Annotated in this window: 53 protein-coding genes and 2 riboswitches (1 of these 55 cut by a window edge); of the genes, 29 read left to right on the top strand and 24 right to left on the bottom strand. The window is 42.4% G+C overall.

Annotated elements, in window-relative coordinates; translation table 11 throughout:
• Positions 1-74: 74 nt before the first annotated feature.
• The 3 genes from ACNQO6_RS08345 (at position 75) to hppD (ending at position 3,288) form a co-directional block, all read left to right on the top strand.
• Complete coding sequence (locus tag ACNQO6_RS08345; RefSeq protein ID WP_440208659.1) at positions 75-1,043, top strand: 5'/3'-nucleotidase SurE; 969 nt, start codon at positions 75-77, stop codon at positions 1,041-1,043.
• Positions 1,044-1,054: 11 nt separating this feature from the next.
• Positions 1,055-1,699: a hypothetical protein gene (locus ACNQO6_RS08340; RefSeq protein WP_440208658.1), complete on the top strand. Its 645-nt coding sequence runs from the start codon at positions 1,055-1,057 to the stop codon at positions 1,697-1,699.
• Between the two features lie 533 nt (positions 1,700-2,232).
• On the top strand, positions 2,233-3,288 hold the full coding sequence (gene hppD / locus ACNQO6_RS08335) for a 4-hydroxyphenylpyruvate dioxygenase (RefSeq protein WP_343580665.1): 1,056 nt from the start codon (positions 2,233-2,235) through the stop codon (positions 3,286-3,288).
• A gap of 65 nt (positions 3,289-3,353) precedes the next feature.
• Here the strand turns inward: hppD and ACNQO6_RS08330 are convergent, their stop codons facing one another.
• From ACNQO6_RS08330 to fahA, 4 genes are all read right to left on the bottom strand, one after another.
• Positions 3,354-4,133 carry an IclR family transcriptional regulator gene (locus ACNQO6_RS08330; RefSeq protein WP_150953777.1) on the bottom strand — a complete coding sequence of 260 codons (780 nt, stop codon included), beginning with the start codon at positions 4,131-4,133 and terminating at the stop codon, positions 3,354-3,356.
• Positions 4,134-4,402: 269 nt separating this feature from the next.
• On the bottom strand, positions 4,403-4,951 hold the full coding sequence (locus ACNQO6_RS08325; protein WP_005230124.1) for a VOC family protein: 549 nt from the start codon (positions 4,949-4,951) through the stop codon (positions 4,403-4,405).
• 19 nt (positions 4,952-4,970) lie between these two features.
• Positions 4,971-5,603: a maleylacetoacetate isomerase gene (gene maiA, locus ACNQO6_RS08320; protein ID WP_440208657.1), complete on the bottom strand. Its 633-nt coding sequence runs from the start codon at positions 5,601-5,603 to the stop codon at positions 4,971-4,973.
• Positions 5,590-6,894, bottom strand: coding sequence for a fumarylacetoacetase (fahA, locus tag ACNQO6_RS08315; protein ID WP_440208656.1), 1,305 nt, complete (start codon positions 6,892-6,894; stop codon positions 5,590-5,592). Before fahA ends, maiA begins: the two co-directional genes overlap by 14 nt.
• A gap of 353 nt (positions 6,895-7,247) precedes the next feature.
• Here fahA and ACNQO6_RS08310 point away from each other — a divergent pair, with 353 nt between their 5' ends.
• Complete coding sequence (locus ACNQO6_RS08310) at positions 7,248-8,636, top strand: amino acid permease (protein WP_440208655.1); 1,389 nt, start codon at positions 7,248-7,250, stop codon at positions 8,634-8,636.
• A 160-nt stretch (positions 8,637-8,796) separates the two neighbouring features.
• A complete protein-coding gene (locus ACNQO6_RS08305) occupies positions 8,797-9,969 on the top strand; it encodes an MFS transporter (RefSeq protein ID WP_440208654.1) in 1,173 nt (390 codons plus the stop codon).
• Between the two features lies 1 nt (position 9,970).
• Here the strand turns inward: ACNQO6_RS08305 and ACNQO6_RS08300 are convergent, their stop codons facing one another.
• Positions 9,971-11,461: an amidase gene (locus ACNQO6_RS08300; protein WP_440208653.1), complete on the bottom strand. Its 1,491-nt coding sequence runs from the start codon at positions 11,459-11,461 to the stop codon at positions 9,971-9,973.
• Between the two features lie 202 nt (positions 11,462-11,663).
• Between ACNQO6_RS08300 and ACNQO6_RS08295 the strand changes: the two genes are divergently transcribed.
• Positions 11,664-12,143 (top strand): hypothetical protein, encoded by a 480-nt coding sequence (locus ACNQO6_RS08295; protein WP_343580906.1) that lies wholly within the window; start codon positions 11,664-11,666, stop codon positions 12,141-12,143.
• Between the two features lie 50 nt (positions 12,144-12,193).
• Here the strand turns inward: ACNQO6_RS08295 and accC are convergent, their stop codons facing one another.
• From accC to ACNQO6_RS08270, 5 genes are all read right to left on the bottom strand, one after another.
• Entirely contained in the window at positions 12,194-13,558 is a 1,365-nt protein-coding gene (accC, locus tag ACNQO6_RS08290; protein WP_343580907.1) for an acetyl-CoA carboxylase biotin carboxylase subunit, read from the bottom strand.
• A 17-nt stretch (positions 13,559-13,575) separates the two neighbouring features.
• A complete protein-coding gene (gene accB / locus ACNQO6_RS08285) occupies positions 13,576-13,998 on the bottom strand; it encodes an acetyl-CoA carboxylase biotin carboxyl carrier protein (protein ID WP_004771941.1) in 423 nt (140 codons plus the stop codon).
• A 27-nt stretch (positions 13,999-14,025) separates the two neighbouring features.
• Positions 14,026-14,475: a type II 3-dehydroquinate dehydratase gene (gene aroQ, locus ACNQO6_RS08280; protein WP_440208652.1), complete on the bottom strand. Its 450-nt coding sequence runs from the start codon at positions 14,473-14,475 to the stop codon at positions 14,026-14,028.
• 725 nt (positions 14,476-15,200) lie between these two features.
• Positions 15,201-16,223 (bottom strand): ABC transporter substrate-binding protein, encoded by a 1,023-nt coding sequence (locus ACNQO6_RS08275; RefSeq protein WP_440208651.1) that lies wholly within the window; start codon positions 16,221-16,223, stop codon positions 15,201-15,203.
• On the bottom strand, positions 16,224-16,814 hold the full coding sequence (locus ACNQO6_RS08270; protein ID WP_343580919.1) for an ANTAR domain-containing response regulator: 591 nt from the start codon (positions 16,812-16,814) through the stop codon (positions 16,224-16,226).
• A gap of 532 nt (positions 16,815-17,346) precedes the next feature.
• Here ACNQO6_RS08270 and ACNQO6_RS08265 point away from each other — a divergent pair.
• From ACNQO6_RS08265 to mobA, 5 genes are all read left to right on the top strand, one after another.
• Positions 17,347-18,699: an MFS transporter gene (locus ACNQO6_RS08265; protein ID WP_440208650.1), complete on the top strand. Its 1,353-nt coding sequence runs from the start codon at positions 17,347-17,349 to the stop codon at positions 18,697-18,699.
• Between the two features lie 28 nt (positions 18,700-18,727).
• Positions 18,728-21,274, top strand: coding sequence for a nitrite reductase large subunit NirB (gene nirB, locus ACNQO6_RS08260; protein WP_440208649.1), 2,547 nt, complete (start codon positions 18,728-18,730; stop codon positions 21,272-21,274).
• Between the two features lie 11 nt (positions 21,275-21,285).
• The gene (gene nirD, locus ACNQO6_RS08255; RefSeq protein WP_440208648.1) at positions 21,286-22,905 is read left to right on the top strand and encodes a nitrite reductase small subunit NirD; all 1,620 of its coding nucleotides are present in this window, start codon (positions 21,286-21,288) and stop codon (positions 22,903-22,905) included.
• A gap of 317 nt (positions 22,906-23,222) precedes the next feature.
• The gene (locus ACNQO6_RS08250) at positions 23,223-26,003 is read left to right on the top strand and encodes a molybdopterin-dependent oxidoreductase (protein ID WP_440208647.1); all 2,781 of its coding nucleotides are present in this window, start codon (positions 23,223-23,225) and stop codon (positions 26,001-26,003) included.
• Positions 26,000-26,608 carry a molybdenum cofactor guanylyltransferase gene (gene mobA, locus ACNQO6_RS08245; RefSeq protein WP_440208646.1) on the top strand — a complete coding sequence of 203 codons (609 nt, stop codon included), beginning with the start codon at positions 26,000-26,002 and terminating at the stop codon, positions 26,606-26,608. Before ACNQO6_RS08250 ends, mobA begins: the two co-directional genes overlap by 4 nt.
• Before the next feature lie 15 nt (positions 26,609-26,623).
• Here mobA and ACNQO6_RS08240 read toward each other — a convergent pair whose 3' ends face one another.
• Complete coding sequence (locus ACNQO6_RS08240; protein ID WP_440208645.1) at positions 26,624-27,778, bottom strand: YbfB/YjiJ family MFS transporter; 1,155 nt, start codon at positions 27,776-27,778, stop codon at positions 26,624-26,626.
• Positions 27,779-28,035: 257 nt separating this feature from the next.
• On the opposite strand from ACNQO6_RS08240, the gene ACNQO6_RS08235 reads away from it, so the two are divergent.
• Positions 28,036-28,935 carry a LysR family transcriptional regulator gene (locus ACNQO6_RS08235; RefSeq protein ID WP_440208644.1) on the top strand — a complete coding sequence of 300 codons (900 nt, stop codon included), beginning with the start codon at positions 28,036-28,038 and terminating at the stop codon, positions 28,933-28,935.
• A 127-nt stretch (positions 28,936-29,062) separates the two neighbouring features.
• Here the strand turns inward: ACNQO6_RS08235 and ACNQO6_RS08230 are convergent, their stop codons facing one another.
• Positions 29,063-29,512 (bottom strand): hypothetical protein, encoded by a 450-nt coding sequence (locus tag ACNQO6_RS08230; protein ID WP_343580131.1) that lies wholly within the window; start codon positions 29,510-29,512, stop codon positions 29,063-29,065.
• A gap of 919 nt (positions 29,513-30,431) precedes the next feature.
• Here ACNQO6_RS08230 and ACNQO6_RS08225 point away from each other — a divergent pair.
• Together ACNQO6_RS08225 and ACNQO6_RS08220 are read left to right on the top strand one after the other, a co-directional pair.
• On the top strand, positions 30,432-30,881 hold the full coding sequence (locus ACNQO6_RS08225; RefSeq protein WP_440208643.1) for a hypothetical protein: 450 nt from the start codon (positions 30,432-30,434) through the stop codon (positions 30,879-30,881).
• 620 nt (positions 30,882-31,501) lie between these two features.
• On the top strand, positions 31,502-32,692 hold the full coding sequence (locus tag ACNQO6_RS08220; protein ID WP_440208642.1) for an MFS transporter: 1,191 nt from the start codon (positions 31,502-31,504) through the stop codon (positions 32,690-32,692).
• A gap of 61 nt (positions 32,693-32,753) precedes the next feature.
• On the opposite strand, the gene ACNQO6_RS08215 is transcribed toward ACNQO6_RS08220, so the two are convergent.
• On the bottom strand, positions 32,754-34,190 hold the full coding sequence (locus ACNQO6_RS08215) for a trehalose-6-phosphate synthase (protein WP_440208641.1): 1,437 nt from the start codon (positions 34,188-34,190) through the stop codon (positions 32,754-32,756).
• Complete coding sequence (gene otsB, locus ACNQO6_RS08210; RefSeq protein ID WP_440208640.1) at positions 34,178-35,029, bottom strand: trehalose-phosphatase; 852 nt, start codon at positions 35,027-35,029, stop codon at positions 34,178-34,180. Before otsB ends, ACNQO6_RS08215 begins: the two co-directional genes overlap by 13 nt.
• A gap of 253 nt (positions 35,030-35,282) precedes the next feature.
• On the opposite strand from otsB, the gene ACNQO6_RS08205 reads away from it, so the two are divergent.
• From ACNQO6_RS08205 to ACNQO6_RS08165, 9 genes are all read left to right on the top strand, one after another.
• Complete coding sequence (locus ACNQO6_RS08205) at positions 35,283-35,471, top strand: hypothetical protein (RefSeq protein ID WP_343580124.1); 189 nt, start codon at positions 35,283-35,285, stop codon at positions 35,469-35,471.
• Between the two features lie 429 nt (positions 35,472-35,900).
• Positions 35,901-36,776 (top strand): MaoC/PaaZ C-terminal domain-containing protein, encoded by an 876-nt coding sequence (locus tag ACNQO6_RS08200; RefSeq protein ID WP_440208639.1) that lies wholly within the window; start codon positions 35,901-35,903, stop codon positions 36,774-36,776.
• A 17-nt stretch (positions 36,777-36,793) separates the two neighbouring features.
• On the top strand, positions 36,794-39,070 hold the full coding sequence (locus ACNQO6_RS08195; RefSeq protein ID WP_440208638.1) for a molybdopterin-dependent oxidoreductase: 2,277 nt from the start codon (positions 36,794-36,796) through the stop codon (positions 39,068-39,070).
• Between the two features lie 289 nt (positions 39,071-39,359).
• Positions 39,360-40,391 carry a GTP 3',8-cyclase MoaA gene (gene moaA, locus ACNQO6_RS08190; RefSeq protein WP_440208637.1) on the top strand — a complete coding sequence of 344 codons (1,032 nt, stop codon included), beginning with the start codon at positions 39,360-39,362 and terminating at the stop codon, positions 40,389-40,391.
• 24 nt (positions 40,392-40,415) lie between these two features.
• Positions 40,416-40,667 (top strand): MoaD/ThiS family protein, encoded by a 252-nt coding sequence (locus ACNQO6_RS08185; RefSeq protein WP_440208636.1) that lies wholly within the window; start codon positions 40,416-40,418, stop codon positions 40,665-40,667.
• Between the two features lie 2 nt (positions 40,668-40,669).
• Positions 40,670-41,185 (top strand): molybdenum cofactor biosynthesis protein MoaE, encoded by a 516-nt coding sequence (locus ACNQO6_RS08180; RefSeq protein WP_005230185.1) that lies wholly within the window; start codon positions 40,670-40,672, stop codon positions 41,183-41,185.
• A 17-nt stretch (positions 41,186-41,202) separates the two neighbouring features.
• Positions 41,203-42,126: a bifunctional molybdenum cofactor biosynthesis protein MoaC/MoaB gene (moaCB, locus tag ACNQO6_RS08175; RefSeq protein WP_440208635.1), complete on the top strand. Its 924-nt coding sequence runs from the start codon at positions 41,203-41,205 to the stop codon at positions 42,124-42,126.
• A complete protein-coding gene (locus ACNQO6_RS08170; protein WP_440208634.1) occupies positions 42,126-43,355 on the top strand; it encodes a molybdopterin molybdotransferase MoeA in 1,230 nt (409 codons plus the stop codon). Before moaCB ends, ACNQO6_RS08170 begins: the two co-directional genes overlap by 1 nt.
• 180 nt (positions 43,356-43,535) lie before the next feature.
• Positions 43,536-44,018: a winged helix-turn-helix transcriptional regulator gene (locus ACNQO6_RS08165; protein ID WP_009515465.1), complete on the top strand. Its 483-nt coding sequence runs from the start codon at positions 43,536-43,538 to the stop codon at positions 44,016-44,018.
• Here the strand turns inward: ACNQO6_RS08165 and ACNQO6_RS08160 are convergent, their stop codons facing one another.
• Positions 44,019-45,410, bottom strand: coding sequence for a PLP-dependent aminotransferase family protein (locus ACNQO6_RS08160; RefSeq protein ID WP_440208633.1), 1,392 nt, complete (start codon positions 45,408-45,410; stop codon positions 44,019-44,021). It lies immediately after the preceding gene.
• A 122-nt stretch (positions 45,411-45,532) separates the two neighbouring features.
• Here ACNQO6_RS08160 and ACNQO6_RS08155 point away from each other — a divergent pair, with 122 nt between their 5' ends.
• Entirely contained in the window at positions 45,533-46,396 is an 864-nt protein-coding gene (locus tag ACNQO6_RS08155; protein WP_440208632.1) for a DMT family transporter, read from the top strand.
• Between the two features lie 4 nt (positions 46,397-46,400).
• Here ACNQO6_RS08155 and ACNQO6_RS08150 read toward each other — a convergent pair whose 3' ends face one another.
• The 4 genes from ACNQO6_RS08150 to tusD are packed head-to-tail and all read right to left on the bottom strand — an operon-like array spanning position 46,401 to position 47,810.
• A complete protein-coding gene (locus tag ACNQO6_RS08150; protein ID WP_005230193.1) occupies positions 46,401-46,712 on the bottom strand; it encodes a TusE/DsrC/DsvC family sulfur relay protein in 312 nt (103 codons plus the stop codon).
• 39 nt (positions 46,713-46,751) lie between these two features.
• Positions 46,752-47,036, bottom strand: coding sequence for a DsrH/TusB family sulfur metabolism protein (locus tag ACNQO6_RS08145; protein ID WP_440208631.1), 285 nt, complete (start codon positions 47,034-47,036; stop codon positions 46,752-46,754).
• An 11-nt stretch (positions 47,037-47,047) separates the two neighbouring features.
• Positions 47,048-47,398: a hypothetical protein gene (locus tag ACNQO6_RS08140; protein WP_440208630.1), complete on the bottom strand. Its 351-nt coding sequence runs from the start codon at positions 47,396-47,398 to the stop codon at positions 47,048-47,050.
• A 43-nt stretch (positions 47,399-47,441) separates the two neighbouring features.
• Positions 47,442-47,810 carry a sulfurtransferase complex subunit TusD gene (gene tusD, locus ACNQO6_RS08135; RefSeq protein ID WP_440208629.1) on the bottom strand — a complete coding sequence of 123 codons (369 nt, stop codon included), beginning with the start codon at positions 47,808-47,810 and terminating at the stop codon, positions 47,442-47,444.
• Between the two features lie 67 nt (positions 47,811-47,877).
• Between tusD and ACNQO6_RS08130 the strand changes: the two genes are divergently transcribed.
• The 4 genes from ACNQO6_RS08130 to ACNQO6_RS08115 all read left to right on the top strand — a co-directional run bounded on the left by ACNQO6_RS08130 (position 47,878) and on the right by ACNQO6_RS08115 (position 52,659).
• Positions 47,878-48,885 (top strand): SDR family NAD(P)-dependent oxidoreductase, encoded by a 1,008-nt coding sequence (locus tag ACNQO6_RS08130; protein WP_440208628.1) that lies wholly within the window; start codon positions 47,878-47,880, stop codon positions 48,883-48,885.
• 118 nt (positions 48,886-49,003) lie between these two features.
• On the top strand, positions 49,004-50,398 hold the full coding sequence (gene fumC, locus ACNQO6_RS08125; RefSeq protein ID WP_440208627.1) for a class II fumarate hydratase: 1,395 nt from the start codon (positions 49,004-49,006) through the stop codon (positions 50,396-50,398).
• 118 nt (positions 50,399-50,516) lie between these two features.
• Positions 50,517-51,008, top strand: a complete 492-nt coding sequence (locus ACNQO6_RS08120; protein ID WP_343580138.1) for a hypothetical protein — start codon at positions 50,517-50,519, stop codon at positions 51,006-51,008.
• A 137-nt stretch (positions 51,009-51,145) separates the two neighbouring features.
• A riboswitch (glycine riboswitch) is annotated at positions 51,146-51,235 on the top strand.
• A 1-nt stretch (position 51,236) separates the two neighbouring features.
• Positions 51,237-51,378, top strand: a riboswitch (glycine riboswitch).
• A gap of 36 nt (positions 51,379-51,414) precedes the next feature.
• On the top strand, positions 51,415-52,659 hold the full coding sequence (locus ACNQO6_RS08115) for a D-amino acid dehydrogenase (protein ID WP_440208626.1): 1,245 nt from the start codon (positions 51,415-51,417) through the stop codon (positions 52,657-52,659).
• Between the two features lie 49 nt (positions 52,660-52,708).
• Here ACNQO6_RS08115 and ACNQO6_RS08110 read toward each other — a convergent pair whose 3' ends face one another.
• Positions 52,709-53,356, bottom strand: a complete 648-nt coding sequence (locus ACNQO6_RS08110; RefSeq protein WP_343580101.1) for an A1S_1983 family putative colistin resistance protein — start codon at positions 53,354-53,356, stop codon at positions 52,709-52,711.
• A 97-nt stretch (positions 53,357-53,453) separates the two neighbouring features.
• On the opposite strand from ACNQO6_RS08110, the gene ispF reads away from it, so the two are divergent.
• On the top strand, positions 53,454-53,945 hold the full coding sequence (gene ispF / locus ACNQO6_RS08105) for a 2-C-methyl-D-erythritol 2,4-cyclodiphosphate synthase (protein ID WP_440208625.1): 492 nt from the start codon (positions 53,454-53,456) through the stop codon (positions 53,943-53,945).
• Here the strand turns inward: ispF and ACNQO6_RS08100 are convergent.
• From ACNQO6_RS08100 to glnG, 4 genes are all read right to left on the bottom strand, one after another.
• A complete protein-coding gene (locus ACNQO6_RS08100) occupies positions 53,933-54,457 on the bottom strand; it encodes a protein tyrosine phosphatase family protein (RefSeq protein WP_343581171.1) in 525 nt (174 codons plus the stop codon). The genes ispF and ACNQO6_RS08100 overlap by 13 nt on opposite strands.
• 144 nt (positions 54,458-54,601) lie before the next feature.
• Complete coding sequence (argF, locus tag ACNQO6_RS08095; protein WP_440208624.1) at positions 54,602-55,522, bottom strand: ornithine carbamoyltransferase; 921 nt, start codon at positions 55,520-55,522, stop codon at positions 54,602-54,604.
• Positions 55,523-55,634: 112 nt separating this feature from the next.
• Entirely contained in the window at positions 55,635-56,276 is a 642-nt protein-coding gene (locus ACNQO6_RS08090; RefSeq protein WP_440208623.1) for a TetR/AcrR family transcriptional regulator, read from the bottom strand.
• A 138-nt stretch (positions 56,277-56,414) separates the two neighbouring features.
• Positions 56,415-57,671, bottom strand: the 3' portion of a protein-coding gene (gene glnG, locus ACNQO6_RS08085; protein WP_440208622.1) for a nitrogen regulation protein NR(I). The gene runs 237 nt beyond the window's last position; 1,257 of the gene's 1,494 nt are visible here — the last part of the coding sequence; the start codon falls outside the window, past its right edge — the gene reads right to left on this strand; it ends in the stop codon at positions 56,415-56,417.

Genomic DNA, 57,671 nt, shown 5'->3' with positions numbered 1-57,671 from the left:
TTAAAGGAGGTGGGTCATAAAATTTTCATATACCGACACTATTGTTTCTAGCAAATATTTTAAATAGTGATCGAATGATGAAAAAGCATTTTTGGGGTGGATTAATTTTAGCGGTCTGTAGCACGCAGACCTTTGCTTTAAATATTTTAATCGTCAACGATGATGGTTTAACCAGTAATGTCAAAGCGCTGTATGACGAGTTAAAGGCCAATGGTCATAGTGTGCTGGTCTCTGTGCCATGTTCACCGCAAAGTGGGCGTGGCGGGGCGATCGTGATGTACAGCACCAGCGTAATTTCAGCAGACAATGATAAGCAGATTGCGGCTGAAAACGGCTGCCATAATGGAGCGGCAGTGATTGGCGCACCAGCCGCTGGCCCTTTTAGTAAAGCCGGTTATAACAATGGCGACTGGAACTATGTTCACGGCACACCGGTTATGGCCACTGCGTATGGTCTGGATGTGGTTGCCAATAAGCGCTGGGGCAAAGCCCCTGATCTGGTCCTGTCGGGTCCCAATGAAGGGCAGAATGTTGGTCGGGTGGTGGTTCATTCCGGCACGATTGGTAATGTACAATTTTCGGCAGCCCGTGGCATTCCATCGATTGCTTTAAGTGCAGACTCCAATACGGTGGATGACAAGACCTTAAACAATCCCAATTCCGTGATTGTGGCAAAACAGACGGTCCTATTACTGAAGGAGCTTCAAAATAAAGCGGGACAGGGTGCTTTGTTACCGAAAGGCATTAGTTTGAATGTCAACTTTCCAAAGAACTTAAACATCAGCACGCCGTTTGCCTTCTCGAAAATTGGTAGCTATGACCTGTACAACTTTAATTTTAAGGTCAGTAAAGATGATAAAGGTGCCAATCAATACGGTTTAGGTTTTGGCATGAATTCCAGTGCCCCGACAGCAGCTCAAGCAACAGACGAAAGTGCGGTGGTGCAAAGCAAGATTGCAGTGACTGCAATGCAAGTGGCCTATGACCATCGTCCAGCAGCGCAGGAATGGCTCAAGATCCGTCTTAAAAACCTGTTCAAGTAAGGGGAAGGCCAATGCAACGTTGTTTATGGATATTACTTTTGGGCTTAGCCTTGAGTGCTTGTCATGATGACAACCATGACTGGCAAGAACAACCCGTCGAGAAGCCTGAGCCAGTGCCTGCTTTAGCGGTGGGTACTTATTCGGTCAGTATCGAAACCGATAAGGAATTGCCGACGGTGGGTAAATACTATTCAGGTGCGGATGGCAGCAAGCTGGTGGTTTTGAATGATGAGCAAGATCGTGCTCAGATCGTAATGCATTATGATGTAGCAACTAACACATGGCATAGCAATCAAAGCGATAAGAATCTTAAGCTTGAGTTTGCCCATTATGAAAAAATTGCTGATCAAAAGCTAAGTGTGAATGAGCTGGTAGGACGCTATACCTTATCTTTGGTTGACGGCAGTTCGATTCCAGTTGAAGTGAAAGCGCAAGGGCAAATGGTTTCACGCGATCAAAACTGTCGCTTTACCGCAAAAATCAGTGAAAGCGTATTGGCAAATACCGTGAGTTATCAATTCACTGAAAATAAATGTTCAGCCTTAAAGAATAATGAAAAAGGCTATATCGTGGTCGATCAGGATCTGGAACCGGCTGCTTTCAGATTGTTATCAGATCGCATCGGTGCTCAGGATCTTTGGGCATTTCCATCCTAAAAATAGGGGCATACCGATAAATGTGTTATCGGTATGTCTTCATCTTCTATATTCCTTATTTCTAGACCTTCCTGATTTTTATTCAAAATAAGATTCTGCTTCTAAAACGCTGATTTTCTGTTCTTGAGACCAATGTCTGATTTAGTTCATGGCATTTTTCTTTTTAAATTCTGTCTCCTGCAAGAATTAGCCCGAATGGAGCTTAAAACAGCTGATGTTGGATAAGAAAAAACCCATAAAATTACACATAACATAATTTAATTATGTATTGCATAAATTAAATCTTTCTTGTAGCATGAATTTATGGTTGAGGGCCTATGCAGAAAAAGTTCATACTTATGATTGCATGGGCTTACTTATGGAAGGAAAGGTTTCAACACGGATGCTTTTGACATACTTATAAAAACACCGGTGACCTTTTCTAAACGTAATGCAGATTAGTACCAGTTTGTTGAGTCAGCTTAGATTAGCCAAAACAAAACGTGGGAATTTGCATTCACAACGGATGAATTTATCTAAATAAGGGAAACTAGATGGACATTTTAGATAACCCATTAGAACTATGTGGTTTTGCTTTTATTGAATTTGTTTCGACGGAAAATGGATTAGACCAGATCTTTGAAACAATCGGCTTTACCAAGGTGGCGAAGCATAAATCTAAAAAAGTTTATTTATGGCGTCAGGGTAATATCAATATCATTTTGAATTACCAGCCAGAATCCTATGCTTCATTCTTCTTTAAAGAACATGGTCCATCTGCATGTGCAATGGGCTTTAGAACTCGTGATGCAGCCAAGGCATTTAAAAATGCAGTCGAATTGGGCGCAGAACCAATGTATTCACAAGCGGGTCCAATGGAATTGAATATTCCTGCAATCAAGGGTATTGGTGGTATGCCAATCTTCCTGGTTGACCGTGATATTTATGAAAATGACTTTGTTTTCTTTGATGATGTCGAGCGCAATCCAAAAGGCGCAGGCTTAAATGAAATCGACCATTTAACCCATAACGTTTATAAAGGACGTATGGAATACTGGGCGAACTTCTATGAAAAAATCTTTAATTTTCAGGAAATCCGTTACTTCGATATTAAAGGTGAATATACCGGTTTAACCTCGAAAGCCTTGACTGCGCCTGATGGCATGATCCGTATTCCATTGAATGAAGATTCAGACAAGGGTAACGGTCAGATTGCCGAGTTCCTTGCGGACTTTAATGGTGAGGGCATCCAGCATATTGCCTTTATTACCGATGACCTGATTTCAACATGGGACAAGTTAAAAGGTTTAGGCATGGAGTTTATGACAGCACCGCCTGAAACCTATTATGAAATGTTGAAAGAGCGTTTACCTGATCATGGCGAGCCAACTGAAGAGCTGCAAAAACGCGGTATCTTGCTGGATGGCAACACCAAAGATGGTCAGAAAAAACTGTTATTACAGATTTTCTCGCAAAACATGCTGGGGCCAGTCTTCTTTGAATTTATTCAACGTAAAGATGATGATGGCTTTGGCGAAGGTAACTTCAAGGCGTTGTTTGAATCAATCGAGCGTGACCAGATTCGCCGTGGTGTATTAGAAGCCAAATAAGCTAAAACTGGAAGAAACGAAAAAGCCAGAAAGTGAACTTTCTGGCTTCTTTTGCTGCCTAAAAATTAACGGGTTTGAATATATTGATTGATGGCAGCCACTTCACGTTTAAACAGTTCCAGTTTTTCACTGCCTTCCTGTACCGAGAAGAACATTTCACTATCCAGCGCCACGATACAGAACTCCATCGAGTGATGGGCATTAAAAATTGGTAAACCCACCGCATTGATCCCGACCAGCAAATCGCCTTGTGCGATCGCCATACCGTGTTGCAGTGTCGTTTGTTTGAGAGTAAGAAACTCATCCCAATTGCCTGGTTTGATCGGGTAATGGTTCTGTGCAGCTTTATCCCATTCAGCCAGCATAAGCGGCTTAATGATCGCCTCTGGCATGTAAGATGCAAATACCCGTCCCGCAGCGGAGTTGATCAGAGGCATAACCGAACCCACTTTGGTGACAATTGAAATCGGGTGGTTTGACTCAATGGACTGCACCACGAGCGGGCCTCTAGGTGACCATTTACTGATCTGGATGCCGCACCCAATCTTGTTTTGTAATTCGTAAATCAGATGCTGTACCAGTTGTAATACATCGGTATGCTGAATACAGTTTAGACCCAGACGCCATGCCTGATCACCCAAGGCATACTGACCGTCCTCAAGCTGTTTGGCATAGTTCATGCGGATCAGGCTGACCAGATAACGGTGAACCTTGGCAGGGTGCATATCCAGTCGGCTAGACAGTTCTTTTAATATAATCGGTTTGTTATGTTCCAAAAGGGCATTGAGTACGGCTAAACCGACCTCAAGTGATTGAACCCCACCAGATAATTTTTCTTCAATCATTCATTAACCCTTAATCTGCATACGTTCGCGATCCGTATTTCGTTTTACTGCAGTACATAATGCCTGAGCATGAGCTAAAATAGAAATCACCTTTTTAAATGATTTAAATAGGTGAATTGTATAAGCATACAATTGTTTTTAATCAGCTTACACGATATTTATATGACAAGCATCGATCGGCCATGAACAGCCGATACCTGACTTAAATTCAGGCAATAAAAATCGGCATTGAAGCGATAGATCCCCAATGCCGAGCGCTTGAACCTGAACTAGGCGCCTAATTCATCTTCATGCAGGAAGTGCGTATGGTGTGGAGCACGTTTGGTTCGGCTCCATTCGTCCAGCATTTCCAGTTTCATTTCTTCGGTAATGCGTGCAATTTTCGCATCAGCATGCACATCATTGTAGGTCAGCTCCAGACGGTGACCATTGGGATCAAAGAAATAGATCGAGTGGAAAATACCATGGTTGGTGACACCGAGCACCTTGACCCCGTTTTCTTCCAGATGTGCTTTTGCTGTCATCAAGGCATCTAAGTCTTCAACTTCAAAGGCAATATGTTGCACCCATTGTGGTGTATTTTCATCACGTCCCATTTCAGGTTGGGTGGGGAGTTCAAAAAATGCCAGTACATTGCCTTGCCCGGCATCGAGAAAGAGATGCATATAAGGATCAAAGGCTTTGGTCGACGGGACATGGTCTTCTGCAAAGGCCAGAATGAAATCCATGTTAAGCATTTTTTTATACCATTCCACGGTTTCTTTGGCATCTTTACAGCGATAGGCCACATGATGAATTTTTTTAATTGCAAAGCTCATGATAAAACTCCTTTTATCGTTATTCCCAATCTGGTTGTTGTTCTGGTGCAGCATGTAAAAATGCTGGAAGGGTTAGACAATGTTGATAAATCGATTCAATTTTTGGAAAAGCGCTTAACTCTATTTTGAAGCGCTTGGCGTTATAGACCTGAGGAATCAGGCAACAGTCAGCAAAAGTGGCTTGTGTGCCAAAACAGAATTGTCCATTGGAATGCTGCAACTGTTTTTCCAGACTTTTAAAGCCTTCAATAATCCAGTGCTGATACCATTGATTTTTTTGCTCATCGCTGACCGCAAGATCATTTTTGAGATATTTCAACACTCTCAGATTATCCAGCGGATGAATGTCACAGGCGATGACCTGAGCAAAGGCTCGTACTTTGGCCCGTTCAATCACATCTTTAGGCAACAGTGGCTTTTCCGGGTACTGTTCTTCCAGATATTCCAAAATACTGAGTGACTGTGAAAGCGCCTGATCCTGATCAATCAGTGTAGGAACAAGTTGGCTTGGATTCAGCGCAACATAATTTGCCTGTTGCTGTTCATTTTTGACTAAATGAACAGGCTGAGTTTCATAGGCAATCTGTTTCAGGTTCAGCGCAATACGGACACGGTACGCGGCCGAGCTACGAAAATAGCTATACAGTTTCATAGCGCTCGTCCTTTTGTTCATTAAAGGCAAAGTGACGTGCGGGTAAAATGGTATTGGCAACTTCGCCAAAGCCCACGCGAATGCCATCTTTTTCACAATAACCTTTCATGACCACACGATCGCCATCTTCAAGGAAACCACGTGTTTCACCGTTGGATAGCTGAAGTGGCTTGGTGGTATTCCAGGTCAACTCAAGCAAGCTGCCGTAAGAGTTTTCAGTTGGCCCTGAAATGGTACCAGAGCCCATTAAATCGCCAACCTGCACGTTACAACCTGCAATGGTGTGGTGAGTCAGTTGTTGTGCCATCGACCAGTACATATATTTAAAGTTGGTCTGGCAAATCACTTCTGCTTGTTGTGCTTGAGGGGTTTGTACTTCAACACTCAGATGAATGTCATAGCTGTTGGCAACATTTTCCTGTAAGTAAGCAAGAGGTTGCGGTTGTTGTTCCGGGCCTTGCACTTTAAATGGCGCTAAGGCTTCCATGGTGACGATCCATGGTGAAATCGCGCTGGCAAAAGTCTTGGCATTGAACGGGCCCAGCGGAACATATTCCCATTGCTGGATATCACGTGCTGACCAGTCGTTTAAGAGCACCATTCCAAAGATATGATCCCATGCATTTTCAATCGCAATCGGTTCACCCAGTTCAGTCGCTTTACCCACCACAAACGCCGTTTCCAGCTCAAAGTCGAGTTTGCGTGTTGCTGAAAAAACAGGACGTTCTTCATTCGGTAACTTGATCTGACCAGAAGGGCGGACAATATCTTTGCCACTGACGATTACAGAGCTGGCACGACCGTTATAGCCTACAGGCAGTTCACTCCAGTTAGGGAGCAGTGCATTTTTCGGGTCTCTAAACATGGTGCCCACATTGGTGGCATGTTCTTTAGATGAGTAAAAATCGGTGTAACCTGGCACATGCACAGGTAAATGTAGCGTAACGGCATCTTGTTTGAATAAGGCTTTCTGGCGTAAATCTGCGTTATCGCGTAATGCGGGATTTTCAGCAGACAGTAAGCTTTGTAAGGTTTTACGAATGGCTTGCCAGTTTTGCTTACCGGTCTCGATAAATTTATTCAGTGTGGTTTGATTAAAACAGTTTGGCACACTGCTGTGGAGTAGGCCATTTGCTTCCAAAGCTGCAAGATCGAGTACCCAGTCACCGATCGCAACACCAACACGCTGATTTCCTTGTGCTGTTTCGCTAAAGATACCGTACGGCAAATTATGAATCGTGAAATCTGATTGCGGATCAATCTCAAAAAAACAGGTTAATTGTTGTGCCATGCTGTACCTTCCTTGTTTCTCATTCTATAAAAACGATTAAATTTTTTATCTTGCTCTGTTCAAACTTTTGAAAAAACGACAGATATTTTTCGTCTTATCCATTCAGCGGCTTGGGTTCAAGCAAGAAATATTGACTTTATGATTTCTATCATACTGAAAATAATTAATTACGCAATACATAATTTAATTACATTATTCATAATATTTGTTATTTATTGAATTTTCTGTTTATATGCGCGGTTATCTGAAAAGTAAATCAATTATTTTTTGATTTGAGGTAGGCATTGGTGATTAATTTATGATATACGTAATTTTAGACAAAAAAATTACGCGACAAGGACGAGAATAATCATATGTCAAATCAGGAGCAAGGAAACCTGAAACATGGTCTGAGCAATCGGCACATCCAGCTTATTGCGCTAGGTGGTGCGATTGGTACAGGTCTGTTTCTTGGAATTTCCCAATCAATCAAGCTGGCGGGTCCCTCAGTCATATTGGGTTATGCGATTGCAGGACTGATTGCATTTCTTATGATGCGTCAGCTAGGTGAAATGGTGGTGCAAGAGCCAGTTAGTGGTTCATTCAGTCATTTTGCCTATAAATACTGGGGCTCATTTGCAGGCTTCATGTCGGGCTGGAACTATTGGGTACTCAATGTTCTGGTGTGTATGGCAGAGTTAAGTGCAATTGGCCTGTATATTCAGTATTGGTGGCCTGAAATCCCGACCTGGGTTTCGGCACTGGCTTTCTTTATTTTAATTAACGGTATCAACCTGTTACACGTCAAATTTTTTGGCGAAATGGAGTTCTGGTTTTCCATTGTCAAGATTCTGGCAATTCTGGCCATGATCGCCTTTGGTTCCTATTTGCTTGCAACCGGCACAGCAGGACCACAGGCCAGCATCAGTAACCTTTGGGCATTAGGTGGATTCTTCCCGTTTGGTGTTGAAGGTTTAGTGATGGCGATGGCCGTCATTATCTTTGCCTTTGGTGGAATCGAGTTGTTTGGGATTACTGCAGCTGAAGCGCGTGAACCGGATAAAACCTTGCCAAAAGCCGTCAATCAGATTATTTACCGTATCCTGATTTTCTATATTGCGACACTTTTCATTCTGTTTGCATTATTTCCTTGGAACCAGATGGCACAAGGTGGAAGTCCATTCGTGATGGTATTTGCCTCACTGGATAGTCAGGGTGTAGCGACTTTACTTAACTTTGTGATTCTGACTGCAGCCGTATCAGTTTATAACGGGACCAGTTATTGCAGCAGCCGTATGCTGTTAGGTCTGGCTCAACAAGGCAATGCACCGAAATTCCTCAAGCATATCAATAAGCGCGGGATTCCAACCCATGCCGTTTATCTTTCAGCTTTCGTGACGGTTTTGTGTGTATTGTTGAACTATGCATTCCCTGAAAAAGCATTTGGTCTACTGATGATGCTGGTGGTGGCTGCCATTGTGATTAACTGGGTGGTTATTTCGTGGACACATCTCAAGTTCCGTAAAACCATGCAGGCTCAGGGCGTTACAACCAAATTCCCAAGTATTGCCTATCCATTTAGTAATTATCTTTGCATGATTTTTATGCTGGGAATCTTGGTAGTGATGTCATTAACACCAGATATGCGTATTGCGGTGATGATGATCCCTGGCTGGATTCTGTGTTTAATGCTGGCGTATTTTTTAAAGCAGCGTAAGTTGAAAAATGCCCAACCGAGTGTTGCCTTGAATACAGATGCATAAATTTTGAATAAATGATGTAAATAAAAGGGCTGGATTTTCAGCCCTTTTTTATTGGTCATATCTAAAAAATGGAGTCTTCATTGTTATTGAGTACGAATTAGATGTCTAAATAAGATAAGATTCATGCATAGATCAAGTAATCAATCTTAAGGCTTTTGAATTGTTTCCATCTTTGAATATCCAGACCCGCTTAGGTGGTTTTTATCTATTCTACTATGCCATCGTTGGGACGTTCATGCCGTACTGGAACGTGTATCTGCAAGATCAGGGGTTCAACTATCAAGAGATTGGCATTCTTTCTTCCATCGCCATTATTACCCGTTTCTTTGCACCGCTGATCTGGGGCTGGATTGCCGATAAATCGGGCAAACGCATGCTACTGGTACGTATTGCCACCTGGATGGAAGCCTGTATCTGGTTCGCCATATTTGTGATTCCAAATAGTTTTCAATCGGTTGCCTTGTTGATGCTGATTTTTAGTTTTTTTCAAAATGCCATTCTGGCGCAGTTTGAAGGAGTGACCTTATTCTGGCTGGGTGAGAAACGAGCTGAACTGTATGGCAAAGTACGGAAGTGGGGTTCAGTCGGGTTTATTGTTGGGGTATTTGTGATTGGTGCATTACTGGAGATTATCCCGATTGCTATGCTGCCAATATTACTTTTGGCAATTTCATTTCTGGCTTTTCTTTGGTCATTTAGCATTAAGGAACCAGAGCATGCGCCGAGCTCGCAAAAAAAATTACAGCCCTTGTGGCCTGTTCTGAAAAAACCAGTTGTAGCGGCATTCTTTAGTATTGAATTTATTTTATTATTTTCATTGGCACCATTTTATAGTTTCTATAGTAATTTTCTCAGGGAAATCGGTTTCAGTACCACACAAATCGGTAGTTTATGGGCGATGGGGGTGATTGCCGAGATTGTCATGTTTTCAGTCGCGCAAAAAGTCTTTTTTACCCGCTTTTCTTGGCGGACACTGGTGGTGATTTGCTTGTTGCTCACCAGCTTGCGCTGGTGGCTGGTAGGGGTATTAGAGAGCAATTATATTGGCCAATTACTCACGCAATGCTTACATGCCTTTAGTTTTGGTTTGTTCCATCTGATCGCCATGAAAATCATTTTCCAGAATTTTTCGGCAGAGCAACAAGGCCGTGGACAAGCACTGTATAGCACTATGTGGGGCTTAGGTGTGGCATCTGGCAGTTTATTGGCAGGGCATTACTGGCAGATGCTTTCAGGCATGACCATCTTTTTCTGTGCCAGTGCTGTGGTATTATTGGGACTATTATTGGTGGTATGGCTACCGAATCAGCTTGAAACGGCAACCAAAAGCTAGTCTAGAGCTGGATATGCTGATATTGAGGCATCCAGGGTTGTGCCTGCTCGAGTTGAGCAGCGAGTTGCAGTAAGCGATCTTCCCGTCCAAATGGCGCGATAAACTGACTACCCAGTGGCAAGCCTTGTTTATTCCAGTAGAGGGGAACGGACATGGCCGGCAAGCCGGTGACATTGGCTAACTGGGTAAAAGGGACCCAGCTCAGGTTGTCCTGTACCATTTTTTCGACCAGTTTACCTTGAGCAAGATAATGCGCTTTGCCCAGTTTTAATAAGCCTTTCAAAATAGGTTTCTGCCAGGCGGGGGTCGCAACTTCACCGTTCTTTGGCGCCACCGAAGCGGTGCTAGGGGTAAGATACAGATCATATTGTTCAAAGAAAATATTCATCTGGGTGCTATAGAGGCCCCAATTATCAAGGGTATGAATATATTCTGTTGCCGTGGTTTTGGCTCCAAAAGCGGCTAATGCGATTGAATCCAGTTCAAAGTCCTGATCGGTTGCCCCATATTGCTGTTTGATTTGTGCCTGCATATAAGAAAACTGGCTAAACCATGTGGTCACGAAGTCTTTTGCCAAGGCCAAACCATCAATTTGGGGGTGATCTTCCACCACCATATGACCCAATGATTCCAGTAGTTTTGCGGTTTGTTGCACTGCTTGAATCGCATCTTGAGATACTTTGGTGCCAATCGGGGATTGGGTATTAAACGCGATTCTAAGCTTTTTAGGTGCTTGTTGAATGATGTCACTGTATTTTTGTGCTGGCGCTTCAATTCTAAACAGTGACGTTTGTTCAGGGCCTTGCTCGGCATCAAGCATGGCAGCACTATCACGTACAGTTTTGCTGAGAACATGCTGCATGGCTGCGCCGTGCATCGCTTCGCTAAATTGTGGTCCCCACGGCGTACGTCCGCGACTGGGTTTTAAGCCAAATAGACCGCAATAAGAAGCGGGGATACGGATTGAACCACCGCCATCACCTGCACCCGCAATCGGGACAAGACCTGCCGCTACCGCAGAGGCTGAACCGCCTGAAGAACCGCCGCTATTATGCTTTAAATTCCACGGGTTATGGCATGAACCCCACGCATCGGGTTCGGTAATGCCTTTTATGCCAAACTCTGGCGTGTTGGTCCGGCCAAAAGTGACAATACCGATATTTTCCCAGCGATTTACAATTTCAGCATTAAAATCAGGGACGTAATTTCGATTTTTAAGGGCATGACTACCATAAGAGGTCGGGATACCTTGGTATTCCTGAAACAGATCTTTCACCAGAAACGGAACACCTGCAAATGCGCCAGAACGTTGTTGGCTTGCGCGCTGTTTTGCCTGTTCGTACATGGGAATAATGACAGCGTTGAGCTTGGGATTGACCTGTTGGGTGCGTTGTAGTGCAATTTCCAGCAATTCGGAAGCATGGATTTGTTTTGTTTTGACTAATTGGGCCAGTCCAAGACCATCGTATTGCACATATTCTGAAAACTTCATGGCTTTTATCCCTAAAGCTAAATTGTTATAAAGTAAAAATAAATCTAAGTTGTGAAATAGAATACCTGAAAAAATAACAGAATCATCAATTAAGTTACATGCCAAAAATATTGTGTTTATATGGTTATGAATGCATGCTTTTATTAAAAAATATGCTAATTTAAGCGCATGCACCGTTTTAGATGACGACTTAATTAAATCTATGAAAAATATTTATATTATTGGATTATTATGGGCTTGCTCAACATGGACTATGGCCGAGACGGTCGTAAATAACAAGGCAGCACCAACACCACAGCAAGTGGCTAAAGCGAGTGCGATTCGTGTAACCACACGCCCTGAAATTATGGGGTTGTGGGGAATGGAGATTCCAAATAATAAGAAATGCGTGGAGTACTATAATTTTCGTGGTTCCAGCGACGTGGTGATTAAAAGCGGACAGGAATGGTCGTACGGTTTATATGACTATCAACCTTCTGAAGACCATCAAGAGCGCTTACCTGCACTGATCTTGCAGATCAAGTATGACAATAATGAAAAAGATTGCTCTGGCCAGGCCCAGGACCAAACTGGTGAAGTTTCCCAATATTTCGTGAAATGGTCAAACGATCACACCATTGATTTCTGTGCCAGCGAGAAGGGCGATAAATGCTTTGCTACCTTGCGCCGCGTATTACCTTAATCATTAAACAGATATAAAAAAAGCCTCTTTATATAAGAGGCTTTTTTTATTTAGGCTTTTTCAGCTTGCGGTTCCAGCTGTTTGAGCAAGTGTTTTTCGAGGTAATGAATATCCATTGCCTGTTCACAGAAGTTCTTATCTTGCAGGATAAGATCTTTATGCAGTGGAATATTGGTTTTAATTCCGGTCAGAATCATTTCATCTAAGGCTTGGCGCATACGGGCCAAAGAGGTTTCACGATCTTTACCATGTGCAATCAATTTTGCAATCATTGAGTCATAGTAAGGTGGAATGCTATAGCCTTGATAAATATGTGAGTCTAGGCGAATACCCGCACCACCTGGTGCATAGAAGCTTTCAATCTTGCCCGGTGAAGGTAGGAATGTTGTTGGGTCTTCAGCATTGATACGACATTCAATCGCATGACCTTTGACTTCGATTTGCTCCTGTTCAAGCGTTAAGCCTAAACCCGCAGCAATACGAAGTTGCTGTTCAATAATGTCCACGCCTGTCACCATCTCAGTCACAGGATGTTCAACCTGAACACGTGTATTCATTTCAATAAAGAAGAATTCACCGTCTTCAAACAAGAACTCAAATGTTCCTGCGCCACGATACTGCATCAATTTACAGGCATTGACACATGCTTCCAGAATATCCGCACGTGCTTGTTCTGGTAAGTTTGGTGCAGGTGCTTCTTCTAGCACTTTTTGATGGCGGCGCTGTAAAGAGCAGTCACGATCATATAAGTGAATGGCATGGCCATTGCCATCACCGAGAACCTGTACTTCGACATGGCGAGGTTTCTGTAAGAAACGTTCCATATAGACGGTATCATCACCGAACCACATTTCAGCATCACGCTGTGCCGCCTGAACCGATTCCAGCAGGGTATCGACACGTTCGACAATACGCATACCACGACCACCACCACCTGCGGCAGCTTTTACGATCAACGGAAAGCCAATTTCTTTGGCCTCAGCAAGTGCATTGTGAATGGTAACCGCATGGTCACAACCCGGTACGGTTGGAACACCTGACTTTTTCATGGCAATAATGGCAGAAACCTTATTTCCCATGAGGCGGATATGTTCAGGGCGAGGACCAATGAAAATAAAACCTGAGCTTTCTACAATTTCAGCAAATTCAGCATTTTCAGACAGGAAGCCATAACCAGGATGGATGGCATCTGCACCTGTAATTTCTGCAGCAGTAATAATCGCAGGAATATTTAAATAGCTTTCACTTGTGGTACCTGGCCCAATACATACTGCTTCGTCAACAAAGCGTAAATGCATCAAGTCTTTGTCGGCATCTGAATAGATACCTACTGTTTTAATGCCAAGAGTTTTACAAGCCCGAGTAATTCGTAAAGCGATTTCACCACGGTTTGCAATTAATACTTTTTGCAACATCGGAATCCCCAAACAAATTAAGCACGGTAGCGGAAAAGTGGTTGACCGAATTGGATCACTTCACCATTTTTCACTAAGATTTCTTCAATGACACCGCTCTTTGTTGCTTCGATCGGGTTCATGATTTTCATCGCTTCGATGATACCCAGTGTTTCACCCGCAGAAACTGTTTGACCTACATTTACAAATGGTGCTTCACCTGGGCTTTGTGCTGCATAGAACACACCAACCATTGGAGAAGTTTCAACTGCACCACGTGGTGTTTTAGCTGCTGGAGCCGCTGGAGCAGAAGCTGCTGGCGCTGCCGCAACAGGCGCTGCTGCATAAACAGGAGTAGGACGAGTTAACGAGATGGACTGGTCACCTTCCTTAACTTCAATCGCCTGTAAGTCAGATTCAATCATCAAGTCGATGAGCTTCTTGATTTTACGGATATCCATGAGTGAGCATTCCTAATGTGTTTAAAATTAGTTAGAAGATTGAATTTTTTCGATAGCGTAATCGAGTGCAAAGGAATAACTCTTTGCACCTAAGCCACAAATCACGCCAATGGCCTTATCTGATAAATATGAGTGATGACGAAATGCTTCACGTGCGTGCACATTTGACAAATGAACCTCAATAAACGGGATCGCAACACCGAGAAGGGCATCGCGTAAAGCAACCGATGTATGGGTCAAGGCAGCAGGGTTGATAATAATCAATTTCACCCCTTCAGCTTGTGCCTGATGAATACGATCGACAATCGCACCTTCCCAATTGCTTTGAAAAGAATCTAGTGTGAGTGATGCGTGTTTAGCCTGAGCAGTGAGTTGCTGGTTAATATCCTCTAAAGTAAGATAACCATAAACTTCTGGTTCGCGCTTTCCTAGCAAGTTCAAATTCGGTCCGTGAATCACCAAAATGGTTGAGCTCATTCAGCCTGCTCCAATTCTAAAACTGCAAATGTTTTTTGCAAGATGTCTGCAAAGTTTGCTTATTATGGCATAAAATTCTGCAATTTTTTTATAATTTGTTTTAATCGATGAAGAATATTGCATACCAAGCATGGTGCATATAATGAAAACTTTGCAAGGAATTGGCAATGTTAAAATATGACAAATTTCAGCGTATTTTCGTTTTTTTGTATTTTAAACTGAATTACCCCATTTCGTTCATGGGATTTGTGTAACTCAGCAGTCAATCTGGCGGCTGGCTGTTGATTTTTATATCCTATTTTAAGCACTAAGGGATAGTCGGGTTGCTTTGAAAAGCTGAATGCTGCTTTGGCTTTTATTTGTTTAAGTTTATGTTTTTAAATTATTTAATCTTGGTGTTTGGTCATGATTTTTCCTGCTGATGGATCAGATAAAGATTGATTTTTCATATAACCAGCTGTGCCTGATCAAGTTGGAGATAAAGGCCGGATTATTGGTAAGCATACTGCTTATGGATTGAACATTAGGGTTGTGATGATCATTGGCAAAAATGATGAAAACACGGGTTTTAGATGGCAGTTAATGACATAAAAATGTCCGAAAAAGATATGCATGAGTTCCATATGATAACAATCACTTAAGGGATTACATTTGATTGGCGTAATCTCTTATGGGTCTTTCAATGCTGTCTTGGAATTTCAAGACAGCTTTTTTTTGTCCGGGATTTAACTTGCTTGGGCTGCCTGATAAATCGAGCCTAAGATACAGTGCTGTGCCTGCTCAAGATAAGTGCTTGGTTTCGGCTCCAAATCATTCCATTTATGCATTTGCTGAAATAGCCATTCAAAATCTTCTGCTTTAGGTTCGGCACTTTCTTGCACAAAATTCCGGATAATCTTCTGAATACTAAAATATTTCTCGACATGAATCTCTGATGAACATGCAAACTGAATCACATCAAATTCCACCAGCATTTGCCATACCTGCGTAAAGTCTTGCAGTTCCCGTAATTCTTGCTGGGCTTTCAGAATGGCACGGCTGAGTGCAATTAACGTATTGGGATGCTGTCTAGCCCAGTCCTGTGTTACAGCAAGCACTTTATCTGCAACATTGGGAATGATTTGTTGGCTGGAGCAGACCATATGACTTAGCCCTTGTAATTCAGCTTGTGTATTCCAGGGTTCGCCCACACAAAATCCATCAATCAGGTGATTGCTGATGGCTTCTACCATATAGGGAGGCGGTAAGGTTTTCAACTGAATGGATTGCGCCAGTTCAGCATCGGCCAATGTCAACCACTCTCTTAAGCAATAATGATGAATTGAGTGCTGAAATACATGTGCGAGGGATAAAGGGTGATTATTCTGGATATATTCAACGATTTTTTGCGCAGAGGACTCGGCTGAGTCTTGGGCATGAATATCGAGTTGATAGCAGAGTTTCTGGCTGATGCTGATAAAGGCACGATTTTCACTGAGAACCAAAGGCGTTTGCAACGAAATACCAATCTGGTCAGCGCCTATAGCCGCAGCTGGAAGCATGGCGGATAAGCAATGGGCCGCATCGAGCAGGCCAAAGGCCAGACGATCGCGTAAACTGGCCCAGGACGCTTCTTTGACCAGTTGTACCTCTAAGCCGTTTTCAGCAAAAAAACCACGCTGTTTGGCCCACAGCAGCGCAACACAGTCGAGTAAAGGAATATAGCCCAGTTGTAATTCAGTTTTTTCTAATGCGACAGAATGAACCATTTACTCATCCTTTAATTGATTATTTAACAGTTGCTGGGCATCGAGTAGGCGCCGTGCCATTTCTCCAATGGTCATACGGTGGCTCATAGCATTTTTTCTAAGCAGTTGAAAGGCAGTATCTTCAGTCAGCCCATGCAATTGCATCAGTAACACTTTGGCTTTTTCAATATCTTTGCGGTCAGCCAGTTTGGTCTTGGCATCTTTAAGGTCACCCTCTAGTTTTTTATGTTTCTTATATTGCTCAATTGAAATCTCGAGAATGGTATGTAAGCGACTTGGGTCAATACCATCGACGATATAGGCAGTAATACCCGCGTCAATAGTTTGTTTAATGGTGTCTTTATCTGCATTTTTGGTGAACAAGACGGTCGGTAGATCAAAGTTGCTGACACAACTTTCGATCACATCACGATGTGGATGATCCATATCCAGCAGAATCACATCTGCTTGGAGGTGTTCGAGTTTAAATAGATTGAAGTGATCCAGCGTAAAACAAGCCACCACATCAAAGTCATGTTCAATCAAGCATGCTTTTAGGTATTCAGCCCGAGCCTGGTCGTCATCAATAAGAGCGATCTTGAGTTTCGGCATAAGTATAAAGGTCAAACGCTGAGTCAAAGCACATCTAAGGTCATGTGCGGTCTAGGATAGAGATGATTGTTTTGAAGCAAATTTAATGCCAGTCAATGAGGGGTAAATCTCGATCTGCATTCATGGCCAGATGCTTCATAGAGATTAGTGTACTGCGATTGATAGAAAAAAAATGAAAAAGATGTGACCAGTCAACACAAAATAAATATGCGCATTTTTGGTGCGGCGAAAGAGTTCTTTTGAGGCAGTTATCATACTGCTTTAAAACAGTCCATTTCTTGTTTTTATGCATCTGGCGATAACATAGACTGCATTCTTAGTCGATTAAATTGAATTAAAAACCATATAAAACAAGTGCTTATATTTTTAAAAAACTCTGTTTTAAAAAGTTGGCATAGCAATTGCTAAATATCCCATGAGTCAAAGATGACTTATAAAGTTATAAGACGGCCAACGATGTCCGATCTGATCGATTTGTTGACACACCCTGATGTGTCAACAAAGCAAATTACGTTCAGTATGGGAGATGGCAATGTCTATAGATTTATCTGCTAAAAAAGCAACTTCAATCAAGTTATTTAACTTTTCTGCACCAGCAATGCGAGCATTCCACATGAGCTGGTTGGCTTTCTTTGTTTGCTTCTTTGCTTGGTTTGCCTGTGCGCCGTTAATGCCGGTGATTGCTGGTGAATTTCATTTAAGCAAAGACCAAATCGCAAATATCAATATTGCTGCTGTTGCAATCACGATTGTAGTCCGCCTCATTGTTGGGCCACTGTGTGATAAGTATGGCCCACGTAAAACCTACACTGCTTTGTTACTCGTCGGCAGTATTCCTGTATTTGGTGTAGCCGCTGCCAACAGTTACGAATCCTTCCTTTTCTTTCGTTTGTTGATTGGCGCCATCGGTGCCAGCTTCGTGATCACGCAATACCATACCAGCATTATGTTTGCGCCCAATGTGGTGGGAACCGCAAATGCCACTTCAGCGGGTTGGGGCAATGCCGGTGGTGGTGCTACACAAGCGTTGATGCCATTGCTATTGGCTGCATTGGTGATGTTTGGTGTTGAACAGGCGATGGGTTGGAGAATTGCGCTGATCGTCCCGGGTGTGATGATGGTGATTGTCGGTATCCTTTACTGGAAGCTGACCCAAGACTGTCCTCAAGGCGACTTTAAAGCATTGCGTGAGCAAGGTGTTGTGGTTGGAAGTGACAAAAAAGGTGGTGTTGCAATCTTGATGCACGCAGCACGTAACTATCGTGTATGGATCCTGTTTGCCTCTTATGCCGCGTGTTTCGGTATCGAAATTTTCATGCACAACATCATTGCGATGTATTACGTCGAGCATTTCAATTTTGGATTAAAAGAAGCGGGGCTGGCTGCGGGAATCTTTGGTTTATTGGCGCTGTTTGCGCGTGCCTTAGGTGGACTGGTTTCAGACAAAGTTGCCCTGAAAAAAGGACTGGATGGCCGTACCAAAGTGCTGTTTATCCTGATTTTGGGGGAAGGTTTATTCCTGATGCTGTTTTCACAAATGAATAGCGTTGCGCTTGCCATGATCAGTATGACGGTTTTTGCGTTGTTTACCCATATGGCTTGTGGAGCAACTTATGCCTTGGTTCCTTTTATTGATCGTGATGCTTTAGGCGGTGTGGCAGGCATCATTGGCGCAGGCGGCAATGTCGGTGCGGTTGCAGCGGGCTTCTTGTTAAAAGGTATGGTCGATATTCAAACCTGCTTGATGGTGTTAGGTGGTTTGGTGGTGTTTGCCGCAGGTTCAGTCATGTTGATCCGCTTTTCAGTCGAACATAAAGAAAAAGAACAACGCTTGTTTGAACAGGCCGTTTTAGAACGTGGCTCAGAACACAGCAGCATAGCTTAACCATTGGACAGATTTTGGGAGAAACACAATGAAATTAGTGATGATTGGTCACGGTATGGTGGGACATAAATTCATCGAAGCCATCCTGGAGAAAGCGGATGATGAACTGGAAATTACCATTCTTGCTGAAGAACCCCGTATTGCTTATGACCGAGTCCATTTGACTGAATACTTCTCTGGCAAGACAGCAAAAGACTTATCGCTGGCGCGTTTTGACTTTGCCGATGCGCACGGTATTGATCTCCGATTAAATACCAAAGCGGTTGAGATCAATCCTGCCGAGCAAACGGTGACCACCAATTTAGGCGATGTCATTCATTATGACAAACTGATCCTGGCGACAGGTTCATATGCCTTTGTTCCACCAATTTCAGGCAATGATCGTGAAAACTGTTTTGTGTATCGTACCATCGAAGACCTGGATGCGATTCGTGCTGCAAGCTTAAATGCGAAGACAGGTGTGGTGATTGGCGGTGGTTTATTAGGTCTGGAAGCTGCCAAAGCATTGCGTGATCTAAATCTGGAAACCCATGTGGTGGAATTTTCGCCACGTTTGATGGCGGTACAGATCGATGATCTTGGCGGTAAAGTGTTACGCCGTAAAATTGAAAATCTTGGGGTGAAGGTCCATACCCAAAAAGCCACGCAATGTATTGAAGCGGGTGCAAGCGCAACACATGTGATGAAGTTTGCCGACGGTAGTGAACTGGAAACAGATATTATTTTATTCTCAGCAGGGATTCGCCCACGTGATGAATTAGCGCGTGTCAGTGGTTTAGCGTTAGGTGAACGTGGTGGGATTAAAATCAATGATTATTGCCAAACTTCAGATCAACATATCTATGCGATTGGTGAATGTGCACTGTGGGACAATAAAATTTATGGCTTAGTCGCACCGGGCTATGACATGGCACGTATTGCAGCAAAACATATTCTAGAAGAAGAAACCCATTGTTTTGCCGGTGCAGATATGAGCACCAAATTGAAATTGATGGGGGTTGATGTGGCATCCGTAGGTGATGCGCATGGCATGACCCCAAACTCACTCAGCTATTTCTATGCGGATGAGGATGCACTGGTTTATAAAAAAATTGTGGTCGATGCAGATAAGACCAAATTGCTTGGTGCGATCTTGGTCGGTGATGCCAAAGAATATAATGACCTGCTACAAATGATGCTGAATGGTCTGGCACTCCCGGAAACCCCTGAAAGCTTGATTATGCCTGGCTTTGCCGATTCAGGTGCCAAAGCAGGCGGCAGTGGTGTCGATTTATTGCCTGATAGCGCCACCATTTGTTCATGTAATAACGTGTCTAAAGCCGATATTTGCCAAGCGATTTGTGATGGTTCAACCTCACTCGGTGCTTTGAAGAAATGTACCAAAGCGGCGACCGCCTGTGGTGGTTGTGCGCCGTTAGTGACACAAGTGTTGAAATCTGAGTTACAGCGTCAAGGGGTAACGGTCAATAACCATGTATGTGAGCACTTCCCATATTCACGCCAAGAAATTTATCACTTGGTTCGTGTCAATGAAATCAAGACCTTTGATGATCTGATTCAGCAACATGGTCATGGTCTAGGCTGTGATATTTGTAAACCGATGGCAGCCAATATTCTGGCATCGTGCTGGAATGATTTCGTACTCAAACCCAGCCATGCGGGCCTACAAGACAGTAATGACTATTACTTGGGCAATATTCAAAAAGATGGTTCTTATTCGGTTGTGCCGCGTATGGCAGGCGGTGAAGTCACACCAGATGGCTTAATTGCTGTCGGTCAAATTGCCAAGAAATATAACCTGTATACCAAAATTACCGGTGGACAACGGGTCGATTTATTTGGTGCACAAATCCATCAATTGCCGTTTATTTGGGAAGAACTCAACGCAGCCGGTTTTGAATCAGGTCATGCTTACGGGAAATCTTTGCGCACCGTGAAATCATGTGTCGGTAGTACATGGTGCCGTTATGGGGTGGATGATTCTGTTGGCTTGGCGATTGAACTCGAGAACCGCTATAAAGGCTTACGTTCGCCGCATAAACTGAAAATGGCGGTGTCGGGCTGTACCCGTGAATGTGCTGAAGCGCAAGGTAAAGATGTTGGAGTGATCGCGACTGAGAAAGGTTGGAACTTATATGTCTGTGGAAATGGCGGTATGAAACCACGCCATGCTGAATTATTGGCTTCTGACCTTGATACCGAAGCCTTGATTCGTTATATCGACCGTTTCTTTATGTTCTATATCCAGACTGCCGATCGTTTACAACGCACCAGTGTCTGGCGTGACAATATGGAAGGCGGTCTGGATTATCTCAAATCAGTGATTGTCGATGACTCCTTGGGATTGGCCGAAGAGCTTGAAAGCCGTATGCGCCATGTGGTTGGGACTTATCAGGATGAATGGCGTACTGCGGTTGAAGATCCTGAGATTCGCAAACGTTTCCAAACCTATATCAATGCCAGTGCAGAACAGCAAGCTGACCCACATATTCAATTTACCCAAGTACGTGATCAGATTCGTCCTTTAAATGACGCTGAACGTTCAGAAGAACGTATTCCCATGGTTGAAGCATAAGGAGAACTCATATGACCAGTTTAAAGAACCTGCATATGCTGCCAGAAAATCAATGGGTTGAGGTTTGTGCGCTAGATGACATTACACCAAATACGGGTGTGGGGGCACTGATCGAAGGTCAATCGGTTGCACTGTTTCGTGTCGGTCATGAAAAGCGGATTTATGCGCTCAGCAATAAAGATCCATTCAGTCAGGCCAATGTGATGTGCCGTGGCATCATTGGCGATTTACAAGGTGAACGCGTGATTGCATCGCCGATTTATAAACAACATTTTAGTTTAGCGACGGGGCGTTGTCTGGAAGATAAAGATCAAAAGCTCTTGGTTTTTCCAACCAAAATTGAAAATGGTCGTGTATGGGTCGGGTCTGTGCCGCAAAAAACCTATATTACCAACAATGGTGTTGCTCAAGAAAAGCTGAAACTGGTGTTAATTGGTAATGGTCTGGCGGGGATGCGTTGTCTGGAAGACCTACTAGATATGGCACCAGATCGCTATGACGTCACCGTGATCGGTGAGGAACCTTGGGGCAATTACAACCGTATTATGTTGTCGCCTGTACTTTCCGGTGAAAAAAACATTGATGACATCATGCTGCATCCACATGCATGGTACAGCGACAAAGGGATTCAATTCATTGCCGATGATCCTGCAATCAAGATTGATCGTACTCGCAAAGTGGTACATACCGAGAAAGGTGAAAGTGTTGATTATGATCGTCTGATCATTGCCACAGGTTCATCGCCGTTTATTCCACCTGTGCAAGGTGTAGACCTAAAAGGTGTGATCAGCTTCCGTGATATTTATGATGTCAACACCATGATCAAATATTGCGAAAGCAAGAAGAATGCGGTGGTGATTGGTGGTGGTTTGCTGGGCCTAGAAGCGGCCTATGGCTTGAAACAACGTGGCATGAATGTGACCGTTCTGCACCTGATGGATCGCATCATGGAACGTCAGCTGGATGGACGTGCCAGCCGTATGTTACGTCATAGTATTGAGCAAAAGGGCATTAATATCATTACCGAAGCCAATACCGAAGCATTGATTGGTGAAGAGGGTCATGTCCGTCAGGTCCGACTTAAAGATGGAACGGTACTGGATGCAGATTTGGTGGTTTTTGCGGTTGGGATTCGCCCGAATATTGCATTGGCTCAACGTGCAGGACTGCGTTGTAACCGAGGCATCTTGGTGAATGACACCATGCAAACCTTTGATCCAAGTATTTATGCTGTGGGCGAATGTATCGAGCATCGTAATCAAACCTTTGGTCTAGTTGAACCGCTATGGGGACAAGCCTTTATTTGTGCAACGCATTTGGCTGAACATGGCAGCTTAACCTTTAAATCACCAACTGTACCAACACAGTTAAAAGTCAGCGGCGTGGATGTATTCTCGGCTGGAAACTTTGAGCCGAAAGAAGATTATGAAGACATCATTCTGAATGACGATAAACGTCAAATTTATAAACGTATCATTATCCAAAAAGACAAAGTGATTGGTGCGGTTCTGTTTGGTGATACGGAAGATGGGATGTGGTATGCCGAGTTGATTGCAGATCAAACACCTGTTTCTACCTTTAGAAATAAGCTGTTATTTGGTAAGGATTTTGCAATGAAAAAGGCAGGGTAAAAGCTAACTTTTTCGTGAAGAATAGGTTATGCATTAATGGCATTGCCGCATATTTCATGTATGGGCTGATGTTATTTGTAAAGGCATTGCCTTACTTTTCAAAGATGAAAAGTAACAAAAATCCTATGTTGAACTGACGGTACGTCCTTGCTACCGCAGCTCAACAAGGCGGCATCCATGCCGCCTGTCACGATAGTGTGTGAAGAGAAAAATCTAGTTTTGGAAAGTTTGTTCATAAGCTGAAACTGGAAAAGAACTCAGAATGATTTTTTAGTTGACTGTAAAGTTCAGCGGATTAACTAGGTAAAGGGGCAGTCATGAACAGTATTCAAAATTTAGAACACAGTCGCTCCGATCAAGCAGAAACAATCATAACAAAAACAACATGTCCCTATTGTGGCGTGGGCTGTGGTGTGGATGTCAGTGTCCAGCATAAAACGCATGGCACAACGGTACAAGTTGCAGGAAGTCTGGATCATCCTTCCAACTTCGGACGGCTCTGTATTAAAGGCAGCAATTTAGCCGATACACTAGGCTTGGAAACTCGTGTCTTGCATCCCATGTTTGGCCGTAAAAACCATCGTCAAGTCACGACATGGGATCAGGCCATCGAGAAAATTGCAGACCAGTTCCAAGCGTGTATTGATCAATATGGCGCAGACAGTGTTGCATTTTATGTGTCAGGTCAGTTGCTGACGGAAGACTATTATGTGGTGAATAAGTTTGTAAAAGGCTATTTAGGCACTGCCAATATTGATACCAATTCACGCTTATGTATGTCATCTGCGGTTGCGGCGCATAAACGTGCTTTTGGTGAAGATATTGTTCCAGCCAGTTATGAGGATTTTGAACATGCTGACATGGTGGTTTTAGTCGGTTCCAATACCGCATGGTGTCATCCTGTTCTGTATCAACGCATCATGCAGGCCAAAAGCAAGAATCCAGATTTATTTGTGGTGGTGGTTGATCCTCGTTTTACCAGTACCTGTGAGCAAGCAGATTTACATTTACCGATTTTACCTGGTCAGGATGTGGCCCTATTTAATGGCTTATTTCAGCATCTTTACCATCATGATTATACCCATCATCATTTTGTAGAGACTTACACTGAGGGCCTAGAGGCTTTATTGACAGCGAGTGAAAGCGAGCAAGATATTAATGCCTTGGTGAAACGTACCGGAATTTCTGCAGAGAAATTACAGCTGTTTTTTGATAAGTTTGCTCAAACAGAAAAGGTGATCACCTTGTTTTCGATGGGGGTTAATCAGTCCTCTCAAGGTGTAAATAAAGCCAATAGTATTATCAACTGTCATTTACTCACTGGAAAAATTGGTAAATTAGGTGCAGCGCCATTTTCCATGACCGGTCAACCCAATGCCATGGGCGGTCGTGAAGTGGGGGGATTGGCCAATATGCTGGCAGCACATCTGGATCTGGATAAGCCGTCACATCAACATCTGGTACAAAGCTTCTGGAACAGTCCTGTCATAGCCAAACAAGCGGGCTTAAAAGCAGTGGATCTATTTCAAGCGGTAGAGAGTGGCGAAATCAAGGCCATCTGGATTATGGCCACCAATCCGGTGGTGAGCTTACCGGATGCAGATCAAGTCAAACGTGCCTTGGAAAGATGTGAGTTTGTGGTGGTCTCTGATATTTGTGCAGATACTGATACCACAGCCTATGCCGATGTGTTGTTACCTGCGTTGGGTTGGGGGGAGAAAGATGGCACAGTCACCAATTCTGAGCGCCGTATTTCACGGCAACGTGCCTTTTTAAATCCACCCAAGCAAGCCAAAGCGGATTGGTGGGCGGTGGCACAGGTTGCAAAAAAACTCGGTTTTACGGGTTTTGAGTTTCGCAATGCCTGTGACATTTTTAATGAACACGCAGCTTTATCGGCCTATCAAAATGCCAGTGTTGATCAACGTGACCAAGTTGAAAATTTCCGTTATTTCAATTTAAAAGGCCTCATGAATTTAAGTCTGGATGAATATAACCATTTACGCCCAACCCAATGGCCAGTCTGGGAGAAAGGGCAAAGCATCGCGGTGGAGCAGCTATTTGATCGGGGCAGTTTTAGCCATAAAAACCAAAAAGCCAAACTGATTCCAACCGTTGCCATTGATCCAGTGCATGCCATCTCCGAAGATTATCCATTGGTGTTGAACACGGGACGGATTCGTGACCAATGGCATACCATGACCCGTACCGGTTTATCGGCAAACCTGACTACGCATCGTGCAGAACCATTTTGCGAGATTCACCCGAATGATGCGTTAAAGTTTGGGATCCGTGATAAAGCTTTGGTTGAAGTCCGCTCGCAATGGGGCTGTTGCGTACTACGTGTGACCTTGGCACAAGGCGTACGCCGTGGTCAAATCTTTGCGCCAATTCACTGGACTGAGCAAGTCGCTTCTGATGCGCGGATCGGTAAAGTGGTCAATCCAGTGGTGGATGCGATTTCAGGTGAGCCAGAGTTTAAACATACTCCTGTAGCCATTCAGCCCTTCCATACCACTTGGCAAGGGGTGCTCTATGTCCGGGAAGGCTTTGAACACCAGATTAAAGCATCCTTACAACGTTGTGCATGGTGGACCAAGATCAAAACGGCAAAAGCCATCCGTTATGAACTTGCTGATCGTCACAGTCTTGATGAGACCCAAAAGAATTTAAAAAGCTTCTTGCCTTTTGTCGATGAAACCTATGAATGGTTAAGCCTTGAAGATATTTCATCGCAACTCAGTCATAGTGTGATTTTAAAAGAGGGTATCCTGATTGCTAGTTTATATATTGCACCGGCTGAGTTATTGCCAAATCGGGATTGGGTGGCGAGTCTATTTAAACGTGAACGATTAAGTGCCTTACATCGTAAAGCCTTGCTGGCGGGTATGCCGATGTCCGCTGCAAATAATGATGGACCACTGGTTTGTAGTTGCTTTAAAGTGGGTAAAAATAAGATTATTGAAGCCATTAAAACGCAAAATATCACGCATGAAAAGCAGGTCACGGCATGTTTAAAAGCTGGTGGCAATTGTGGTTCTTGCTTAGCTGAGATTCGTGGTCTGATTAAAACCTGTCAATTGGAGGCAGAAGCATGAATACCGAATATCCCGCTACAGATCTGGTGATCTTGGCGGGAGGGCAAGCTCGCAGGATGAATGGCATGAATAAGCTGCTGCAACAGTTTGATGATCAGATTCAACTGTTAAAAATCTGTGAATATTTTAAGACTCAGGTTCAACACATTTGGGTGAATAGCCACCGTGATAACTCGATATATAAACAGATTGAACCTGATATTCAGTGTTATGCAGATGACCAAAATGGTTTTCTCGGACCCTTGATGGGGATGAAAAGCGCATGGTCGCATGTTAACGCTGACTATGTTTTATTTATTCCCTGTGATGTGACTTATATTCCCAATCAGGTTGTGCTCAAACTGCATCGGGCTTTAGAAAAAGCTCCGCAAGCACAGGTGGCCTACGTCACCATCAATGGAGATGGGTTATATCCGTTTTGTCTGCTAAAGCGGGATAGTTTATCGGTCCTGGAACAAGCAATCGCTGAGAATAAATTGAGCTTGCGACCTTGTTTTCAACAATTGGAGGCGCAGACGGTCGCATTTCAGAAGCAAAGCCTATTTTGTCATAGCATTAACTCCTTGGATGAGTTGCAACAATATAAGCAGATGAAGGTTTTTTAAACCCTCTATTTCCGCTTAATGAATCGTCTTAGTTGATTTAAGACTGATCAGTGTTGCAATCAATAATGCAGTCGCTGCGGTAATCAGTGAGCTATCGAGGGTGTGATACATTGAAAATAGGGTGTTTGCTATGATTGGCCCAATGATCTGACCGAGGCCATACACCACGGTCATGATGGCAATTAAATTACTTTTGCTTTGCCTTGTGATACGCTGTGCCACCGGCATGGCAATGGTCACCGTTCCCATAAAGGTTCCACCTACCAGTAACGCGCTTAACAGATAACCCCATGCGGTTGGGATAATGATGGGTAATACTACACCGATGGCCTGTAATCCCAGATTAGAAGATAAAGCGACTCGTGTCCCCAGTCTGTCATGGAGATAATGCCAGAAAAAACAGGAAGGAATCGCACCTAAACCGAAGATTGCCCAGATGTGTGCTGCCTCAATATTTGGTAGGGCCTGTTTCACCAGCAAGGGTAAGTAAGTCGCCGTGATAATATAACCAAAGCCAGCCAGAGCATAGATCATAATCAATGATATAGCTTTAGGTGTTTTAGCATAGCTATGAGATAGATTCGATTCGAAAGCTGGTTGCGGCCGAGCCCGGGATAACCCTGCAATAGCAACCAAACCCAGTATCAAACTGGATAGGCCGAGTAATAACCATAAATTTTTACTCTGCCACCCCAGTTGTGTGCCGAAAACCAGAAGTTCAGCGGACAAGGCAATGCCTAAGCCGACGCCAGCATATAAAATAGGGGCTTGATGGGGTTGTTTCTGTTGTTCTAACAGCCATAACGAGGCTGAAACCATGGCGAAGGCACTTAATACACCGGCAAGGCCACGAATAAAAATAATCACCGAAGCTGAATCTACATAATCAAGCAGGATGAGGCAAAGTGTCGTACCTATAGTGGCAAATACTGAGGTGGCATAGCTATGCTGTGACTGAATCTTAATTGCGAATAAAGCCCCGAATAAATAGCCTGCATAATTGGCCGATGCCGCGATACTAGCACTATGCAAATTCAAAATGCCTTCCGCAATCATATGTGGATAGACTGCCGTGAATGCAAAGCGCCCAAATCCCATACCAATCGCCATTACCAGTGCTGCACTCAAGGCTGATTTAAGCGGGCCTTGCTTGGAGATTGCTGTATTCATCCTGCTCATTTTGAATACCAGAATTTAATCGCGATAATTGATGTGATCTAAAGGCCGTGCTTTGCCAAAGACCTGAGTATCTACTAAAAAAAGGCCATAGCTGAAGCAACTTAAAATACAGATTAAAAATATAAGCTTAGACATGTTCATTTTGAATCAGGGTCTTATCTTGAAAAAATTCAATAAAATTTAAACAAGATGCTTTAATCATGTAAAATGATTTGAATTGATACCAACTATCTTTAATAGTGATAGCGATGCAGATTAAGTCTTTAGAAATGTTTATGATGGTGGTAAAGCTAGGCAGTTTTTCGGAAGCAGCAAAGGTCCTGCATACGGTGCAGTCCAATGTCACCAGCCATATCAAAAAACTGGAAACAGAACTGATGGTGGAACTGTTGCATCGACAGAATCCTATTCAGCCGACAAGGGCAGGTATACAGCTTTATAGCTACGCCGAGAAAATGCTCGATCTACAACAGGAGCTACTCGACACCTTCTGCAATACTCAATTGGCAACCCGTTGTCCCTTGGAAATTGGCAGTATGGAGACAACAGCGGCGGTGAGACTTCCCACCTTATTTCGGGATTTACAACAATCCACTCCAGATTTTCCTTTTTCATTATCGACTGCGCCGAGTAGGCAACTCATTGATTGGGTGAAAGCGTCCAAGCTGGATTGTGCATTTGTTGCTAACCACAGACCGATCGAAGGCATGTTTAATTTTCATATCTGGACCGAGAAGCTGGTGTTAATTTCTTCAAAAAAAGCGCCCCAACAACTTTCAAAACAAGATCTGCTTCAAAAGAAATTTATCGCATTTAAACAAGGCTGTACTTATCGCAAAGCAATTGATTCCTTCCTTTCTTCATATCATCTTCCGGCAGCCAATATTATTGAAATGGGGAGTCTGGATGGTATCGTGAGTTGTGTCAGTCTGGATGTGGGACTTGCGATTTTGCCGATGAGTTATGTCCAACAATCACATTTTGTGCATCAGGTTCAAATTCACGATATTGATCTTGCCGAGGAGATGAACACCTACCTGATAGCAGATCAGGATAGAAGTAAATGGGCAACCAATATGCATCATTTTTTTGAGCATTTACAGACGATGGCATATTCAAATGCGAATATAGAAGCAGTATGCGGGTAGTAGAAAAAGATTAGCCAATACAGCAATTTTTTATTTTTAGAATAAGGTGAGAGTACATTCTTCCTTGTTCGAGTATAAAATAACAAGCCGGTATTTTATACTCGAATATTTCACTTGAAAGATAAACTTATTTCCTTTGCAGGTATTTTAGTACCTGATCATAAATAGATTGTAAATAAGGATTTAATGGAATTAAATCCTGTCCAGATTTACTGCGCACATATTTGAAATAGGGGGTTAAAGGATACTGTGCGCTTTCACAAACGATCACTTTAGGGAACCATTCTTTATGAAACTGATCGGCGGTAAGATCAAGAATGACCCCATTAACCACTAGGTAACAGTGCGCGATTTCTGGGGCGCGTGAAGAAATCTGAACTTTTCCCACCCGATAATCAGACTTAATATAATGGACATTGAGTAAATAATACTGCAACAGGTCACAGGCATCAGCACCACATTCCTTTGGAAATTTACTGAACGCGCCTGTAATAAAGCCATTGGTTACATGATCTAAAGCTTCGCGAAAATTGGTTGCAAGATGGGTTAAAGTCTGTATTTCGTTTTGGTAAGTCATGTGGTCTCATTCTTCAAGTGATCAGCATTACCTCTAGTAAAACCTGATTAAATGTAAGATTTAACTAAATTTATTTATTAAATTGTTAACTCTATTATCTCATGTAACGTTCTGATTCTTGATGATTGCTGCGCTACTTCGTGCAATTTGGAACAGTCAATCGCCCTATGGTTAGTAACGGTTGCTGGTGTATAAGCTTAGCTATTTATCTTGTTTTTAACAGCAAGGTTTTTGCGTGTTCCTTATCTAAATTCTTGGGATTGTTAAAATTGTGAACAGTTTTTAATCATTGCATAGCTATCTTAATCCTCGGTCATTCCATAAAATTTATCTACGATAAAGTAAATAACATTTAAGATTTTTTTAAAAACATTTAAATTATTTTATGGAGGATATTTAAAAATATTTTATTTCTAAATTATCAAGCATACTAATCTTATTTAAATACTGGTTATAGCTGGATTTAAAAGGTATAAATGCATGCTTAATAAGGGATAGGTGTGGATGGAAAATAATCATATTTTAATCCTGGGGTAAGGGCATGAATAAAATGTTTAGAATTGAAAACGTATTTCTCGGTTTGATGAATCTCAACTTATATATAGATCATAACTATAAAATTGGAGCAGGAGAACAGTTGGCTGCGTTTATTAAATTTGCAACAAAGCAAATATTATAAATTATCTATCCACTTCAGTAATAAGAAACCGGAAATACGCGAATAGATAGCATTACCTTCCAAAAATGTTAAAAGAATCACTGTTTGAGATCAATTTTTGATAAATCCTGAGGTTGTTAGTCAGGATTTTCTTTAAACATTACAGTTACATAGTAAAAATAAAACTAAACAATCATTACAAATGATAACTAGGATATCTCCATAATTTATCCTGTGTAGAAAAAATGGAGGAGATAAGAAATGCCACAATATTTGCGTATAGCGGAAAAAGTGTATAACAAGTTCAAAGATGAAAAAAAATTTACGCAAAAACCTGTTGAGTATTTAAATTTTTTAATTAAAGAAGTGAGAGAGGAAATTAAAGGCACAGAAATGAAATTGCTGTACCAGTATATTGATTTCCAGGAAGGGTTCCAGAAGCCGCTACGTGATGACGCCTTGAATATTGATGTCAGCTTGGTGCCACATCATCAACATCGAGACGAATTCATTTTATGGTTAGCAGGTTTTATCGAAAGAATTACCATTGGAGGAAAGAAAAAACTTCCCCCAATTCTTGAAAATATTCCACCTGAGTTTACGGTTCATTATGAAATTCAGAAACTGGTTCGTCCTCAGCAAGAGGACTGCTATGACGAGTTGGTCTCCTATTTTAAAAGTGAAGAATTCAAACAACATTCAATGAGTTAATGAAGTTGTGCTAAAGAAGTATGAGGCTCCGAACCCCTCATACTTCTGCAATCGCTGGACTGCAGCGTACCGCCATTAAAGGCGGTATTTTTTTATTTAAATAATCGTATCAGGTGTTTCAGATTAAAGAACAATCATATTGAATCTTTTGAGTTTGTTTTAATTTACTCTGATGACTGCATCCCTTTTATGCCTAGCCTATGGTTATGATACAACCTCTTTCGGCATCACGTTTTTCAATTTAAATTTTTATCTGCTAAAGAAACTCAGGTGGGTTATTTTTTATATGCAAGTATTTTAAGACAAGAAAAACTTTCAGATTTTTAGATTAAAAAGCACTAAGTGGTGAATATGCATCAACTTATTCTTTACTATTTTGATGTAAATAAAAAAATTCTTAAAAATAAAAGCTTTAATTTTATTGTAAATTTGAAATTAAGTTATTGAAATTAAATAGCTTTATATTTGTAAAAAAAGATGTTTTTCATGTAATTTTGTGTATAATTTCGCCATAAAAGCCTCTGTGAATTTATAGAACTGCTCTATAGATCCACAGGGGTTTTTCTATGGAGATTTATCTGAGATGGAAGATCTGAGTTAATTTGTGTGGATGGTATTAAATGATCCTTTTTTCCAGAACGGCCCTTGTTGATCCTGAAATTCAATTAAGTGCTCAACGTCTTTCAACTCGTTTCAGCTTTTTCGGCTTGGGTTTTGCCACGGCTGCATGGGCGCCGCTGATCCCTTTTGCCCAGCAGCGTCTGCATTTTAATCATGCGGATTTCGGCTTATTACTATTATGTGGCGGTTTGGGGGCGATGCTGGCAATGCCGGCGACGGGAAAAATTGTCCAGCGTATTGGCTGCCGTGTACCGATAGGCTTCGCTTTATTACTGCTTGCCATTTTGTTGCCAAGTTTGAGTCTATGTAGTACCCCTTTAATGATGGCCATTGCCTTATTCTTATTTGGTACGGCATCAGGGAGCTTGGGCGTTGCGCTTAATATCCAGGCTGTGGTGGTTGAGAAGAATAGCCTGAAATCGCTGATGTCTGGCTTTCATGGTATGGCCAGTCTGGGCGGTTTGGCTGGTGTACTGACCATTACCGCACTGCTTGCCTTAAGTGTTTCGCCACTCGTGAGTGCACTGGCGGTGAGCCTGCTTTTGGTGCTTATTGCTGTTCTTTTAGCACCGCTGAGCATAAAAGCCGTGGAAAATACGGCTCCAGAAGCTTCATCCCGTGTTAAAAAGTCTCTGCGTCAGCGTTTACCGCAACCTTTGATTGTGTTGATCGGGATTGCCTGCTTTATCATTTTTATGATGGAAGGTGCGGCGATGGACTGGAGCGGGATCTATTTAACTCATGAATATGGGGTTAATGCCGCTTTTACCGGATTGGCCTATACCTTCTTTGCGATTGCCATGACCACAGGACGTTTTACAGGGCATTACCTGATCCGTTATTTTGGTGAAAAAAAGCTTTTAACTTATAGCGCGATTTGTGCAACTTTAGGTTTGGCTTTGGTCAGTATCGCACCGCATTGGTGGCTGGTTTTAGCAGGGTATACACTGGTTGGTGCAGGTTGTTCCAATATCGTTCCGATCATGTTTTCACGTGCAGGACGTCAGACAGTGATGGCAAGCGCAGTCGCTTTGTCTTGTGTGTCGACATTGGCCTATACAGGCATTCTGGTGGGGCCTGCTTTCATTGGAATGATTGCTGAGCTGATTGGTCTAAGTACAGTGTTTATGGCGTTATCTGTTCTATTATTATTGATTGTGGCTTTAAATCGTTTTACTTACGTGAAATAAGCATCCGAGTGAACTGAACTGGCAATATCTGGATACTGCCAGTTCCTGATAAATCGAAGTACTATAAATTTTGATAAATCGGATTAACGTTACGCATGCCCATAAATCTGAAATCCTGCTGAGCAGTTTTGTCCTGTAAGTCGTTAAGAAATGCATTGCGCCAGTCATTAATATCAAAATCTTTTAAACCTTTCATCAGTTGTTTGTAGCGTGAAATACGTTCTTGTCGTGGCATTTCCAGTGCTGTTTTTAAAGCAGCGATCATTGCCGTTTTGTCAGTTGGATCAACCAGAAGTGCTTCTGACATGTGTTCCGCTGCACCTGCATATTTGGATAGGATCAGTACGCCAGGATTAGACGGATTTTGCGCGGCAATATATTCTTTTGCCACCAGATTCATGCCGTCACGAATTGAACTGATCCAGCATACATCGGCTTGACGATAGATTTGCATTAAATGATGATGCTTCATGGCACCATAGATACATTCCACCGGTTGCCAACCTTCCTGTGCAAACTCCTGATTAATCATCTCGATCTTGATTTTAAAACGCTCAAATAAACGTTGATAAGCAGGGACTTCCAGACGGCACGGGCAAGCAATCTGTAAATGCTGGATATGCTGTTGATATTCAGGATATTGCTCTAAAAATTCTGCATAGGACAAGAAGCGTTCCAGTAGACCTTTTGAATAATCGATCCGGTCGACGCCGATAATGGTTTTTGCTGCATTCAGTTCCACAGGACGGGTAATGAAATCCTGAACATCGATAAACTGTTGCGCCGCTTTTTGAATTGCTGTGGGATTGACCCCGATCGGATAGCATTTAATCAGCGTCAAACGTTGATGATAGCTTAATAAGGTTTGCTGAATCTTCTGTGCTTTTAATAGGGAGGTACAGACCTGCATACAGACTTTTTGGTCTTTATCGGTTTGCAGGCCAACCACATCGTACTGGCATAGATCTTCAATCAATTGTTGGGCGCACGGGATTCTTTGCCAGATAAATAAAGGAGCAAAAGGAATATGCAGGAAGAATCCAATCTTATTCTGCATACCCAATTCACGGCAATATTTTGCCACACTGAGAAAATGGTAGTCATGTACCCAAATGGTGTCGTCTGGTCCCGCAATTTCAGCAAGTTTTTGCGCGAATAAATAATTAACTTGCTGATATCCTTCATACTCCGATGATTTATATTCAATCAGGTCAGAACGATAATGCATGGCTGGCCAAAGTGTATTATTGGCAAATCCGGCATAATAATCTGAATATTGCGACTCAGTTAAAGGGCAGGTGATATATTCAACGTCATCTTTACGAAGTAAATTAAATTGTACCTCATCTTGTGTATCGACTTTTTCTCCGTTCCATCCGAGCCATACACCGCCAATATCATCTAAAGCATCTTGAATTGCCACGGCAAGCCCACCTGCTGCAGGTTGTTGTCCGTTTGGAATACTGACGCGATTGGATAAAATAATTAATTTAGACATATTTTCTCTCCACCTAAGTTGTTGTTACCCTTAATGTTGTTGTCATGGTTTTGAACATGCTCTAAAAATAATTCTAAAAAATCATGAACTTGTTTTGTGTCTTCAAGTTGGTATCTGGCATGGGTCAATCCTTGGCCTACTTTGATTGAAATGCCTTGTTCAATCTGATTGACAATATAAAAGCCATCTTCATCCGTAACGTCATCGCCAATAAAAATGGGTGCATAAGCATCTTGTTGCTTGAGGTGCGCCAAAACTTCCTTAATTGCCAGACCCTTATTGGCTTGTGCGGGAATTAACTCATAAACGAATTTGCCTTGAATTAATTTCAACTGAGGAAATACTTGCTGGGTTTCCAATATTATTTTTTTTGCAATATTTTCCAGTTCAGGCGCTTTTCTATAATGTAAAGCGATTGAAGAGGTCTTATTTTCAATCAGTAAGTCAGGATAAGAGCTACATGCTTTAGTTAATATGTTGTAAATATAAGAAATTTCTAAAAAATTTTTCGATGTTTTTAATTGTTTTTCTTTACTTAGATATATTTCTAAGCCATGTAATGCAGCAATCGGAAGATCAATCGTTTCAAATAGTTTACGTGCAGATTCAATATCCCGTCCCGTTACTGCGACCACCGGAATTTGTTCTAATATTATTTTATTTATAATATCTAAAGTGCTCGATGGAATATAGCAATCATTAGGATCTAATTGGAAATCCGATAAAGTACCATCTATATCCAGAAACAGGCATGGCTTATTATTATTCGAGCTAAGCTTATCTCTCAGACAGGTTAAATAATCTGATGCTGAACTTATTTTATCTGTTCTATTGTTCAATTTTAATATCTCTTATTACCATTTTATTTTATTATAGAGCGATAAAAAATTTATAATAGTTGAGTTGTCAATAAGCAAACATAAGCAGAACGTAATTTACATTAGTAATGTTTGTAATACATCGTAAATTTTTCTTACATTTCTCATATAGAATCTTTTCATGTTTGATATTTATATAGTGCATGACTCTATTGTGGTACATACTTCAATATATTAATTTTTAATAATCTGTATTGAGTCGAAGGAGGTGAATATGCAAAAAGTATCTGACTATTATGATGATTTTCCAGAATTTAATCCTGCAAATTATGATCAGGAGGGAAATTATAAACCTGAGTATATGATTAAAAGAAACAAGATATATCAGACAAAAGATATTGGTGATAAATTGTATAATGAGAAGAGAGAGTTATTGTTAAAACATAAAAAGTTGATATATTGATATGCATTATGTGATTTGGTAATCATTTTATCTTAAATTTTTGCAACATGTCTCATATAAAAAGAGCTTATACGTCAAAGTAATAAGCTCTTTTTATTTTGTTATTGAAGAAGTATTTATTGTAAAGGTAATTGTTTGAGTTTTAATGGATTTTAATTTAATTGTTTTTTTATTTAGCCTGTTGTAATAAATATTATTTTAAATTTGTATATGTATATCTCTTATATTCTTAAAATGTTTCAAGAATAAATGCAGTGTCTATTAATCAGTAATTCTGACTTTTTAATTCAGATAAAAGGTCTTGACCTTTAGCTTGATAAGTTCTATTTTAGAACTTGATTGAAATTTGTGCATGTTGGTATGCTGTAATCTACTGCACTACTGTCATGAACAATGTGAGAGAAAAATAACAGAAATAAGGAGTTAGAGATGCGAGCAGCTCATTATCAGCAGATTCCATTGCAATTTTTATTCGAGCATCAGGCAACCTTGGCTGGGCTTGGGAAAATCTTATGGCGCAGTCTACAAAAAGCTAAAGCGCCCACAAGTGATTGGCAGGCACTTGCACCCATTAAAGAAATCATTCGGCCGCCTAGCGATGAGTTAGTGAATAATTATATTCAGTGGAGTGGGGCGTCCGTCACTCAATATCCTGATACGATTCCAGCGCATATGGTATCCCAATGGGGGCTATCATTTGCGATCCGACTACTTTTACAGACTGCTTATCCGCTTGGTCAGGTCATCAATCAGGGCGTGAGTCTAAAAATTGATGGTGATATTCCCAGAAATGAAAAACTGCTGATTCAGGCCAAGATTGCACATGTAGATGAACGGAATGGTTTGGCGCGTGTTTCCGTGCAAATCATTACCGGAACGATTACCCAGCCGGCACTGGTCGAAACAGTCTTACACATGGCATTTATGCTGCCGCATTTTAAAAAAGCCAAGCGTACAGAAACCCGTGATGAGAAAAGCTGGCAACCTGTTGGGGAATGGTCTGCGACAGCAGATGATGGTTTTAAGTTTGCCTTATTGACCGGGGACTTTAATCCAATCCATTGGGTTGGGCCATTAGCGAAAATGTCGAGCTTTGGCCAAAAGGTTCTCCATGGCTTCGGTATGTTTGCACGCAGCTTTGAGCTACTTCCTAAATCGATCCAGCAAATTGATGTGCGCTTTCTAAAATCGGTTAAACTACCGTCAAAACATAATCAGGTTGAAATCAGCACTGAGCAAGGACAGAATCATGTTCGTTTGGTAAATGCAGCTGGGCAAATCTGCTTAACGGGCCATTATTCATAATAATAAGGTGAAAAATAATGACTGGCACAGCACCAAGACAGGATGTAACCGCTTGCATATTATGTTCGCGTAACTGTGGACTGAGCGTAGAAATTGAAGATAACCAGTTTAAAAAGATCAAAGGGGATGTAAACCATCCCTTCACACAAGGTTATATCTGCCAGAAAGCGGCTCGTTTGCAGCATTACCAGCAACATGCAGACCGTTTGACTACGCCATTAAAGCGTCAAGCAGATGGCTCTTTTAAGGAAATCAGTTGGGATCAGGCGATTCAGGAGATTGCGGAACAATTGGTCCAGATTCGGGATAGCCATGGTGGAACTGCCTTCGCTACTGTCGGTGGCGGTGGGCAGGGCAATCATTTGGGCGCTGCTTATGGCCGGCAACTGTTATATGCTATGCAAAGCTTTTATGCTTATAACTCCTTAGCCCAGGAAAAAACAGGTGATTTCTGGGTTAATGGTCGTTTGTTCGGTAGTCAAGCCTGTCATACCACGGAGGATGTGGAGCATGCCGATTATGTACTGTTTATTGGAACCAATCCCTTTCAGGCGCATGGCATTCCCAATGCCAGAGATACATTGAAACAGATCAAAAAAGACCCAGACCGTACCATGGTGGTGTTTGATCCGCGCGTCACAGAAACAGCAAAACAGGCGGATATTCATGTACAGCTGAAACCGGGAACGGACGCTTATCTAATGTCTGCCATGATTGCAATCCTGCTGAAAGAGGAATTGTATGATCAGCAATTTATTCAGCAACATACCCATGGTTTTGACGAAGTAAGACAGGTGTTTAAAGCAATTCCGATAGAACAATATATCCAGAAAGCAGATGTTCCGGTTGGGTTGATTTATCAGATCGTACGTGATTTTGCTCAGGCCAAACGTGGTTGTGTACGTATTGATTTGGGAATTCAACATACTTTAAATACCACCCTGAATGGCTATTTAGAGAAACTTCTATATCTGCTGACAGGGCATTTTGGTCGGCAGGGAAGCAATAATCTGCATAGCATGTTTATTCCAATCCTGAGCCATACCGATGAGCGTAATCCCAAGTATCGGCGTACTGTATATCATAAAATGTTTCCGATTTCGGGGTTCTTTCCGCCGAATATCTTGCCAGATGAGATCCTAAAGGCCGGAGAAAAACGGATTCGTGCCGTATTCGTGGATAGTTGTAACCCTTTACTGACCTATCCGGATACTGCAGCTTATGAACAAGCCTTCCGGTCACTGGAGCTTCTGGTTGTGGTGGATGTTGCAATGACAGAAACAGCACGTCTGGCCGATTATATTTTGCCTGCCCATAGCCAGTTCGAAAAATGGGAATTTACAGGATTCAATTTGGAATTCCCTAAAAATGGCTTTCATTTACGCCATCCGCTTTTTAAAGCCCAAGGCGATACTTTGCCTGAGGCCGAAATTTATACCCGATTACTGGAAGCCATGCAGGTGATTCCCCGAAAGTTTCCTATCCTGAGCAAAGTTGCGGAAAAAGACAGTGCAAAAACGGCTTATCTTGCCTATTTCGGAGCGCTGGGGGCCAGTTTTGTTCAACATAAGCAACTGATCCCCTATGCTGCTTCTATTGTTTATCGCACATTGGGTCAAACATTGCCGGATGATGCCGCCTCGACTGCTTTGTTGTTGCCCTTATGCATGCAATATGCGGCACAGCATTTTAAAGCAGTGAAGCGGGCGGGTTATGCTGGTAATCGTTTTAATCTTGGTGTAACGCTTTTTCAGACCATTTTGAAACAGCGTTCAGGCGTGGTGCTGTCGCAGCATGATTGTGCCGATGTCTGGGAGCTGATCGCCTATAAAGATAAAAAGATCCGTTTAGCAATTCCGGAAATGTTTATCGAACTGGCGGAGTTAAAGCATCAGAAATTTGCAGCCACAGCAGAATATCCTTTTATCTTGCTGGCAGGTGAACGGCGTAGTTACAACGCCAATCAGATCTATAGAGATCCTGCATGGCGTAAAGTCGATGCAGAGGGGCGTTTAAGAATCAATCCTGATGATGCAGTGGCGTTAGGCGTCGAAACAGGGCAAATGCTGCAATGTATTTCTGAGCATGGCCAGATTCAGGTTACGGTTGAGCTTGATGAAGGGATGCGAAAAGGTGTAGTGTCGTTACCGCATGGTTATGGATTAAGTTATGCTGGCGCTGAACCAGTCGGGCCACAATTGAACCGACTGACTTCAACTCGGCATTGTGATCCGTTGTCCAAGACACCCTACCATAAATATGTACCTGTACGTTTGCAGCCAGTAACGGTTTAGACGATCAGGGTATTGATTTTATTATAATGATGCACCAAATTTAATCACTGCTGAACAAATTGCCTGAAAATAGTGCATGCAATTTTGAACAAAAATATGCAAGACATCAGATATTTTTATGCGTAAATTGAAGGTGTTGCTGATTTGTATGAATCAGCAACAGCAAGCTTGAACACAGGATGTGATTGGAATAATTATTGCTGTAATAAAAAATACTTTGATTCAATACATCAACAAGCCTGCACAGAACTTGTGCTGGGCCAGTTAAAAGATCTACAAATGAGTGCGTATGATGAAGCATGAAAAACTTGAAACGACTTTACCGGTTCTTCAGGACCAGTATGGTCGTATTAAGCGTAAGTTACGGATTTCCGTGACCGATCGCTGCAATTTCAAGTGCATTTATTGTATGCCTGAGCATCCTGAATGGATGAAAAAACAGGATTTGCTCAGTTTCGAAGCCTTATTCGCCTTTTGCCAATATATGGTCGGGCAAGGGATCGAGAATATTCGTATCACGGGTGGCGAGCCGTTAATGCGTCAGAGCGTGGTGCATTTTATTGCTGATTTACAACGGCTAAGAGCGTTCGGCTTAAAACGGATTTCAATCACCACCAATGCCCATTATCTGGCGAAGTACGCACAAGCTTTGAAACAGGCGGGTTTAGATGATCTTAATATCAGTCTGGATAGCCTGAATCCGGCCCAGTTCAAGCAACTGACCAAAAAGGAACTGGCGCCCGTACTCGATGGTATAGAGGCCGCAAGAAAGGTTGGGCTGCCATTTAAACTCAATTGTGTGCTAATGAAAGGTCAAAATGATGACCAGATTTTGCCGATGGTACAGTGGGCAAAGCAACAGAACATTCCATTGCGCTTTATCGAGTTTATGCCACTGGATGGTGATCGGCACTGGACGAATGATGCGGTGGTCACTGAAGCGGAAATTTTAGCGCAACTCCAGTCACATTATGATGTTCAGCTTTTACCACAGCAGCATGAGCCTGCGCGGATCTATCAACTCGATGGCGATTATCCACTTGGTATTATTTCGACCATTAGCCATTCATTTTGTGGCGACTGCGATCGAATCCGTTTAACGGCTCAAGGTGAACTGTATAACTGTCTATTTGCTCAACAGGGCTTAAATATTAAGCCTTATTTACAGGATATACTTCAACAGAATAATGAGTTAAAGCAGCTTGCGTTATTACAACTCGAACAACAGCTTAAGCCTTATATCTGGCATAAAGCCCAAGGATATCATGCCATACAACAGCAAAACGCCCGTAAAATCAGTATGCATATGCTGGGTGGTTAAACCCGCATGTGATCTGGAGTAAATATGCAAACCATTGAGATTAAAATTGAAGCTTTTGGTGCAATTGAACGATTGTTACCCAAGTCGCTAGCATTCGAGTTTGCAGAAAATCACAGTGTCAAAGATGTATTGACCCGAATAGTAAAGCTCTATCCTGAGGCTGATCAGGCCATGGAAAAATGTGCCTGCGCAATAGGAGAAGATATGGTGACGCGTCAAACCGCATTAAATAGATCGTGTACTTTAGTACTGTTGTCGCCAGTAGCAGGAGGCTAAATATGCGTGAATTTGCCCGAGTACAGGATCAGGCGCTAAGCCTTGACAGCTTTGATCCCATTCAATCCTTTCCTGAATGTGGGGGGATTGATATCTTTATCGGCACAGTGCGTAATCATCATGAGGGTAAAGCGGTCAAGGCCTTGAAATACACCTCCTATACGCCCGTTGCTGAAAAGATGATTCGTGAAATCGAACAGCAAGTCAAAGACAAATATCAGGTTTCTTATGTTCGGGTGATGCATCGTATCGGTTATCTAGAGGTCAGCGAAACTGCAATTATTGCCATTGCCTATGCCGCCCATCGCCGTGAAGCATTTCAGGCCTGCGAAGAAGCTGTAGAACGGGTCAAACATGAAGTTCCGATCTGGAAAGAAGAGTTTTTCATGGATGGCACCAGTCACTATGTGGAAGGTTGTTGTATTCGCAAAGATACGGCAGAATCAACGTCTCAGGCTGAGCGGCATCAACATGTTCATCATTCAGAAAATTGCACACATACGCATACACACGAATAAAGTCTCAGGAAGTTAAAATGAAAAATGTTGGGATGAAACCCGAAAGTTACCGTGTAGCAGAAGCACAAGCAATTTTACATGCACCCGCCCATTGTATTCAGTTACTTCGGGATGGAAATACCGAAAAAGGCGATGCCTTAAGAACTGCGCGTATTGCGGGGATTCTGGCAGCAAAACGCACAGATGAGCTGATTCCGCTGTGTCATCCCTTACCGATTTATCGTGCTGATGTGGAGTATGAGCTGCAAGATGATCATGTGGTGATCTTAACTACAGTTGAAACCATCGGACCGACAGGTGTTGAGATGGAAGCTTTGACGGCTGCCAGTCTGGCTGGATTAACCCTGTATGACATGCTGAAACCGCATTGCGAACCTGAAGAGCTGTGTCTGGATCAATGCAAATTGCTGAAGAAAAAGGGCGGTAAATCCCACTTTAAACGCACCTTGCGTCAGCCTGTTTCTGCGGCTGTGATAGTGCTTTCGGATACCGTGGCTGCGGGACGTAAACCAGATACAGCAGGTAAATCTGTGGTCGAGACTTTGACCGAAGCGGGCTTTGATCCGATTCATTATCAAATTCTGCCTGATGAAGCTGACCAGTTAAAAGATCTGGTGCTAGAACTCACTCAATCTTATGCCTGCATCATGACGGTTGGTGGAACAGGAATTGGCAAGCGAGATATTACGGTGGATACGCTTGAGCCGCTGCTGGAAAGAAAACTGGATGGCCTGATGGAAGCGGCACGTTCATTTGGACAGAAACGGACGCCTTATGCGGCGATGTCACGTGGTGTTGCAGGATTTATTGATCGTTCATTGGTGGTGACTTTGCCGGGCAGTCGCGGCGGGGCCAGTGAATCCATGGCTGCGATTTTACCTGCATTGGTACATATTTTTGATGTCTGCCGAGACTTACCACATCCAGGGGGCTATGAATAATGTCCGGATGTGGTGCTGAAAAAGGATTGATCAGTATTGATGATGCATTCGCACTGATTCAAGCTCAAACCAAAATCTTAGCCACTGAGACCTTGCCTTTGGGCGAGTGTCTCAATCGTTATCTGGCTCAAGTGATCACTTCTCAGGTGAATTTACCGAGCTTCTCACAAAGTGCAGTGGATGGCTATGCAATCCATAGTGTAAGTGAAAACTTGCAAGATGCGACTTTCTCGGTGATTGGCGAAATTAAAGCGGGCAGTGAGTCTGATGTAGAACTTAGGGATGGACAAGCCGTTCGTATTTTTACTGGGGGGAAAATCCCGGAAGGAACCACTCATGTGGCTCGGCAAGAAATTGTACATGTTGAAAGCGAGTACCTGATCCGTTTGACTGAACATATCAAGGCTCAGGCCGATATCCGTTTTACCGGAGAAGAAGTGCAGTGTGGGCAACAACTGGCGGCGCCTGGTCAACGCATTAATATCGGTGCTTTGGCCGCTTTAAGTATGGCAGGCGTGAAAACACTTGAAGTATTTAAACAGCCCAAAGTTGCTGTGGTGATTACCGGTGATGAAGTTGCTGAAACCCCCGAGGATCTACAGGCTGGCAAAGTGTTTGATGCCAATGGTCCGCTGTTAAAAGCCTGGTTGCAAGACTATGGGCTAGCGGTAGAAATACGTCATATAGCAGATGAAGCAGAACAGGTGACACAATGCTTTGAACAGCTCAAGCCTCATTATGATGTGATTATTACCACAGGCGGTGTTTCTGTGGGGGACTATGATTTCGTCCGTCCTTGTGCTTTTGAAGCAGGCTTTGAACAGGTGTTCTGGAAGGTCAAGCAAAAACCAGGCAAGCCTTTATTTTTTGCTGAATATACGGCTTCCAATCATCACTGTTATATACTCGGTTTGCCTGGCAATCCGGCAGCCGTGTATGTGTGTATGCAGATGTATGGCAAAGTGCTATTCGATGCCTTACAAGATCAACCAAATTCTCTGGATTGGTTTAGTGGCATACTGACCCATGATTTAAAGTCCGATGCACGTGAACGATTCTTAAGAATGTATGCCTACTTTGAACAAGGTCAACTCAAGCTGAAAAGCCTTGCCAAGCAGCAATCGCATATGCTGAGTAATCTGATGCAGGCCAACTGTCTGGTACGTATTCCTGCCCATATCCAGCCTGAAGCAGGAATGGAAATGAACGGAGTATTCATTCGTAATTAAAGGTTCAGCAGAAATGATTAAAATTTGTGAATATTGTCACTTTTCGCCAAGTGCCAATATTGCATCTGATGGACCAGGTGGTTTAGTGTATATTTTATATTGTTTAGTTTCTAAACATGACGGTTCAAGACATAGATTCCATGTCTGCAAAAACTTTAAAAAAATGATTAGGTGATAATAATGAAATGGGAAGAAATTGGCGATCAGCCATGTTCAGTGGCTCGGACGCTTTCAGTATTAGGTGATCGTTGGACAATGCTCATCTTACGTAATGCATTTATGGGCGTACGCCGTTTTGATGACTTTCAACGAAGTCTGGGCTTAACCCGTCATGTGCTTTCAGAACGTTTAAAACGTCTGGTCGAGCACGAGATTCTAATCAAGGTACCGTATGTCGACCGACAGGAACGCTTTGAATACCAACTGACCGAAAAAGGTTTGGATCTGTATCCGATCCTGCTGGCGATGGTGCAATGGGCAGATAAATGGATGGATATGGGACTGGGCAAGCCACTTGAATTTACGCATAAAAGCTGTGGCAAGAAAATTAGCCCGAAAGTGATCTGTTCAGAATGCGATGAGCCGATCCATGTTAAAGATGTGCGGGTGGCTGCTGGTCCGGGCTATTTTGCTTTTATCGAACAGAAACAAAAAAGTGCATAATCAACCATGCTGATGTGCTATCTGAATCGCATGCGATAGCACCTCGAAAATTTTTGGGTTCTGGCATTGCGCTACATTAAAACGAATAAAATTTTTAAACTTCTGGCTTTGACTAAAGGCATTGCCAGGTGCCAGAATCACACCTTGTTCCAGACAATATTGAGCAATTCGTGCTGTATCCAGATATTTAGGTAATTCACACCATAGAAATAGACCTGCCTGAGGTTTCACCCACGGCTTGATGCCCAGTTTCTCTAACTGTTTGATGGTTGAATCCATGGCTTTTGCCAGATCTATTTTGAGTTCATCCAGATATTTACGATAGCTACCATCTGTTAAAGCTGAAAATAAAATTTCTGCGCAAAGGTTATTGCCGCCAAAGCTGGTTGCGATCTTGATGTCCGTTAAATCCTCGATCCACTCTGGTTTGGTTGCGATATAACCTGTGCGGACTGCGCCAGATAAAGTTTTAGAAAAACTGCCAATATGAATGACACGAGACAAACCATCCAGTGCTGCGAGTCGTGGCGCCGTATGAAGCTCCAGATCTGCAAAAATATCATCTTCAATCACAATCAGGTTGGATTGCTCAACCAGTTTTAACACCTGATAGGCTTTGGATGCAGTGAGTACGGCACCAGTCGGATTGTGAATGCCTGAGTTGGTAATATATAAGCGGGGATTATGTTTGTGAATGGCCTGAGCGAATGCTTCAATATCAGGTCCGGTTTGCGTATAAGGCACGCCAATGATCTGAATCTGGTGAACTTTGAGTAAGGCGTGAAAATTAAAATAACAAGGATCATCCACCAGTACCACATCATTGGATTTCAGGAAATAGCGGCAAATTAAATCAATGGCCTGGGTGCCGGAATCTGTCAATAAAATCTGATTGGGACTGGCTTCAATCCCTTTGGCCAAAATCTTACGGGAAAGCAATTCACGTAACGGTGCCAACCCTAAAGGAGTTGAATAATCGGTCAGAATATGTGAATGGGCTCTGGAGACTTTGCGCATTGCTTTGCGTATATTTTCATGCGGCATCCAGTCATGGGGCAACCAGCCACAGCCTGGTTTGAGTACTTCTTGTTTTGCTTCCAGTGCTTGTCTGGAAATCCAAAGCGGGTCAATATTGCGGTCAATTTTAGGGTGAATTTCCGAGATCGATAATGGCGCAAGGGGGCCTGCAACAAAGAAACCCGAGCCTGTCTTCGCTTCGATCAGGCCTTGTGCCGCTAATCGCTCATAGGCTTCGACAATAGTGGAAACAGACAGGCTTAACAGGCTTGCCAATGCTCGAACGGAAGGAAGACGCGAGCCAGGCACTAAGGAGCGATTTTTAATCTGTTCATGAATATACTGTATCACAGAATCAATTTTCGTGCTTTTCATCAGTTTGAGCCCGACTGTGTTGGATTTTGTACCAGTACAGTTATTTAAAATTGTACTGTAGTGTGTATGGTGCATTTACCTTAGCACAGTTTAAATTCTGCATATAGATCTGGAGAATTTAAATGAAGTCTTTAAGCAGCGGCTGGATCAATGGATTCATTGGCGTGGTCATATTTGCAGGTTCTTTACCTGCCACCCGTGTTGCAGTCATGGATTTCAGCCCCACTTTTTTAACTGCGGCAAGGGCTGCGATTGCTGGACTGCTGGGCTTGATTCTGCTTATCTTGTCACGACAGAAATTACCTGAGAAAAAGGACTGGCTGCCCTTATGCTATGTTGCCGTGGGGGTGGTAATTGGATTTCCGTTATTCACTGCTTTAGCGCTTCAATATGTCAGTGCAGCCCATACCATTGTATTTGTTGGACTATTGCCGCTGGCGACTGCAATTTTTGGTGTATTACGCGGTGGTGAACGACCTAATCTTATCTTTTGGCTGTTTGCGATTTTAGGCGCTGCGCTGGTTTTTGGCTTTATGTTGATCCAAACGGGGACCTGGTCATTTAATTATGGTGATCTTTTCATGTTATTGGCGATATTGCTTTGTGGCTTTGGCTATGCAGAAGGCGGGCAGCTTTCAAAACATTTAGGAGGGTGGCAAGTGATTTGCTGGGCACTGATTCTAACCTTACCTATGATGCTTTTGCTTTCTTATCTGTCTATGCCAGTGAGTTTTGATCAGATCTCGGTTCCTGCAAAGCTGGGTTTAGCCTATGTCTCATTATTCAGTATGCTGATCGGTTTCTTTTTCTGGTACAAAGGTCTGGCGCAAGGGGGGATTGCCACTGTAGGGCAATTACAACTACTACAACCCATATTAGGACTGGTCATTGCCGCAGTACTGCTGCATGAACAGGTCAGTATCGCCATGTTTGCGGTTACGGTTGCAGTGATTGTATGTGTAGCCTGTGCCAAGAAATTTGCTTGAAGTGTTATAGACAGTTTGCCGGTTTGGGCACGCCCGCTAAACGACTTAAATGGCGAGCGACCAGACCGGTATTAAATCGTTGCTGTAACTCGGCATTATTAATCTCGGGACCAACCGTCTTCATTAAAAACTTAATCAATGGGCGGGTCGCTGGTGAATGGCCAAATTGCTGATAAAACTGCCGTACTGCATGCAGTACCTCAAAATGCCAGTCGGTCAGTTCTAAATCCAGTGTTTTCGCCAGTTCCTGAGCCACCTCAGGGTTCCAGATGGTGTAATCGACCAGATGACCGTCTTGATCTAACTCTAATTGCATAAATAGCCTAAGTAAAATTTAAATAAATCCTATGAAAGATCATTTTAACGTGATACAGCGTTTAAATTGTAAAACTAAATCTGCAAATGCTGCGTAATCAATCACTTTAATATGTTCGCTATTCTCATTACTCAACAGGCCCAGTTCATTTTCCAGACAGTAGAGATGAGCATGGCAACTAAAAACTGTCGCTGGAATAGCCCAGGTGGTATCACCCATAATCACGATATGGTCATCAGATTGTGCCATTTGTGCTAACTGGTTCCAGATTTTATCGCGGTTGTTTGAGGGTGATTGGATTAAAAATAACGTACTATTTTTCACTGGGAAAGTCCTTACCAATACAAGACATGATCAAATGAGCGAATGAATTCAGGGCTTATATTGATAAATTCAATTTCCTGATCGGTGTTTTTTACAATGCTAAGTTGTTGATTTTTAATTTCAACTAAAATTGGGGTCAGATCATAGAACTCAAAACTGTCGACCATGTTGGCTGCGATTTTAAAGGCATGTTTGAACTGGTCAAATTCTAATTTATTGTTCAACAAACTCAGTCCAGCGTCGCTTAATAATACTTTGACAGAAATACCAAAGGTTGCTAAAACCATAGTTGCAGACAGACTTTCATTGATCTGCAAATTCGTTAAATTAGGCTGCGTTAGGATGACAAGTACAGATTTCACACAATTTACCTTTTTAAAGCAACACTCTATTAAAGAACTTAAATTAAAATTGAATTAAACGAGAACAGCTTTGCACTGCATCAGCAAGCTCTCCAAGCCCAACCAGCTCAAAACCTTGTGCCAAGTTGTGATGTTGAAGTGAATGACGCTGTGCATTGCTTGCATCAGTGATTCCCCGAGCAAGGGCAGCACTGACACAGACAGGGAGTCGAATGCCCAGCTTTTGCCATTCCTGTTTCAGGTTGCGTTGATCATCAGGAAACCACTGTAAATCGTTCGCAACGTGAACACCGTCTTGGTAAAAGAAAACACGAATATCTTCATGCTTGTTTTGTAATGCTTGTGCTAGACCGAATGCATGCCATGCAATCACAGACGTAGGCGGAGAAGTAATTAACAGTAGTGTACTCATTGAACATTCACTATGGTCATAGTAGGCAAAATGATGATGGACAGATTAAAAAGAAGGTAAGTATACAATGATTTTGGTGACAGGTGGTTTAGGCTTTATCGGTTCACATATTGCCTTGAGTTTATTGGCTCATGGGCAAGAGATTGTCATTGTTGATAACCTGGCTAACTCAACTTTACAAACTCTGGAACGTCTGGAGTATATTTCAGGCATGTATATTCCTTTTGCGAAACTGGATGTACGTAATACGCCTGCATTAAATAAAGTATTTGAACAATATTCAATTGATACCGTCATTCATACGGCAAGCTTTAAATCACTGGAAGAATCTACATTAAAACCACTCGAATACTATAATGATAATGTTAGTAGTATCATGAGCTTATTACGTGCAATGCAACGGATGGGCGTTAGGCAGCTCATCAACCTCTCCAGTCTGGCCGTCTATGGTCAGTCTGATCCAGCACTTTCAGAAGAAACAGCATTTAATCATAACTCTGCCAATCCTTATATCCGCTCACAGCAAATGGTCGAAGATATTATTGCAGATACCTATAAGGTCGACCATGAATGGAAAATCGTCAATCTACGTTTATCTAATATCGTGGGTGCATTCGAGCACGGTGTTCTGGGGGAGTATGTCACCCAATTACCTAAAAATATTGTACCTTTAGCGCTGCAAGTCGCTGCTTTGCAACGTGATTGTATTGAACTGCAAAATCAGGCTCAAACGCAAGATGGCACCGTTGAACGTAGCTTCTTACATGTTCTGGATGCGTGTGATGCAATTTTAATGACCTTGAATTGGTTAAAAACTCAGTCTGGATGTCTGGAATCATTCAATATTGCACATTCGCATCTGACATCAATTCAACGTTTGCTGGACGAAATTTCCAAGGTCACTCAAGCTGAGGTGCGTGTGCAGCCTGCAATCTATCAACATGATGAATTAGCTCAACTGGGGGCCAATATAGAGAAAGCCCAGCGTATTTTAAACTGGACACCGAAACGGCCTTTAGCGCAAATGATTGAGGATGAATGGCGTTTTTATCTAAATACCTTGAAAGGCAATTAGATAATGATTCTTATTTACATGTTTGGCTGGTTTGATTAGGATAGTCTAACCTAACCAGCCAAAGCATTACTTTGCTTCAGCCCGTGATAATTTTAACCAGATAGAGCAGAGGTTGTTTATGCAAATGCGAATTGAACACGACACCATGGGTGAAATCGAGGTTCCGAACGAAGCTTTATGGGGTGCGCAAACGCAAAGAAGTTTACAGAACTTTAAGATCGGTCAGGAGCGTTTGCCACGTCCGATGATTCGTGCGATGGGCCTAGTCAAAAAAGCGGCCGCGATCACCAATGCTGAATTAAAACAACTTCCTGAAGATTTAAGCCAATATATTGTCGGTGCTGCTGAAGAAGTGATTACTGGGCAGTGGGATTCACAATTCCCGCTGGTGGTCTGGCAAACCGGTTCGGGTACGCAAAGTAATATGAACTGCAATGAAGTGATTGCCAATATTGCCAACCAGAAATTAGGGCAGGCTTTGGGTGCACAAAACCCCGTCCATCCAAATGATCATGTCAATCGTGCGCAATCAACCAATGACTCTTTTCCGACCGCGATTCATGTTGCTGCCAGTCTGCAAATCAATGAACTCCTGATTCCTGCGGTTGAAAAGTTGAAACAGACCTTACAGCGCAAATCAGAAGAATTTGATGACATTGTCAAAATCGGTCGTACGCATTTACAAGACGCAACCCCTTTAACTTTGGGACAAGAATTTAGTGGCTATGTATCGCAACTGGAACATGGTTTAAAACGTTTGCAACAGGCATTGGCTGGACTGTACGAGTTGCCTTTAGGGGGGACCGCAGTTGGAACCGGTTTAAATGCCCATCCAGATTATGCGGTAAAAGCAGCAGAACAATTGGCCATCTTGACGGGGCTGCCATTTGTGACCGCGCCAAACAAGTTTGAAGCTTTGGCTGGTCGTGATGCAGCGGTATTTGCTTCGGGTGCATTGAAAACCTTGGCTGCAAGTTTGAATAAAATTGCCAATGATATTCGCTGGTTAGCGAGTGGGCCACGTTGTGGTTTTGGTGAAATCCGTATACCTGAGAACGAACCGGGCTCGAGTATCATGCCGGGTAAAGTCAATCCCACCCAGAGTGAAGCCATGACCATGGTGGTTGCTCAAGTTCTAGGCAATGACACCACCATTAACGTTGCGGGTGCATCCGGGAACTTCGAGCTGAATGTATTTATGCCCGTGATTGCCTATAATTTATTGCAATCGATTCAGTTACTGGGCGATGCATGTAATAGCTTTAATGACCATTGTGCAGTGGGGATTGAACCGAATCGTGACAAGATTGATCATTTCTTACATAATTCATTGATGTTGGTCACTGCACTCAATCCTGTGATCGGTTATGAAAATTCTGCCAAAGTGGCGAAAACCGCTTACAAGGAAAATAAAACCTTGAAACAGGTCGCTGTGGAGCTGGGTTTGGTTACTGCAGAACAATTTGATGAAGTGGTGAAGCCTGAAAATATGGTTTCTCCAAATAGTAAATAAAAATCTTCAATTACTAAGATAAAAAATCCTTCTGCTCGTGGAAGGATTTTTTATGAGTAGTTTTTATAAAGTGAACTGCGTACAATATACTTTTGATTTATCTGACTGTTGCTTCATTATGCTCAATATTTATTTAACGGATACTAAAACCAACATCCAGTTTTCTGATTTACCCAATGAAAATCCTGTTAAGTTTCTGTTGAATTTAAAGAAAATTTTCCCAAGTACAGCTGATTTGCTGTTACCTGTATTGCCAGAAGACAATAATCTGGAAAACGTAACCTGGGAAGCAACTTCAAAAGATTTTGACGTGTTTAAAAAGTTATTGGAAGGTTGGGGTGTGATTGAGCTTCGTCTAAGTGCAATTACCACCTATAAAGATAAGAATTTTGCCAATGAGCTGGTGAAAAAAGCACAAGTTAAGCGGAAGCAGATTGCCCAGACACAACCTCAATTATCTTTGGTTGCCTTGGATTATGTGCTAATGCATGAGATTCATGCCTTGATTGATGCTGAACTGGTCATGATCGGTGAAAAATTCTATTTACCTAGATTGCGCGAACTTTGGAAGGGTCAATTCTCCGAGCAAATTTTGCAATGTAAATTCTAAGATTTAAAAGCAGACTTCGGGTCTGCTTTTTTATACTCGATGAATAAATGTAGACGTATAAATCTTGATCTACAAACATTTACAAGATTTTTGTGTGCGTATTTTGGAACGGCATATATATTGCTTATAAGGATATAAATATTATTGCGGGAGAGAAGTTCTTCAATGAACTCGCCGAAGGAGCAACGACCCCGGAAACTCTCAGGCAGAAGGACTGTAATAATAGACATAAAATCTGGAGAGCAGTGCTCAATTTGTAGGAACATAGGACTAATTTCTTCTACGATAAACACTCACCGAAGGGGAAGGCTGCATGATTAATTGGTAATCATCTGCCGAAACTCTCAGGTACCATGACAGATGGGGCTAAGCATTATGGAATGTTATGCATTTCAAGGAGTTTGCTATGCCACATGTTGTTGTGATTGGTGCGGGGATTACGGGTGTAACGTCTGCTTATGAATTAATTAAACTCGGCTATGAAGTGACGGTGATCGATCGCCATCTTTTTCCGGCTATGGAAACTTCATTTGCCAATGGTGGGCAATTGTCAGCCTGTAATGCAGAAGTCTGGAACCAGAAAGCCACAGTGCTGAAAGGCATTAAATGGATGAGTAAAAAAGATGCCCCCTTGTTGCTCAACCCATCCTTTAGTGCCCATAAATATCGCTGGTTGATTGAATTTTTAACCCATATCAAAAATTATAAAGCCAATACCATTGAAACCGTGCGTTTAGCATTGTTGGCCCGACAACGTCTATTTGAAGTGGCTGAAAAAGAAAGTCTGTCTTTTGATCTGGAAAAACGTGGCATTTTGCATATGTATCACACCAGAGAAGATTATGAGATTGCCAAGAAGGTGAATGATGTGCTGGTTGAGGGAAAACTGGAGCGTAATGCAATTACCCCAGAGGAAATGAAAGCGATTGAACCGACTTTAACGGGTGAGTATTTTGGCGGTTATTATACGGCGGGGGATGCAACAGGGGATATTCATAAATATTCCGTGGGACTGGCAGAAAGAACTCAACAATATGGAGCAAAGTATTGTTTTGGTCTGGATGTAGTTGATATTCAATTCAATCAAGATAAGGCAATTGTTCACTGCAAGAACAGTTCAGAAAATGTAAATCCAACGGCAGATGGTATTACCGAAATTATTGCAGATGTGGTACTGGTCTGTGGCGGAGTCGGCAGTTATCAATTGGCAGATATGTTGGGCGATAGTGTGAATGTCTATCCGGTAAAGGGTTACTCGATTACAGTGCAGCTTAAAGATGAGCGCAGTGTCAATAATGCACCGTGGGTCAGCTTACTCGATGAAAGTGCAAAAATTGTCACCTCACGCTTAGGTGCAGATCGCTTACGGGTTGCGGGAACAGCTGAGTTTAATGGTTATAATCGCGATATTCGTGCTGACCGTATTCAACCGCTGATTAACTGGGTCAACCAGAATTTTGATATTTCGACTGAACATGTTGTGCCATGGGCAGGATTACGTCCAATGATGCCGAATATGTTGCCTGTGGTTAAACAAGGTAAACAACCACGTGTATTTTATAATACAGGACATGGGCATTTAGGCTGGACCTTATCTGCTGCAACGGCTGTGCTAATCAGTCAGGAAATTGCACAAAAATTCCCAAGCTGAAACTAAAAAGCCGATGTCATCACATCGGCTTTTTTTTTTAATTGAAATCTTAATCGTAGAGGCGGTAAATCCCGGTAAAACGTTCGCATCCTTTTTGTGCAGATTTAATCACCAGTAATGCTTTTTGAAAATCAAACTGATATTGGCACTTTTTTTCATTATCGGTGATCTGGTTACGTTGTTCTGTTGTGCTATAAGCAAGTAATGTTAAGGTTTGAGTTTCTGGTCGGTTATTCGGATTGCGGTAAGCAATCCCTTCAATTTTTAACTTGTCTTTATCGAGTTGATGGATTTGCAAATGAATAGGTTGAGAGGCAATTTTGCCATGTTCATATTTTAAATAATGTTGGGTCAAGGTCTGGTTCATCGACGTGTAAAAGTTCAGGTCGTCCAGACGTGCTTCAAATTGCTGTTGAAAACAGGTGTTGGTTTTACATTGCTGAACCTGGTTAAGCCACTGTGTTTGTGTATCGTGTAATAATTGCAAAGGTGCATCCGTCACCAGATATGCCGTTAAAAATTTGCTATTCAGCTTTTGGCGCTGTTCTTTGTATTGCTTGGTGCATATTTTTTGTGCTTGCAAAGCAGGGCTGTTGCAGTCAATCGATTCTGCATAGACAAATGTTGAGCAAAAACAACCCAATGTGATGATATAACCAGATTTCTTTAATTGATTTCTTACAGTGTTAAACAGCATAATCACTTATACTTTCAGTCTAATTTGCTCAACGTACTATAGCGAAATAGAAAGCCTAAATACAAGATTAGTTCGGTAATTGTAAAAGGAAAATCATATGGTTGCTCAAATCCGTATTGGACAAGGGATAGATGTACATGCATTTGAAGACGGTGAATTTGTTACTTTGGCGGGGATTAAAATTCCGCATACGCATGGTTTAAAAGCGCATTCAGACGGGGATGTGGTATTACATGCGCTGAGTGATGCATTACTGGGTGCCTTGGCGCTCGGTGATATTGGACAGCATTTTCCAGATACAGATCCAGAATATAAAGGTGCAGACAGTCGTCTGTTGCTGAAACATGTATATCAGTTGATTTTAGATCGTGGTTATCATCTCAATAATGCAGATATTACAGTAGCCTGCGAACGTCCAAAACTGGCAAAGCATAATTTGGAAATGCGTCAAAGTATTGCGGATGTATTAGATGTGGATGTGACTCAAATTAGCATTAAAGCCACAACCACAGAGAAACTTGGGTTTACAGGCCGTCAGGAAGGCATCCTGGCAACGGCAACCGTATTGGTTTCACATCAGGCAAAATGATTACTGTTGATGAGTGACTGTTCTAATTCTTGTGTTGCTTTACGGCCTTGTAGTTGTAAAGTAATACTATGAATGAGTCCAGTCCATGTCTCATTCGGTTCCCAGATTTGGTGAAGTAACTCTTGTGCAGTTGGCAGATCCATATTCATATAAAATTGGCGATATAAATACATTAAGCTACTGACACGCATATTTTTAGCGCAATGCAGCCAAACGATCTCGTTTTGAACCAGATGATCAATCAGGTCAAGAATTAACAAGCATTGCTCGGAGCAAGGGACATCCCAGTCAATGGGAATGTGAATATAGTTCAGGCCTAAATCCAGACAGATCTGATCTTGTTGGGCCAAGTAATTCTCTGATTTGCTGGTTGCAAGGTTAATGACCGTACTGCAACCATATTCTTTAATCTGTTGAAGTTGTTCAGCCGATGGTTGGGCCGAGCTAAACAGATGCTCGTGTACCAAAGAAAAATTCGGTATTTGAGATAATGCTTGTTCAAGTGAAGTCATGACGTCCGCTGTGTGTTGAGTGAGGTTCTCATATCATGAGAAACCTATTCTGAAGTCTTCACTTACTATAAGTGTTTTTATTTCAGGGTTCAATTTGAAATACACAAATAAAAACAGCATCAAATGATGCTGTCTTTTTGTCACTTAATCTTGCTTGAGATTCTCATTGAGTAAGAATTCCATCAATGCTTTTTGAGCATGTAAGCGGTTTTCGGCTTCATCCCAAACCACAGCATTTTTATGGTCCAGCATGTTTTCTGAAATTTCTTCACCACGATGCGCTGGTAAGCAATGCATAAACAGGCAGTCAGGATGTGCTAGGTCCATCAGTTTTTCATTGACCTGAAAATCTGCGAAAGCTTTTTCACGTAACTTTTGTTCTTCTTCCTGCCCCATACTTGCCCAAACATCGGTCACGATCAGGTCGGCATTGACTGCTGCATCTTCAGCTTTGTTGTAAACTTCAACACAGTCTGCAAATTCAGCTAAAAATTCAGGTTTTGGCTCATAGCCTTCAGGCGAAGCAATTTTAAGTTTAAAACCCATCAGATGTGCAGCTTCAATATAAGAGTTACACATATTGTTGCCGTCACCAATCCAGGCAACGGTTTTGCCTTCGATGCTACCGCGGTGTTCCTGAAAAGTCTGCAAGTCGGCGAGTAACTGGCAAGGGTGATGATCATCGGTCAGACCATTGATGACAGGAACTTTTGAATAAGATGCAAAACGTTCTACGATGTCATGACCGAAAGTACGGATCATCACAATATCCAGCATGCTGGAAATGACACGAGCTGAGTCTTCAATTGGCTCACCACGTCCTAATTGTGTATCACGTGGAGAAAGAAAGATCGCACTACCACCGAATTGGCAAATGCCCGCCTCAAAAGAAATACGGGTACGTGTACTCGATTTCTCAAAAATCATTCCTAAAACTTTACCTGCAAACGGCTGGTATACCGTATGGCTATGTTGCATGCGTTTAAGTTCTTGTGCACGATCTAAAATGCGTTGCAGTTCTGATGTGGATAGGTCACGTAAAGTTAGGAAATGCCGAAGCGCCATAGCTACTCCCACAATAATTATTGAGAAAAATCAATAATTAATTGTTGTTTGACGAGTGGTGGATAAAAAAGAATTGACTACTATACTATAGGTTCAAGAAAATGCAAAAGAATTAGACCTTTTGATGAGCCTTTAAAAACAGGTCTACAGAATAATCAATATAATCAATGATTTCGATGTCATTTTCTGGGACATCCAGTCCCATTAAATTTCGCCATTCGACATCTCTGAGTATGCCAAAATACATCATTGCAGAAAATTTAGGTTGAGCACAGAAAATTTCATCGTGTGTATGGGCATACTCAAGCGCATAGGCAATCGTATTCTGAATGTTTAATGCACATTGGTTATAGAAATAATGGGCAAGCTGGGTATCTTTCTGTGATTGTTCGGTAAACATACGCATAAAAGCGATGTTTTCAGGTTGAACAATATGTTGATAAAAACGGTATAAAGTCTGGGTGAGATAGGTTCTCAGGTCTGTTTTTTCTGGGACGTAAGGCAGGCAAACCCCTTGAAAGAAAACTTCCCGACGATAATCACAAATCGCAGTGAATAAACCTTCTTTATTGCCAAAATATTTATAAATCGAGGTTTTGGACCCCCCCGCATGATTGACAATATCATCCAGAGACACTGCTTCATAACCTTTCTCAAGAAATAAATCGGTTGCACATAATAACAGGGCAAGACGACGTTCTTCTCCACGACGAGTTTGAGGTTTAGCGCAACTTGGATAGCAAATATCAGTCATTATCTACTTTGGGGTAATCGGGTTGTCCTTAGTATAGCAAAAACCATATCGCTTGTATGGCTATGAAGTTTTGGAGTGTTTCAAAAGATCTCAAATGATTAAAAAAAGCGAGTCATTTTAGACTCGCTTTTTCGATGTTTAAGCGGAACGGCTTTCTTCTTCTTCGTCGTCATCCGCAGAGTCCATCCCCAGCTCTTTGAGTTTTCGGGTCAGGGTGTTGCGTCCCCAGCCCAATAGCTCTGCTGCGTGGCGTTTACGACCACGGGTCTGCTGGAGTGCTGCATTAATTAGCGTGCGTTCAAACATGGGTGTGGCAATATCAAGAATTTTCATTTCGCCATTTTTAAGTTTCTGGATGGCCCATTGACCTAATAATTCATCCCAATGATGAACTGCGATACGTTCAACGAGTGCAGGGCTAGTACTTGGTGCCGCTTGAGCATCACTGATTTTATGGACAGAGGCTTGCTTAAGTTCTGCTGGCAGGTCTTCAGGATAAACTTCACGCCCTGTAATCATGACGGTTAACCAGCGACAGGTATTCTCTAATTGACGTACATTTCCAGGCCAAGGCAGTTGCTGCATATAGTCCGTGGTTTCAGTGCGCAAGATTTTTGGGCTGACGCCAAGTTCTTTGCCTGCACGTGCCAAGAAATGCTGCGCCAGCATCGGAATGTCTTCGCTACGGTGCGACAGTTTTGGAATGTGAATGCGAATCACATTCAGACGGTGGTAAAGATCTTCACGGAAACGGCCTTCATTGACCAGTTTCTCAAGATCTTGATGGGTTGCCGCAACGATACGTACATCTACCTTAACCGGAATATGTCCGCCGACACGATAGAACTCACCATCTGCCAAAACACGAAGTAAACGTGTCTGGGTTTCAAATGGCATGTCGCCGATTTCGTCCAGGAATAAGGTACCACCATTGGCTTGTTCAAAACGACCTTGATGTTGTGTGTTAGCACCTGTAAAGGCGCCTTTTTCATGGCCGAATAATTCGGTTTCGATCAGGTCTTTGGGAATTGCCGCCATATTCAGCGCAATAAAGGGTTTGGCACGACGCGGTGAGTGCTTGTGTAAGGCATGCGCCACCAATTCTTTACCCGTACCGGATTCACCATTAATTAGGACTGTAATATGTGATTGCGACAAGCGACCAATGGCGCGGAACACTTCCTGCATGGCCGGCGATTCACCGATGATTTCGGTCGACTGCAATGGTGAAGCGGCTTTGGTGGCTTCTTGTTGCTGTAATTTATTAATGTGCAAAATGGCACGATTAACCAGCGCCAATGCTTCATCAATATCAAAAGGCTTGGGTAAGTATTCAAATGCACCAGTTTGGTAACTTGAGACAGCAGACTCTAGATCTGAGTGTGCAGTCATGAT

The organism is Acinetobacter calcoaceticus, assembly GCF_051947995.1.
Taxonomy (GTDB): domain Bacteria; phylum Pseudomonadota; class Gammaproteobacteria; order Pseudomonadales; family Moraxellaceae; genus Acinetobacter.
This window is presented reverse-complemented; position numbering and strand designations above follow the sequence as displayed.

Coding starts and splice junctions, on each gene's coding strand:
- mobA (WP_440208646.1), top strand. CDS start 26,000: ATGAATACCGAATATCCCGCTACAGATCTGGTGATCTTGGCGGGAGGG.
- hppD (WP_343580665.1), top strand. CDS start 2,233: ATGGACATTTTAGATAACCCATTAGAACTATGTGGTTTTGCTTTTATT.
- accC (WP_343580907.1), bottom strand. CDS start 13,558: ATGTTGCAAAAAGTATTAATTGCAAACCGTGGTGAAATCGCTTTACGA.
- ACNQO6_RS08205 (WP_343580124.1), top strand. CDS start 35,283: ATGCAAAAAGTATCTGACTATTATGATGATTTTCCAGAATTTAATCCT.
- ACNQO6_RS08250 (WP_440208647.1), top strand. CDS start 23,223: ATGAACAGTATTCAAAATTTAGAACACAGTCGCTCCGATCAAGCAGAA.
- ACNQO6_RS08230 (WP_343580131.1), bottom strand. CDS start 29,512: ATGACTTACCAAAACGAAATACAGACTTTAACCCATCTTGCAACCAAT.
- ACNQO6_RS08130 (WP_440208628.1), top strand. CDS start 47,878: ATGATTTTGGTGACAGGTGGTTTAGGCTTTATCGGTTCACATATTGCC.
- ACNQO6_RS08200 (WP_440208639.1), top strand. CDS start 35,901: ATGCGAGCAGCTCATTATCAGCAGATTCCATTGCAATTTTTATTCGAG.
- nirD (WP_440208648.1), top strand. CDS start 21,286: ATGACCAGTTTAAAGAACCTGCATATGCTGCCAGAAAATCAATGGGTT.
- ACNQO6_RS08150 (WP_005230193.1), bottom strand. CDS start 46,712: ATGCAATTAGAGTTAGATCAAGACGGTCATCTGGTCGATTACACCATC.
- ACNQO6_RS08185 (WP_440208636.1), top strand. CDS start 40,416: ATGCAAACCATTGAGATTAAAATTGAAGCTTTTGGTGCAATTGAACGA.
- ACNQO6_RS08180 (WP_005230185.1), top strand. CDS start 40,670: ATGCGTGAATTTGCCCGAGTACAGGATCAGGCGCTAAGCCTTGACAGC.
- ACNQO6_RS08275 (WP_440208651.1), bottom strand. CDS start 16,223: ATGGTTCATTCTGTCGCATTAGAAAAAACTGAATTACAACTGGGCTAT.
- ACNQO6_RS08100 (WP_343581171.1), bottom strand. CDS start 54,457: ATGACTTCACTTGAACAAGCATTATCTCAAATACCGAATTTTTCTTTG.
- ACNQO6_RS08295 (WP_343580906.1), top strand. CDS start 11,664: ATGAAAAATATTTATATTATTGGATTATTATGGGCTTGCTCAACATGG.
- ACNQO6_RS08120 (WP_343580138.1), top strand. CDS start 50,517: ATGCTCAATATTTATTTAACGGATACTAAAACCAACATCCAGTTTTCT.
- ACNQO6_RS08225 (WP_440208643.1), top strand. CDS start 30,432: ATGCCACAATATTTGCGTATAGCGGAAAAAGTGTATAACAAGTTCAAA.
- ACNQO6_RS08325 (WP_005230124.1), bottom strand. CDS start 4,951: ATGAGCTTTGCAATTAAAAAAATTCATCATGTGGCCTATCGCTGTAAA.
- ACNQO6_RS08170 (WP_440208634.1), top strand. CDS start 42,126: ATGTCCGGATGTGGTGCTGAAAAAGGATTGATCAGTATTGATGATGCA.
- ACNQO6_RS08220 (WP_440208642.1), top strand. CDS start 31,502: ATGATCCTTTTTTCCAGAACGGCCCTTGTTGATCCTGAAATTCAATTA.
- accB (WP_004771941.1), bottom strand. CDS start 13,998: ATGGATATCCGTAAAATCAAGAAGCTCATCGACTTGATGATTGAATCT.
- argF (WP_440208624.1), bottom strand. CDS start 55,522: ATGGCGCTTCGGCATTTCCTAACTTTACGTGACCTATCCACATCAGAA.
- moaCB (WP_440208635.1), top strand. CDS start 41,203: ATGAAAAATGTTGGGATGAAACCCGAAAGTTACCGTGTAGCAGAAGCA.
- ACNQO6_RS08110 (WP_343580101.1), bottom strand. CDS start 53,356: ATGCTGTTTAACACTGTAAGAAATCAATTAAAGAAATCTGGTTATATC.
- ACNQO6_RS08330 (WP_150953777.1), bottom strand. CDS start 4,133: ATGATTGAAGAAAAATTATCTGGTGGGGTTCAATCACTTGAGGTCGGT.
- ACNQO6_RS08235 (WP_440208644.1), top strand. CDS start 28,036: ATGCAGATTAAGTCTTTAGAAATGTTTATGATGGTGGTAAAGCTAGGC.
- ispF (WP_440208625.1), top strand. CDS start 53,454: ATGGTTGCTCAAATCCGTATTGGACAAGGGATAGATGTACATGCATTT.
- fumC (WP_440208627.1), top strand. CDS start 49,004: ATGCAAATGCGAATTGAACACGACACCATGGGTGAAATCGAGGTTCCG.
- ACNQO6_RS08160 (WP_440208633.1), bottom strand. CDS start 45,410: ATGAAAAGCACGAAAATTGATTCTGTGATACAGTATATTCATGAACAG.
- ACNQO6_RS08340 (WP_440208658.1), top strand. CDS start 1,055: ATGCAACGTTGTTTATGGATATTACTTTTGGGCTTAGCCTTGAGTGCT.
- ACNQO6_RS08300 (WP_440208653.1), bottom strand. CDS start 11,461: ATGAAGTTTTCAGAATATGTGCAATACGATGGTCTTGGACTGGCCCAA.
- fahA (WP_440208656.1), bottom strand. CDS start 6,894: ATGGCACAACAATTAACCTGTTTTTTTGAGATTGATCCGCAATCAGAT.
- ACNQO6_RS08265 (WP_440208650.1), top strand. CDS start 17,347: ATGTCTATAGATTTATCTGCTAAAAAAGCAACTTCAATCAAGTTATTT.
- ACNQO6_RS08195 (WP_440208638.1), top strand. CDS start 36,794: ATGACTGGCACAGCACCAAGACAGGATGTAACCGCTTGCATATTATGT.
- ACNQO6_RS08240 (WP_440208645.1), bottom strand. CDS start 27,778: ATGAATACAGCAATCTCCAAGCAAGGCCCGCTTAAATCAGCCTTGAGT.
- ACNQO6_RS08310 (WP_440208655.1), top strand. CDS start 7,248: ATGTCAAATCAGGAGCAAGGAAACCTGAAACATGGTCTGAGCAATCGG.
- nirB (WP_440208649.1), top strand. CDS start 18,728: ATGAAATTAGTGATGATTGGTCACGGTATGGTGGGACATAAATTCATC.
- moaA (WP_440208637.1), top strand. CDS start 39,360: ATGATGAAGCATGAAAAACTTGAAACGACTTTACCGGTTCTTCAGGAC.
- ACNQO6_RS08090 (WP_440208623.1), bottom strand. CDS start 56,276: ATGACTGATATTTGCTATCCAAGTTGCGCTAAACCTCAAACTCGTCGT.
- maiA (WP_440208657.1), bottom strand. CDS start 5,603: ATGAAACTGTATAGCTATTTTCGTAGCTCGGCCGCGTACCGTGTCCGT.
- tusD (WP_440208629.1), bottom strand. CDS start 47,810: ATGAGTACACTACTGTTAATTACTTCTCCGCCTACGTCTGTGATTGCA.
- ACNQO6_RS08165 (WP_009515465.1), top strand. CDS start 43,536: ATGAAATGGGAAGAAATTGGCGATCAGCCATGTTCAGTGGCTCGGACG.
- ACNQO6_RS08345 (WP_440208659.1), top strand. CDS start 75: ATGATGAAAAAGCATTTTTGGGGTGGATTAATTTTAGCGGTCTGTAGC.
- ACNQO6_RS08270 (WP_343580919.1), bottom strand. CDS start 16,814: ATGCCGAAACTCAAGATCGCTCTTATTGATGACGACCAGGCTCGGGCT.
- aroQ (WP_440208652.1), bottom strand. CDS start 14,475: ATGAGCTCAACCATTTTGGTGATTCACGGACCGAATTTGAACTTGCTA.
- ACNQO6_RS08215 (WP_440208641.1), bottom strand. CDS start 34,190: ATGTCTAAATTAATTATTTTATCCAATCGCGTCAGTATTCCAAACGGA.
- ACNQO6_RS08115 (WP_440208626.1), top strand. CDS start 51,415: ATGCCACATGTTGTTGTGATTGGTGCGGGGATTACGGGTGTAACGTCT.
- ACNQO6_RS08155 (WP_440208632.1), top strand. CDS start 45,533: ATGAAGTCTTTAAGCAGCGGCTGGATCAATGGATTCATTGGCGTGGTC.